60 protein-coding genes and 5 pseudogenes (2 of these 65 only partly in view) are annotated in these 57,671 nt (G+C 35.2%); 50 read left to right on the forward strand and 15 right to left on the reverse strand.

Features of this window, described 5'->3' with window-relative positions; all coding sequences use genetic code 11:
- From AC0OM3_RS05770 to AC0OM3_RS05835, 14 genes and pseudogenes are all read left to right on the forward strand, one after another.
- Positions 1 to 110, forward strand: partial view of a phosphate/phosphite/phosphonate ABC transporter substrate-binding protein gene (locus AC0OM3_RS05770; protein ID WP_098782635.1) — the end only. The gene continues 829 nt to the left of window position 1, outside the view; 110 of the gene's 939 nt are visible here — the last part of the coding sequence; its start codon lies beyond the left edge, outside the window; it ends in the stop codon at positions 108 to 110.
- 83 nt (positions 111 to 193) lie between these two features.
- Positions 194 to 967, forward strand: coding sequence for a phosphonate ABC transporter ATP-binding protein (phnC, locus tag AC0OM3_RS05775; RefSeq protein ID WP_061884494.1), 774 nt, complete (start codon positions 194 to 196; stop codon positions 965 to 967).
- Positions 964 to 1,758, forward strand: coding sequence for a phosphonate ABC transporter, permease protein PhnE (phnE, locus tag AC0OM3_RS05780; protein WP_001000777.1), 795 nt, complete (start codon positions 964 to 966; stop codon positions 1,756 to 1,758). Before phnC ends, phnE (AC0OM3_RS05780) begins: the two co-directional genes overlap by 4 nt.
- Positions 1,758 to 2,561, forward strand: a complete 804-nt coding sequence (gene phnE / locus AC0OM3_RS05785; protein WP_474211175.1) for a phosphonate ABC transporter, permease protein PhnE — start codon at positions 1,758 to 1,760, stop codon at positions 2,559 to 2,561. The genes phnE (AC0OM3_RS05780) and phnE (AC0OM3_RS05785) overlap by 1 nt, the downstream gene beginning before the upstream one ends.
- A gap of 284 nt (positions 2,562 to 2,845) precedes the next feature.
- Positions 2,846 to 4,846, forward strand: a complete 2,001-nt coding sequence (gene tkt / locus AC0OM3_RS05790) for a transketolase (protein WP_000019769.1) — start codon at positions 2,846 to 2,848, stop codon at positions 4,844 to 4,846.
- Between the two features lie 156 nt (positions 4,847 to 5,002).
- On the forward strand, positions 5,003 to 5,443 hold the full coding sequence (gene sirA / locus AC0OM3_RS05795; protein WP_000860645.1) for a sporulation inhibitor of replication protein SirA: 441 nt from the start codon (positions 5,003 to 5,005) through the stop codon (positions 5,441 to 5,443).
- A 78-nt stretch (positions 5,444 to 5,521) separates the two neighbouring features.
- The gene (locus AC0OM3_RS05800; RefSeq protein WP_001123317.1) at positions 5,522 to 5,743 is read left to right on the forward strand and encodes a YneF family protein; all 222 of its coding nucleotides are present in this window, start codon (positions 5,522 to 5,524) and stop codon (positions 5,741 to 5,743) included.
- Positions 5,744 to 5,865: 122 nt separating this feature from the next.
- Entirely contained in the window at positions 5,866 to 7,617 is a 1,752-nt protein-coding gene (locus tag AC0OM3_RS05805; protein WP_000862451.1) for an ABC transporter ATP-binding protein, read from the forward strand.
- The gene (locus AC0OM3_RS05810; RefSeq protein ID WP_000229522.1) at positions 7,617 to 9,380 is read left to right on the forward strand and encodes an ABC transporter ATP-binding protein; all 1,764 of its coding nucleotides are present in this window, start codon (positions 7,617 to 7,619) and stop codon (positions 9,378 to 9,380) included. The genes AC0OM3_RS05805 and AC0OM3_RS05810 overlap by 1 nt, the downstream gene beginning before the upstream one ends.
- Before the next feature lie 170 nt (positions 9,381 to 9,550).
- Positions 9,551 to 10,549: pseudogene (locus AC0OM3_RS05815) on the forward strand (GH25 family lysozyme).
- A gap of 140 nt (positions 10,550 to 10,689) precedes the next feature.
- Positions 10,690 to 11,709 (forward strand): NERD domain-containing protein, encoded by a 1,020-nt coding sequence (locus AC0OM3_RS05820; RefSeq protein ID WP_474211176.1) that lies wholly within the window; start codon positions 10,690 to 10,692, stop codon positions 11,707 to 11,709.
- Between the two features lie 23 nt (positions 11,710 to 11,732).
- Entirely contained in the window at positions 11,733 to 12,281 is a 549-nt protein-coding gene (locus AC0OM3_RS05825; protein WP_089149538.1) for a hypothetical protein, read from the forward strand.
- 239 nt (positions 12,282 to 12,520) lie between these two features.
- A complete protein-coding gene (locus AC0OM3_RS05830) occupies positions 12,521 to 12,667 on the forward strand; it encodes a BC1881 family protein (protein ID WP_000644411.1) in 147 nt (48 codons plus the stop codon).
- A 98-nt stretch (positions 12,668 to 12,765) separates the two neighbouring features.
- Positions 12,766 to 13,521 (forward strand): sulfite exporter TauE/SafE family protein, encoded by a 756-nt coding sequence (locus tag AC0OM3_RS05835; RefSeq protein WP_000974657.1) that lies wholly within the window; start codon positions 12,766 to 12,768, stop codon positions 13,519 to 13,521.
- A 367-nt stretch (positions 13,522 to 13,888) separates the two neighbouring features.
- Here AC0OM3_RS05835 and AC0OM3_RS05840 read toward each other — a convergent pair whose 3' ends face one another.
- Entirely contained in the window at positions 13,889 to 14,089 is a 201-nt protein-coding gene (locus AC0OM3_RS05840; protein WP_000625227.1) for a DUF3903 domain-containing protein, read from the reverse strand.
- A 142-nt stretch (positions 14,090 to 14,231) separates the two neighbouring features.
- On the opposite strand from AC0OM3_RS05840, the gene AC0OM3_RS05845 reads away from it, so the two are divergent.
- Complete coding sequence (locus AC0OM3_RS05845; RefSeq protein ID WP_000442982.1) at positions 14,232 to 14,645, forward strand: NUDIX hydrolase; 414 nt, start codon at positions 14,232 to 14,234, stop codon at positions 14,643 to 14,645.
- Positions 14,646 to 14,657: 12 nt separating this feature from the next.
- Here the strand turns inward: AC0OM3_RS05845 and AC0OM3_RS05850 are convergent, their stop codons facing one another.
- Together AC0OM3_RS05850 and AC0OM3_RS05855 are read right to left on the reverse strand one after the other, a co-directional pair.
- A complete protein-coding gene (locus AC0OM3_RS05850) occupies positions 14,658 to 15,335 on the reverse strand; it encodes an LrgB family protein (RefSeq protein WP_000578962.1) in 678 nt (225 codons plus the stop codon).
- Positions 15,332 to 15,697: a CidA/LrgA family holin-like protein gene (locus tag AC0OM3_RS05855; RefSeq protein ID WP_000872376.1), complete on the reverse strand. Its 366-nt coding sequence runs from the start codon at positions 15,695 to 15,697 to the stop codon at positions 15,332 to 15,334. Before AC0OM3_RS05855 ends, AC0OM3_RS05850 begins: the two co-directional genes overlap by 4 nt.
- Positions 15,698 to 15,850: 153 nt before the next feature.
- On the opposite strand from AC0OM3_RS05855, the gene alsR reads away from it, so the two are divergent.
- The gene (gene alsR, locus AC0OM3_RS05860; RefSeq protein ID WP_000423234.1) at positions 15,851 to 16,750 is read left to right on the forward strand and encodes an acetoin biosynthesis transcriptional regulator AlsR; all 900 of its coding nucleotides are present in this window, start codon (positions 15,851 to 15,853) and stop codon (positions 16,748 to 16,750) included.
- Between the two features lie 93 nt (positions 16,751 to 16,843).
- Here the strand turns inward: alsR and AC0OM3_RS05865 are convergent, their stop codons facing one another.
- Positions 16,844 to 17,443 (reverse strand): hypothetical protein, encoded by a 600-nt coding sequence (locus AC0OM3_RS05865; protein ID WP_001220627.1) that lies wholly within the window; start codon positions 17,441 to 17,443, stop codon positions 16,844 to 16,846.
- Between the two features lie 170 nt (positions 17,444 to 17,613).
- Here AC0OM3_RS05865 and AC0OM3_RS05870 point away from each other — a divergent pair, with 170 nt between their 5' ends.
- The 3 genes from AC0OM3_RS05870 (at position 17,614) to AC0OM3_RS05880 (ending at position 20,128) form a co-directional block, all read left to right on the forward strand.
- Positions 17,614 to 18,189, forward strand: a complete 576-nt coding sequence (locus AC0OM3_RS05870; RefSeq protein WP_000050625.1) for an FtsX-like permease family protein — start codon at positions 17,614 to 17,616, stop codon at positions 18,187 to 18,189.
- Positions 18,190 to 18,279: 90 nt separating this feature from the next.
- A complete protein-coding gene (locus AC0OM3_RS05875; protein ID WP_000180624.1) occupies positions 18,280 to 19,191 on the forward strand; it encodes an ABC transporter ATP-binding protein in 912 nt (303 codons plus the stop codon).
- Positions 19,184 to 20,128, forward strand: a complete 945-nt coding sequence (locus tag AC0OM3_RS05880) for an ABC transporter permease (protein ID WP_000482759.1) — start codon at positions 19,184 to 19,186, stop codon at positions 20,126 to 20,128. Before AC0OM3_RS05875 ends, AC0OM3_RS05880 begins: the two co-directional genes overlap by 8 nt.
- A gap of 47 nt (positions 20,129 to 20,175) precedes the next feature.
- On the opposite strand, the gene AC0OM3_RS05885 is transcribed toward AC0OM3_RS05880, so the two are convergent.
- Both AC0OM3_RS05885 and AC0OM3_RS05890 read right to left on the reverse strand, forming a co-directional pair.
- Positions 20,176 to 21,321: a M20 peptidase aminoacylase family protein gene (locus AC0OM3_RS05885; RefSeq protein WP_000253681.1), complete on the reverse strand. Its 1,146-nt coding sequence runs from the start codon at positions 21,319 to 21,321 to the stop codon at positions 20,176 to 20,178.
- 139 nt (positions 21,322 to 21,460) lie between these two features.
- Positions 21,461 to 22,369 carry an EamA family transporter gene (locus AC0OM3_RS05890; RefSeq protein WP_000947038.1) on the reverse strand — a complete coding sequence of 303 codons (909 nt, stop codon included), beginning with the start codon at positions 22,367 to 22,369 and terminating at the stop codon, positions 21,461 to 21,463.
- Positions 22,370 to 22,712: 343 nt separating this feature from the next.
- Between AC0OM3_RS05890 and AC0OM3_RS05895 the strand changes: the two genes are divergently transcribed.
- From AC0OM3_RS05895 to AC0OM3_RS05905, 3 genes are all read left to right on the forward strand, one after another.
- Positions 22,713 to 22,841 carry a peptidase T gene (locus tag AC0OM3_RS05895; RefSeq protein WP_074593505.1) on the forward strand — a complete coding sequence of 43 codons (129 nt, stop codon included), beginning with the start codon at positions 22,713 to 22,715 and terminating at the stop codon, positions 22,839 to 22,841.
- A 16-nt stretch (positions 22,842 to 22,857) separates the two neighbouring features.
- Positions 22,858 to 23,565, forward strand: a complete 708-nt coding sequence (ccdA, locus tag AC0OM3_RS05900) for a cytochrome c-type biogenesis protein CcdA (RefSeq protein WP_001152676.1) — start codon at positions 22,858 to 22,860, stop codon at positions 23,563 to 23,565.
- 90 nt (positions 23,566 to 23,655) lie between these two features.
- Entirely contained in the window at positions 23,656 to 24,162 is a 507-nt protein-coding gene (locus AC0OM3_RS05905) for a CcdC family protein (protein ID WP_001028440.1), read from the forward strand.
- Positions 24,163 to 24,233: 71 nt separating this feature from the next.
- Here AC0OM3_RS05905 and AC0OM3_RS05910 read toward each other — a convergent pair whose 3' ends face one another.
- Both AC0OM3_RS05910 and AC0OM3_RS05915 read right to left on the reverse strand, forming a co-directional pair.
- A complete protein-coding gene (locus AC0OM3_RS05910; RefSeq protein ID WP_000889393.1) occupies positions 24,234 to 24,665 on the reverse strand; it encodes a DUF2621 domain-containing protein in 432 nt (143 codons plus the stop codon).
- A 103-nt stretch (positions 24,666 to 24,768) separates the two neighbouring features.
- Positions 24,769 to 25,065, reverse strand: coding sequence for a hypothetical protein (locus AC0OM3_RS05915; RefSeq protein ID WP_000262406.1), 297 nt, complete (start codon positions 25,063 to 25,065; stop codon positions 24,769 to 24,771).
- A gap of 245 nt (positions 25,066 to 25,310) precedes the next feature.
- Between AC0OM3_RS05915 and AC0OM3_RS05920 the strand changes: the two genes are divergently transcribed.
- Together AC0OM3_RS05920 and AC0OM3_RS05925 are read left to right on the forward strand one after the other, a co-directional pair.
- Positions 25,311 to 25,898: an AAA family ATPase gene (locus AC0OM3_RS05920; protein WP_003302191.1), complete on the forward strand. Its 588-nt coding sequence runs from the start codon at positions 25,311 to 25,313 to the stop codon at positions 25,896 to 25,898.
- Positions 25,895 to 26,467, forward strand: a complete 573-nt coding sequence (locus tag AC0OM3_RS05925) for a DJ-1/PfpI family protein (RefSeq protein ID WP_000722208.1) — start codon at positions 25,895 to 25,897, stop codon at positions 26,465 to 26,467. Before AC0OM3_RS05920 ends, AC0OM3_RS05925 begins: the two co-directional genes overlap by 4 nt.
- A gap of 13 nt (positions 26,468 to 26,480) precedes the next feature.
- Here the strand turns inward: AC0OM3_RS05925 and AC0OM3_RS05930 are convergent, their stop codons facing one another.
- Positions 26,481 to 27,428 carry a class I SAM-dependent methyltransferase gene (locus AC0OM3_RS05930; RefSeq protein ID WP_131250045.1) on the reverse strand — a complete coding sequence of 316 codons (948 nt, stop codon included), beginning with the start codon at positions 27,426 to 27,428 and terminating at the stop codon, positions 26,481 to 26,483.
- A 194-nt stretch (positions 27,429 to 27,622) separates the two neighbouring features.
- On the opposite strand from AC0OM3_RS05930, the gene hutP reads away from it, so the two are divergent.
- The 12 genes and pseudogenes from hutP (at position 27,623) to AC0OM3_RS05990 (ending at position 41,952) form a co-directional block, all read left to right on the forward strand.
- Positions 27,623 to 28,063 (forward strand): hut operon transcriptional regulator HutP, encoded by a 441-nt coding sequence (gene hutP / locus AC0OM3_RS05935; RefSeq protein ID WP_000926517.1) that lies wholly within the window; start codon positions 27,623 to 27,625, stop codon positions 28,061 to 28,063.
- 104 nt (positions 28,064 to 28,167) lie between these two features.
- Entirely contained in the window at positions 28,168 to 29,685 is a 1,518-nt protein-coding gene (gene hutH, locus AC0OM3_RS05940; protein WP_089148855.1) for a histidine ammonia-lyase, read from the forward strand.
- Between the two features lie 23 nt (positions 29,686 to 29,708).
- Positions 29,709 to 31,367: a urocanate hydratase gene (hutU, locus tag AC0OM3_RS05945; RefSeq protein WP_000416945.1), complete on the forward strand. Its 1,659-nt coding sequence runs from the start codon at positions 29,709 to 29,711 to the stop codon at positions 31,365 to 31,367.
- A gap of 12 nt (positions 31,368 to 31,379) precedes the next feature.
- Complete coding sequence (gene hutI, locus AC0OM3_RS05950; protein WP_000887544.1) at positions 31,380 to 32,651, forward strand: imidazolonepropionase; 1,272 nt, start codon at positions 31,380 to 31,382, stop codon at positions 32,649 to 32,651.
- Positions 32,630 to 33,601, forward strand: coding sequence for a formimidoylglutamase (gene hutG / locus AC0OM3_RS05955; RefSeq protein WP_061884491.1), 972 nt, complete (start codon positions 32,630 to 32,632; stop codon positions 33,599 to 33,601). The genes hutI and hutG overlap by 22 nt, the downstream gene beginning before the upstream one ends.
- 260 nt (positions 33,602 to 33,861) lie before the next feature.
- Positions 33,862 to 34,323 carry a CarD family transcriptional regulator gene (locus AC0OM3_RS05960; protein ID WP_175423368.1) on the forward strand — a complete coding sequence of 154 codons (462 nt, stop codon included), beginning with the start codon at positions 33,862 to 33,864 and terminating at the stop codon, positions 34,321 to 34,323.
- A gap of 561 nt (positions 34,324 to 34,884) precedes the next feature.
- Entirely contained in the window at positions 34,885 to 36,012 is a 1,128-nt protein-coding gene (locus AC0OM3_RS05965; protein WP_000204585.1) for an alkene reductase, read from the forward strand.
- A gap of 67 nt (positions 36,013 to 36,079) precedes the next feature.
- The gene (locus tag AC0OM3_RS05970; protein WP_000005176.1) at positions 36,080 to 37,654 is read left to right on the forward strand and encodes an FMN-binding glutamate synthase family protein; all 1,575 of its coding nucleotides are present in this window, start codon (positions 36,080 to 36,082) and stop codon (positions 37,652 to 37,654) included.
- A gap of 111 nt (positions 37,655 to 37,765) precedes the next feature.
- Positions 37,766 to 38,253 (forward strand): annotated as a pseudogene (locus tag AC0OM3_RS05975) (CcdC protein domain-containing protein).
- A gap of 297 nt (positions 38,254 to 38,550) precedes the next feature.
- Positions 38,551 to 40,029 carry a sodium/proline symporter PutP gene (putP, locus tag AC0OM3_RS05980; RefSeq protein ID WP_474211177.1) on the forward strand — a complete coding sequence of 493 codons (1,479 nt, stop codon included), beginning with the start codon at positions 38,551 to 38,553 and terminating at the stop codon, positions 40,027 to 40,029.
- A gap of 351 nt (positions 40,030 to 40,380) precedes the next feature.
- On the forward strand, positions 40,381 to 41,319 hold the full coding sequence (locus AC0OM3_RS05985) for a ring-cleaving dioxygenase (protein WP_000412750.1): 939 nt from the start codon (positions 40,381 to 40,383) through the stop codon (positions 41,317 to 41,319).
- A 24-nt stretch (positions 41,320 to 41,343) separates the two neighbouring features.
- The gene (locus tag AC0OM3_RS05990) at positions 41,344 to 41,952 is read left to right on the forward strand and encodes an alpha/beta hydrolase (protein ID WP_000975487.1); all 609 of its coding nucleotides are present in this window, start codon (positions 41,344 to 41,346) and stop codon (positions 41,950 to 41,952) included.
- Between the two features lie 43 nt (positions 41,953 to 41,995).
- On the opposite strand, the gene AC0OM3_RS05995 is transcribed toward AC0OM3_RS05990, so the two are convergent.
- Positions 41,996 to 43,528 (reverse strand): BA3702 family sensor histidine kinase, encoded by a 1,533-nt coding sequence (locus AC0OM3_RS05995; RefSeq protein ID WP_474211178.1) that lies wholly within the window; start codon positions 43,526 to 43,528, stop codon positions 41,996 to 41,998.
- A 235-nt stretch (positions 43,529 to 43,763) separates the two neighbouring features.
- Between AC0OM3_RS05995 and AC0OM3_RS06000 the strand changes: the two genes are divergently transcribed.
- Positions 43,764 to 44,135 (forward strand): VOC family protein, encoded by a 372-nt coding sequence (locus AC0OM3_RS06000; protein WP_000800778.1) that lies wholly within the window; start codon positions 43,764 to 43,766, stop codon positions 44,133 to 44,135.
- A 19-nt stretch (positions 44,136 to 44,154) separates the two neighbouring features.
- On the opposite strand, the gene AC0OM3_RS06005 is transcribed toward AC0OM3_RS06000, so the two are convergent.
- Entirely contained in the window at positions 44,155 to 44,964 is an 810-nt protein-coding gene (locus AC0OM3_RS06005) for a YitT family protein (protein ID WP_000251344.1), read from the reverse strand.
- Between the two features lie 144 nt (positions 44,965 to 45,108).
- Between AC0OM3_RS06005 and AC0OM3_RS06010 the strand changes: the two are divergent.
- The 3 genes and pseudogenes from AC0OM3_RS06010 (at position 45,109) to AC0OM3_RS06020 (ending at position 46,649) form a co-directional block, all read left to right on the forward strand.
- Positions 45,109 to 45,913, forward strand: a pseudogene (locus tag AC0OM3_RS06010) (protein phosphatase 2C domain-containing protein).
- Between the two features lie 15 nt (positions 45,914 to 45,928).
- The gene (locus AC0OM3_RS06015) at positions 45,929 to 46,381 is read left to right on the forward strand and encodes a peptidoglycan recognition protein family protein (RefSeq protein WP_000402976.1); all 453 of its coding nucleotides are present in this window, start codon (positions 45,929 to 45,931) and stop codon (positions 46,379 to 46,381) included.
- Between the two features lie 19 nt (positions 46,382 to 46,400).
- Entirely contained in the window at positions 46,401 to 46,649 is a 249-nt protein-coding gene (locus tag AC0OM3_RS06020) for a DUF2164 domain-containing protein (RefSeq protein ID WP_000981064.1), read from the forward strand.
- Positions 46,650 to 46,672: 23 nt separating this feature from the next.
- Here AC0OM3_RS06020 and AC0OM3_RS06025 read toward each other — a convergent pair whose 3' ends face one another.
- A complete protein-coding gene (locus AC0OM3_RS06025; protein WP_000160410.1) occupies positions 46,673 to 46,885 on the reverse strand; it encodes a CsbD family protein in 213 nt (70 codons plus the stop codon).
- A 171-nt stretch (positions 46,886 to 47,056) separates the two neighbouring features.
- Positions 47,057 to 47,863, reverse strand: coding sequence for a GNAT family N-acetyltransferase (locus tag AC0OM3_RS06030; RefSeq protein ID WP_000214350.1), 807 nt, complete (start codon positions 47,861 to 47,863; stop codon positions 47,057 to 47,059).
- A gap of 152 nt (positions 47,864 to 48,015) precedes the next feature.
- Here AC0OM3_RS06030 and AC0OM3_RS06035 point away from each other — a divergent pair, with 152 nt between their 5' ends.
- From AC0OM3_RS06035 to AC0OM3_RS06075, 9 genes are all read left to right on the forward strand, one after another.
- A complete protein-coding gene (locus AC0OM3_RS06035; RefSeq protein WP_000810193.1) occupies positions 48,016 to 48,219 on the forward strand; it encodes a hypothetical protein in 204 nt (67 codons plus the stop codon).
- Positions 48,216 to 48,776, forward strand: coding sequence for a GNAT family N-acetyltransferase (locus AC0OM3_RS06040; RefSeq protein ID WP_000582841.1), 561 nt, complete (start codon positions 48,216 to 48,218; stop codon positions 48,774 to 48,776). Before AC0OM3_RS06035 ends, AC0OM3_RS06040 begins: the two co-directional genes overlap by 4 nt.
- A gap of 228 nt (positions 48,777 to 49,004) precedes the next feature.
- A complete protein-coding gene (locus tag AC0OM3_RS06045; RefSeq protein WP_000505622.1) occupies positions 49,005 to 49,793 on the forward strand; it encodes a helix-turn-helix domain-containing protein in 789 nt (262 codons plus the stop codon).
- Between the two features lie 46 nt (positions 49,794 to 49,839).
- Positions 49,840 to 50,691, forward strand: a complete 852-nt coding sequence (locus AC0OM3_RS06050) for an ABC transporter ATP-binding protein (RefSeq protein WP_474211179.1) — start codon at positions 49,840 to 49,842, stop codon at positions 50,689 to 50,691.
- Positions 50,692 to 51,342, forward strand: coding sequence for an ABC-2 transporter permease (locus AC0OM3_RS06055; RefSeq protein ID WP_474211180.1), 651 nt, complete (start codon positions 50,692 to 50,694; stop codon positions 51,340 to 51,342).
- Between the two features lie 136 nt (positions 51,343 to 51,478).
- Complete coding sequence (locus tag AC0OM3_RS06060) at positions 51,479 to 53,092, forward strand: long-chain fatty acid--CoA ligase (RefSeq protein WP_474211181.1); 1,614 nt, start codon at positions 51,479 to 51,481, stop codon at positions 53,090 to 53,092.
- Between the two features lie 123 nt (positions 53,093 to 53,215).
- Positions 53,216 to 53,791, forward strand: coding sequence for a biotin transporter BioY (locus AC0OM3_RS06065; protein ID WP_001093336.1), 576 nt, complete (start codon positions 53,216 to 53,218; stop codon positions 53,789 to 53,791).
- A gap of 66 nt (positions 53,792 to 53,857) precedes the next feature.
- Positions 53,858 to 55,321, forward strand: coding sequence for an acyl-CoA synthetase (locus AC0OM3_RS06070; protein WP_474211182.1), 1,464 nt, complete (start codon positions 53,858 to 53,860; stop codon positions 55,319 to 55,321).
- Positions 55,314 to 56,405, forward strand: coding sequence for an acetyl-CoA C-acyltransferase (locus tag AC0OM3_RS06075; RefSeq protein ID WP_474211183.1), 1,092 nt, complete (start codon positions 55,314 to 55,316; stop codon positions 56,403 to 56,405). The genes AC0OM3_RS06070 and AC0OM3_RS06075 overlap by 8 nt, the downstream gene beginning before the upstream one ends.
- A gap of 7 nt (positions 56,406 to 56,412) precedes the next feature.
- On the opposite strand, the gene AC0OM3_RS06080 is transcribed toward AC0OM3_RS06075, so the two are convergent.
- Positions 56,413 to 56,994 (reverse strand): DUF6434 domain-containing protein, encoded by a 582-nt coding sequence (locus AC0OM3_RS06080; protein ID WP_001247757.1) that lies wholly within the window; start codon positions 56,992 to 56,994, stop codon positions 56,413 to 56,415.
- A 104-nt stretch (positions 56,995 to 57,098) separates the two neighbouring features.
- Here AC0OM3_RS06080 and AC0OM3_RS06085 point away from each other — a divergent pair.
- Positions 57,099 to 57,544 (forward strand): annotated as a pseudogene (locus AC0OM3_RS06085) (NUDIX hydrolase).
- Between the two features lie 44 nt (positions 57,545 to 57,588).
- Here AC0OM3_RS06085 and AC0OM3_RS06090 read toward each other — a convergent pair.
- Positions 57,589 to 57,671: pseudogene (locus AC0OM3_RS06090) on the reverse strand (alanyl-tRNA editing protein); it runs 1,120 nt beyond the window's last position.

Genomic DNA, 57,671 nt, shown 5'->3' on the forward strand with positions numbered 1-57,671 from the left:
AAGGTCACAAAATCATTAAAGAAGTATATTCACATGAAGGATATGTTAAATCTGATGATAGTAAATTTGATATCGTTCGTGAATATGGGAAGAAAGTAAAAACGCAATAATACATATGGAAATGGCAGCTAGCTGAAAGGGGATGTTTTCAGTTAGTTTGCCGTTTTGAATACATAGAAAGTAGGTAAGATGTGTGATAGAGTTTCGAAATGTTTCCAAAATGTATCCGAATGGCACAAAGGGATTGAATAATATAAATTTAAAGATTCAAAAAGGTGAGTTTATTGTAATGGTCGGATTATCTGGAGCTGGAAAATCTACACTTCTCAGGTCCATAAATCGTCTTCATGAGATTACCGAAGGCGAAATCATGATTGAAGGTGAGTCTATTACTGCTGCAAAAGGAACAGATTTACGACGTATGCGTCGGGATATTGGTATGATCTTTCAAAGTTTTAATCTTGTAAAGCGATCAACAGTATTAAAAAATGTATTAGCTGGTCGTGTTGGATATCATTCCACATTGCGTACAACGTTAGGTTTGTTTCCGAAAGAGGATGTGGAGCTCGCATTTCAAGCGTTAAAAAGAGTGAATATTTTAGAAAAAGCATATGCACGTGCTGATGAATTATCAGGAGGACAACAACAACGTGTATCGATTGCTAGAGCATTGGCGCAAGAAGCGAAAATCATATTGGCAGATGAACCTGTTGCGTCGTTAGATCCACTTACGACAAAGCAAGTATTAGATGACTTAAAGAAAATTAATGAAGATTTTGGAATTACAACAATTGTAAACTTACATTCTATTGATTTAGCTAGGCAATATGCGACGCGTATTATTGGATTACATGCAGGCGAAATTGTTTTTGATGGTTTAGTAGAAGAGGCAACTGATGAAAAGTTTGCTGAAATTTATGGGGACGTAGCTCAGAAAAGCGAATTATTAGAGGTGGCAGTAAAATGAATGACGTGACGATATATTCAAATGAAATACCGAAGCCGCCGAGTAAATTGAAACATATGTTAACGTTTATTTTAGTTATTTTAATGCTGTGGAGTAGTAGTGTACAGGTAGATGCATCATTTTCAAAACTGGTAGATGGTTTTCCAAATATGGTAGATCTATTGAAAGAAATGGTGCCACCTGATTGGAGTTATTTTCAAGTTATTACAACAGTGATGTTAGATACAATACGTATGGCGATTATTGGGACGACTTTAGGGTCGATTTTAGCTATTCCACTGGCACTGTTTGCGGCAAGTAATGTGTTTACTAGTACATTTTTATACAGTCCAGCTCGATTGATTTTAAATTTTATTCGAACGATACCAGATTTATTATTAGCGGCAATTTTCGTAGCTATTTTTGGAATAGGACCACTTCCAGGTATTTTAGCTCTTACTTTTTTCTCAATTGGGCTCGTGGCGAAATTGTTGTATGAGTCAACTGAATCAATTGATCCAGGCCCGTTAGAGGCGATGACAGCAGTAGGAGCAAATAAAGTGCAATGGATTGTTTATGGGGTAATTCCGCAAGTGAAAGCACATTTTGTCTCCTATGTTCTGTATACATTTGAGGTGAACGTACGTGCAGCAGCTGTCTTAGGTTTAGTAGGAGCGGGTGGTATTGGATTATATTATGATCGTACACTTGGATTTTTACAATATCAACAAACTGCATCTATAATTATTTATACCCTTATTGTTGTTTTGTTAATTGACTACATTAGTACATTGTTGCGGGAGAAACTATAATGAATAGAACGACGATGATTGTGCCAAAACCGAAGAAACCGAGTATATATCGCTGGATTATTTTAATAGCACTTACAGTTGTATATGTATGGGCCTTTTCAGGAGTGCCATTAGAGGGGATAAAGGACACAGCAGGTGAAATCACGAAAGCAATTATGACAGGGATATTGAATCCAGACTGGTCGTATGTATCTTTGCCAGATGGTGAAGATTTATTACATGGATTAATTGATACGTTGGCAATTGCGATATTAGGTACATTTATTTCTGCATTTTTATCTGTTCCGTTTGCCTTTTGGGCGGCAACGAATATGAGTAGTGGAAAATTAACTTCAGGATCTGGGAAATTTGTACTTAGTTTTGTTCGTACGTTTCCTGAATTAGTTATGGCTCTTTTATTTATAAAAGCTGTTGGTCCAGGCTCTTTTGCAGGAGTATTGGCCTTAGGATTACATTCTATTGGAATGTTAGGAAAACTATATTCAGAAGGAATTGAAAACATAGATAATGGACCGACGGAAGCGTTACTAGCAACAGGAGCAAACCGTTTTCAAATACTTTGGTATGCAGTATTGCCACAAGTATTACCAGATTTTTTATCGTATACGTTATACAGGTTCGAAATTAATGTACGATCTGCTGCCATTTTAGGTGTTATTGGAGCAGGTGGTATTGGTACGCCTCTAATTTTTGCGCTGAGTTCACGCAATTGGTCTCGTGTTGGGATTATTTTATTAGGTATCATTTTAATGGTAATTATAATTGATTTGATTTCAAGTTCGATTCGGAAAAGGATTGTTTAACTTATTTGAAAAGCATCGAAGTTAGATGCTTTTTTATGTTTTTAAAAACGTAAGTATAGAAGAAATTTGTATAAATATACAGATAATTCCCTTTCTTTTTAAAATAAAAATAATGAAAAAGTATGTCATATTGAATACCCATACATTCCCGGAATCATTGATTTTTTTATAAAAAATCAAAAAAACATCAACATATTTGTCGATACATGTTGTATAATCTTGCGTGGGAAGCTATCATATAAATGTATAAAACGTTTACTAATATAAGCGAAGGGAAGAATAGCATGTCACATTCAATCGAACAACTTTCTATCAACACGATTCGCACATTATCCATCGATGCGATTGAAAAAGCAAACTCTGGTCACCCAGGAATGCCAATGGGTGCAGCACCAATGGCTTATACATTATGGACTCAATTTATGAAACACAATCCAAATAACCCAACGTGGTTTAACCGTGATCGTTTCGTATTATCTGCAGGTCATGGTTCAATGTTATTATACAGCCTACTTCACCTATCTGGTTATGATGTAACAATGGATGACTTAAAGAACTTCCGTCAATGGGGAAGCAAAACTCCAGGACATCCTGAGTATGGTCATACAGCTGGTGTAGATGCAACGACTGGTCCACTTGGACAAGGTATTGCAACTGCTGTAGGTATGGCAATGGCAGAAAGACATTTAGCTGCTAAATATAACCGTGATGCGTATAATGTAGTAGATCATTATACATACGCTATTTGTGGTGATGGAGATTTAATGGAAGGCGTTTCTGCTGAAGCATCTTCATTAGCTGCTCATTTACAATTAGGTCGTCTTGTTGTGCTTTACGATTCAAACGATATTTCATTAGATGGCGATTTAAATCGTTCATTCTCTGAAAGTGTAGAAGATCGTTACAAAGCATACGGATGGCAAGTAATCCGTGTTGAGGATGGAAACGATATTGAAGCAATCGCGAAAGCAATTGAAGAAGCGAAAGCTGACGAAAAACGCCCAACGCTAATTGAAGTAAGAACGACAATTGGTTTCGGTTCTCCAAACAAATCAGGAAAATCAGCTTCACATGGTTCTCCACTTGGTGTAGAAGAAACAAAATTAACGAAAGAAGCATATGCTTGGACTGCTGAGCAAGACTTCCATGTAGCAGAAGAAGTATATGACAACTTCCGTAAAACAGTACAAGATGTTGGTGAAACTGCGCAAGCTGAGTGGAACACGATGCTAGGTGAATATGCGCAAGCATACCCAGAATTAGCAAACGAATTCCAAGCAGCAATGAACGGTCAACTTCCAGAAGGTTGGGAGCAAAACTTACCAACTTATGAATTAGGATCAAAAGCAGCAACTCGTAATTCTTCTGGTGCTGTAATTAATGCAATTGCAGAGTCTGTACCATCATTCTTCGGTGGATCTGCTGACCTTGCTGGTTCTAACAAGACATACATGAATAACGAAAAAGACTTTACAAGAGATGATTACAGCGGTAAAAACATTTGGTACGGTGTACGTGAGTTCGCAATGGGTGCAGCAATGAACGGTATTGCACTACATGGCGGTTTAAAAACTTACGGTGGTACGTTCTTCGTATTCTCTGATTACTTACGCCCAGCAATTCGCCTTGCAGCATTAATGCAATTGCCAGTAACGTATGTATTCACACATGACAGTATCGCTGTTGGTGAAGATGGTCCAACGCATGAACCAATCGAGCAATTAGCAGCGCTTCGTGCAATGCCAAATGTTTCTGTTATCCGTCCTGCTGATGGTAACGAATCTGTTGCAGCTTGGAGACTAGCTTTAGAATCTACAAACAAACCAACTGCTTTAGTATTAACTCGTCAAGACCTTCCAACATTAGAAGGTGCAAAAGAAGATACGTATGAAAAAGTAGCAAAAGGTGCATATGTAGTTTCGGCAAGCAAGAAAGAAACGGCTGATGTAATCTTACTTGCAACTGGATCTGAAGTAAGCCTAGCTGTTGAAGCTCAAAAAGCATTAGCAGTAGACGGCGTTGACGCAGCTGTTGTCAGCATGCCATCTATGGATCGCTTCGAAGCTCAAACTGCAGAGTACAAAGAATCTGTATTACCAAAAGCAGTAACAAAACGTTTCGCAATTGAAATGGGTGCTACATTCGGATGGCACCGTTACGTAGGTCTTGAAGGAGATGTGTTAGGTATCGATACATTCGGTGCTTCTGCTCCTGGTGAGAAGATTATGGAAGAGTATGGATTTACTGTAGAGAACGTTGTTCGTAAAGTAAAAGAAATGCTTTAATGATTTCAGAAAAATCTCTCCGGCATGGAGAGGTTTTTCTATGTAAATGAGTTTTTTCGACAGAAAAAGTTTTTTATCTCTCCGCAGTCAGACAATCATTGCAAACTTTCTTATATATAATGAAGAGAAAAGGTTGTCCAGATTGGGAGTGGAAAAATGAAAACGTATGAATTGTATTTAATTCAAGAGGATATTGCGAAAGCTTATTTTGGTCGTGAATATTTGTTTTTTGATTTATTTGCTCGATTCTCAGAATCTGGGTCCCTTTCGGAGAAAAAAGTGTTATATAAGCAAATGATGTATATAACGATGCCATTGCAAGTAATGAAAATTCATCATAAATTAGAACAAGCTTTGCGCGTTCTTGGTAAATATGATAGAACACATCATACACATACACTTTATACGGGAGCGGAGTACGGCGAAATAATGGTGAAACCGCACTATATTCGTATGAATACCTCTGGAAATGTCTCTATGGAAACGACATTCTTTGAGGTGTTAAGAAAGTGTGAATTAACATTTTTAGCAATGGATTATGAAAATACAAAGTACGGATGGCTGAATCCTCTAAAACAAGTACGAACATATGTGTAAAAAATGTCAAATTGTATCTTGTCTTATTGAAAAGGTTTTAGTACACTGTAAGGTAGACAACATGAAGGAGGAAAATATATGCCAATTTGGTTAGGTATTCTAGTGGGCGTAGTAGCACTAGTAGCAGGCGTGGCGTTAGGATTTTTCATTGCCCGCAAATACATGATGAATTACTTACAAAAAAATCCACCAATTAACGAACAAATGTTAAAAATGATGATGATGCAAATGGGACAAAAACCTTCCCAAAAGAAAATCAATCAAATGATGAGCGCGATGAACAAGCAACAAATGAAATAAGCGCTAAAAGACACTCGCTAAGAGTGTCTTTCTTTTTGTTAGTTATAGTTTTTAAAACTTTTAAAAATTCTGTATTTTTGGTAAACTGAAAACATCGCTCATTTTAAGGGAGGAGGAAAAAAATGAAAGTATTTATGAATTTAGCGTGGTTTTTTAAACAAGAAAAACGAGCGTACATAACTGGAATTATTTTATTGTTTGGCGTTGCACTTCTAGAACTTGTAGCACCAAAAGTAATTGGAATCGTTGTAGATGAAATTAATGATGGAACATTGACGACCGATAAGTTACTAAAATGGGTTGTATTATTAGTAATTGTAGGTATTACGATGTACATATTACGTTACATATGGCGTATTATGATTTTCGGGTCTTCATTAAAATTAGCTCGCCAATTACGAAAAAATTTATATGAACATTTTACAAAGATGAGTCCATCTTTCTATCAGTCAAATCGAACAGGTGATTTAATGGCACATGCGACCAATGATATTCAAGCGATCCAGCAAACTGCTGGAGCGGGTGTTTTGACGCTTGTTGACTCATTAGCTGTCGGAGGATGTGTACTCGTAGCGATGGGTTTTACAATTAGTTGGAAGTTAACATTATTAAGTTTAATTCCAATGCCGATTGTAGCCATTTCGACAAATTATTATGGAACGTTATTACATAAAAGGTTTCATAAAGCACAGCAATCGTTTTCGGAAATCAATGATAAAGTGCAAGAGAGTATGAGTGGGATGAAGGTAATCCGGTCTCTTGGACAAGAGAAAGAAGATTTGCAGGCGTTTCGAAAAAAATCAGAAGATGTTGTACATAAAAATGTGTTAGTTGCACGTATTGATTCGTTATTTGATCCGACAATCTCTCTTATCGTTGGATTTTCTTTTTTAATCGCAGTATGTTATGGATCGGTATTAGTTGTAAGAGGTGAATTAACAGTAGGTGATCTCGTTACATTTACGACATATTTAGGTACCCTCGTTTGGCCAATGTTAGCGTTTGGGTGGTTGTTCAATATTATGGAGCGTGGGCGTGCATCATATGACCGTGTAGAAAAAATTCTTTCACAAAAATCAGATGTAGTAAATAGCGAAAATGCTGTACATACAATAGCGAGCGGTAATGTTTCGTTTGCCGTTGATTCATTTTCGTATAAGAAAAATGAATTGTTACATTTAACCGATATTCACTTTGATTTGAAGAAGGGTGAAACACTAGGAGTTGTAGGACGTACAGGCGCAGGGAAAACGACTTTATTAAAATGTTTAATCCGTGAGTATGATCATTTTAATGGTGAATTAAAAATTGGGAAGCGAGATATTCGAGATATAACACTTCATGGTGTCCGTTCTGCCATTTCATACGTGCCGCAAGATCATTTTTTATTTTCAGCAAGTATTGGTGAGAATATTGCCTTTGGAAAGGCGGATGCTACATATAATGAAATTACCGAAGCTGCAGAGATTGCTTGTATTCATAATGACATCCTCCAATTTTCAGAAGGATATGAAACAGTAGTAGGGGAAAGAGGTGTTTCGTTATCTGGTGGTCAAAAACAGCGAATCTCTATTGCTCGTGCTTTATTAACAAATGCTGAAATTTTAATTTTGGATGATTGTTTATCAGCAGTAGATGCAAAAACAGAAGAGACGATTTTAAGTGCCTTAAAGAGGGAAAGAGCAGGGAAAACGACGATTATTACTGCACACCGATTAAGTGCAATTCAGCATGCCAATCTTATTCTTGTTGTTGATGAAGGTAGAATTGTACAAAGAGGTACACATGAGGAATTAATGAAGGAAAACGGCTGGTATAAGGAAATGTATGAAAGCCAGCAATTAGAAGCTTTAGTCGAGAAAGGAGGCGTATGATGGTAGAGAAGAAGCGAAGTGATTTAAGTAGATTGCTTTCCTATATGAAGCCATATAAAGGGTTGCTATCTTTAGCATTTATCTTTTTAGTTGGTGCGACAGTAACGGAAATGATGGGTCCTTTTTTAATTAAACAATTCCTCGATGAACACCTAGTACCGCGGGATTTTGAACGATCAGCGCTCGTTACTTTATTTGTAATTTACATAGTTGCTCATTTATTAAAAGTATTATTTACGTATTTAAATCTATTGTACTTTCAGAACATTGCTTTTAAGATTGTTCAAGATATGCGAGTTGAAGTATATGAACATGTTCAAAAGCTGTCATTAAGTTTCTTTGATCGTACGCCAATTGGTACGCTCGTATCTCGTATAACGAATGATACGGAAGCGATTAAAGATTTTTATGTCAGTGTATTATCAACATTTGTGAAAAATGTAGTCTTTTTAGTAGGCATTTTAGTAGCGATGTTTTTATTAGATGTAAAATTAGCGCTATTTTCTCTCGTATTAATTCCGATAATGTTTGCGATTATGGTATTATATCGCCGGAAAAGTGCAGCTTTTTATTTAGAAGTACGTAATCAACTAAGCGTGTTAAATGCAAAGTTGAACGAGTCCATACAAGGAATGAATATTGTTCAAGTGTTCAGACAAGAAAAACGTATGAGAAAAGAGTTTGAAGAAGTGAATAATAAACATTATAGTGCAGGGCGACGTACTTTGAAGTTAGACGCATTACTTTTACGACCAGCTACGGATTTAGTGCATATTGTAGCTATTGCGTTAGTACTAGGTTTATTTGGGATTGATGCTTTAAAGAGCCCTGTTGAAGTAGGAGTTTTATATGCTTTTGTTAACTATATACATCGTTTCTTCCAACCTGTAAATGAGATGATGATGAAATTGTCCTTTTTCCAACAGGCACTTGTTTCGTCATCACGTGTATTTCATTTAATGGACGAGAAAGATTTAGCACCGGTTCAAAAAGGCAATGAGAATCCTCAAGTCGTGGATGGAGATATTGAATTTAAAAATGTTACTTTTTCATATGATGGAAAGCGTGACGTTTTAAAAAATGTATCATTTCACGTGAAACAAGGGCAAACGGTTGCTTTTGTTGGGCATACTGGTAGCGGAAAAAGTACGATTATGAATTTGTTAATGCGATTTTATAATATTAAGTCAGGAAATATTGTAATAGACGGTGTAGATTTAGAAAAATTTGAAGAACGAGAAATTAGAAAGAAAATAGGACTCGTATTGCAAGATGCATTTTTATTTGCTGGAAATGTAAAGCAAAATATTCGTATGTATAATGAAGAAATTACGGATGAAGAAGTAAAAGAAGCTGCTCGATTTGTGCAAGCGAATACGTTTATTGAAAAGTTACCAAAACAGTATGAAACAGAAGTAGTAGAAAGAGGTGCAGCATTTTCAAGCGGTCAACGACAATTAATTGCTTTTGCTAGAACGATAGCAACGAATCCGAAAGTATTAGTATTAGATGAAGCAACAGCTAATATCGATACAGAAACAGAAGAGGCTATTCAAACAGCGTTGCAACAAATGCGAAAAGGTAGAACGACGATAGCCATTGCGCATAGGTTATCTACAATTCAAGATGCAGATCAAATTTTTGTGATGCATGATGGGGAGATAGTAGAAAGAGGAACACATCAAGAATTACTAAGTGAGCAAGGTTTGTATTATAATATGTACTTGCTACAAAATAAAGTGAGTTTGCAAAAGGCCTTGTAACACAAGGTCTTTTTTATTTTGTATACAAAATATGTTTACTCTTTGTTTCTATAGCATAAATGTCGTGTCCTCTTATGAAACTTGTACATATTGTATGTATACGAAGTAAAAAAATTGATAGGAGATTTTATATGTAAAACAGATCAAGTTCAAATGTTACGTTTATTGATGTGTCTCATTGGGAAGGGAATATTGATTGGAATGCAGTGAAGGCATCTGGAATTCCAGCAGCGTATGCAAAAGCGACAGAAGGTGTAAACTACATTGATCCTACTTTTACTAAAAATGTACAAGCAGCCCGAAGTGCGAATGTATTAATTGGTGCATACCATTTTGCACGTCCAGAACAAAATGATGCAATTTCAGAGGCGAAATATTTTGTGAGTATATTACAAAGTAACCAGACAGACTTAATGCCAGTTCTGGATTTAGAATCACCAACAGATCCGAGCAACAGTAATTTAACTGGTAACGCTATATCGAATTGGGCAAGAAGCTTCATAAATTATGTGAAACAGGCTACTGGAAAAGATGTAATGTTATATACAGGAGTTTGGTATATTAATGAGTTCAGAATTAGCGGATTAAGTGATATACCGCTTTGGATTGCTAAATACTCGAGTACAACGCCTGCTGATGCTGGTGGATGGACAGCGTGGCAGTACACAGATTCTGGACAAATTTCAGGCGTAGGAAATTGTGATGTATCAGCTGCAGTTTCATTAGAAGCTTTAAAAGGGAATGGAGCAAGTGGTGGAGGTAATGTTTCCCCGCTTAATAATGCAACTCCAGTGTACGGGGTTGCTATAATTAATGGAGATAATGTGAATTTGAGAAGTGGACCATCTTTACAGTCTAGTATAATTCGCCAATTGAATCGTGGCGAAACATATGAAGTTTGGGGAGAACAAGATGGATGGCTTTGTTTAGGGACAAATCAGTGGGTATATAATGATCCGAGTTATATTCAGTATAAACATTATGTGGCGACTATTACTGGTGATAATGTAAATTTGCGTGATGCTCCATCATTAAATGGAAATGTTATAAGATAGTTACATCAGGGTGAATCGTATCGAGTATGGAGTAAGCAAGATGGATGGCTTTGCTTAGGGACAAATCAATGGATATACTACGATTCGAGTTATATTCAGTATGGTGTACAATAGAGTGAAAATAAAAGGTGCCCCGTCAGAGGTGCCTTTTATTAAAAATATACAACTTTTACAAAGTCTATATCGAAACCATAGTATACTATAGTAGAAATATTTATAAAAAATAATCGAAAATGAAATAAAGGAGTAAAAATATGAATTATGTGCTAATAGGTGCGATTTTAATATTATTAGCTGTAGCATTTGTGCTGTTTTATAAAAATAAACAGTTAGAATCAGAGAGTCAGCAAGTAGAATTTGAAAAGAAACAAGCGATTGAAACGTATAAAAATGAAATTGCAGCTACAGTGATAGAGCATAAAGAACAACAAAATAATTTAAAAAATATGGAACAGAAAAAATACAATGATTTACAAGTAAGTGCAAATAGAGAAATTGAAAATATGCGTATGATGAAAAATCAATTAGCTATGCAGCATAGTAAAGAACGTAGTGAAATGCAAAATAAACATAATAACGAAATACATATGTTTCAAAAATTAATTGCAAATTTACGAGCATATACTAAAAACGGTGCTGAAATGAATACGTACGAAACATTACATTATATGAAGCGAGGATTCATAGAGCAAGGTATCATATTAGATACTGAAATTCAAGTCATGCCGAATGTTTTTATTAAAAATAATAGTGAAATAAACGATAATAGAATCCATCATCTCATCTTGTGCAAAACTGGTATTTATCTACTGGAGACGAAAGAATGGAACGAGAAATTAATTCATGGTTTAACGAAAGAAAATGCTGGTATATATTCATTTATGATTGATGAAATGGGTAAGTATCAACAAGAAGTTGATAAAGAAGAGACATTTGAATATATAGTAGGTAAAGATTCGTCAACTATACAAGTGAAAAATGAAGGGAATCCAGTATATAAGGCGAAGAAACTATCTAAAATTTTATACAATTGTTTGAATGAAATGCAGGCTAATAGTATAAAAGAAAAGGTAAAACCAGTTGTATATTTTTATAATAAAAATGGAAAAGCAATAGTAGACCTTTCTAGTGAGGAAACACCTAGATTAAAAGATCGGGAGCAAATTGTAACGTTCTTCAGAAATGAAATCTTAACAGGGACAGTAGTATATACAGAGCAAGAATTAGAACAGATTCGAGAAATGATTAGCTGGATGAACTATATAGTGAGTTAAAAGGGGAGATCTTTCTGAACGATATGCTGCGTAGCATTTTGTATGGCTATTTTTGTTTGTATATAGTAATGTACATTGTATTTATATTCGTCATTGATATGGTCCATATACCCTTAAGTGTAAGGAGCATTTTTGTAGTATTCATACCATTTGTTTTATTAGTCATGATTCAAAGGGTTATTTTATATGTTTCTAAAAATCGTAATGAAGAAAAGAAGCAAATGTTGGGGGTTTTAATAGTAGCACTCATACCATTAATAGTGTGCACTGTACAATTAAGTGTAAATGAATATACATCAAAGTTTAATCAGAATAGATGGTTAAATCATGCAGATAAGCGGGTACATATGGTAGATGATCTATTACAAAAATATAAATTAATAGGGAAATCAAATGAAGAAATTACACAATTGTTAGGAGCCCCAACGGAAACGAGAAGTGGGGAAGAAGGAGTTATCACTTTGTATTATCTTGGGACTGAACGTGGCTTTATTCCAATAGATAGCGAACAGCTTGTTTTACAATTTGATAGAGATGGTAAAGTTATGGAATATACGGTGTATAAAGATTAAAGAAACGTGGAGGGAAGCTATATGTTATAGCTTCTTTTTTATTTTTCAATATGTCACGGAAGGGGGAGAAGGTTTTTGAGTGGAATAAGGAATGAAAGCGGAGGTGATGCATATATATAGATGCATTGGGTGATTATTCGCCCGATTGCTGAGGGTTAATAATCAATAAGTACGGACAAAAAAACCACTGATGAAAGTTTCACTTTATCATATTGTATAAATGAAAAGGAGGTAAGACGGTGAAAGCAATCCCGACTGATGTCCTGAGTAAAGAATTGATGGAAAGAGAAGGAGTTATATCTATTACAGTAAAGGAATTTGAAAAGATAGAAGTAGCTGGAGTAGTAGTCGCTGGTCCAGCGGTTATTTTGATTAATCAAGATTAAGTACATATCATTGAAATAAAAAGCATCCGTTTAGGATGCTTTTTATTTGTATGTAAGGATAAATATGATGGATAATTGTGTTACTGGAGGGAAAGTCTGTGGCAATTATTATAACAATGTTAGTAATGGGTATTTTATTAGGATTTGTTGGAGCTGGAGGAGCTGGGTTTATTATCGCGATACTCACTTTAGTATTCCATATTCCTATTCATGTTGCTCTTGCAACATCTTTAACCGCAATGGCGTTTACGACATTATCAGGTGTTGTCAGTCATTACCGTGAAGGCAATGTAGCACTTATTATAGGCGGGATTGTTGGGGGATTTGGCGCAATTGGCTCTTATATTGGTTCTAAATTTGGTTCACTTATACCAGCTCATCTTCTTCATTGGTTTACAGCTGGGATGTTATTTTTATCGGCAATTTTTATGTTTATTAAATTAATTATGTTCCAAAACAAAGAACAGTCGTCTTTATATAAACATAAAGAGTTTCCCGTTAACTACTTGTTGAAATGTATATGCCTTGGATTAGTTACTGGAATGATGGCTGGTTCATTTGGGATTGGTTCTGCACCGTTTATTCAACTTGGATTAATGGTTCTATTGGGACTAACGATTCAGCAATCTGTAGGGACAACGATGCTTGTTATATTACCGATTGCAATTGGAGGCGGGCTAGGATATAGTTCGGAAGGATATTTAGATTATATATTGTTATTGCAAGTATTAATTGGGACCATGTTAGGGGCATATATTGGCGCGAAGTTTACAAATTATGCACCGCGAATGCTTTTGAGGTTTTCGATGATTATGACACCGGTTTTAGCTGGATGTATGCTATTGATGGAATAAAGTGAAATTATAATAAGCAGGGGGGTACTGCTTACAAATAGCGGGATAAAATTAATATAGCAAACTATTAATATATTTTACGAATGAATTATGTAGGTAATTCATATTTCCCATATAAAAGGATTTGTTTTAATATTATGAGTGTAAAGTTCGAGTATTCGAAGTACTACTTGAATTATATCCCTATCCCTTTTCTAAAAATGCGAACAAGTTTTGCCCTATTCTATTCAATAGTTAATTGCATAGAAATATATTGTTCGATGACCATTATGGAACGTACATAATGGGAAAATCCCGATCCTTAAAGAGGATGCCCCTAATCTTCATGTGAAAATATGATCGGATAAGAAAGCTGACCAATTGATGGTCAGCTTTCTTTTTGTTCAAAAACTATTTCTTCTTTAATTTCTGTTTGTAATAATAAAGCTTTTCCGAAACGACGTTTACATTCTGCACGCACTTTTTCAATGGCTAGTAGCTGAGTAGTGGCGGGAACGGTGACAATAGCTTGGCGAGGCTTTCGATTTTTTTCACAAAAGACACATTCCACAACATAATTAGAAATCATATTTTCATCCTTCCAGTTTTAATTTCTAAAAAGGGATTGTCTATGAAGTTGATGTAATTTTTCGTCATTGTTTTATTATTTTCCTCTTTTTTTCAAGGGGAAAATAATAAAGAGGGCGAATTTTAGTAGGGGAGGGATGTTTATGGAGAGATGGATAGGTAGTGCAGCGGTATGTGTAAATGAAAGAAATGAAGTTTTAATGGTACTGCAGGGAAAAGAGGGAGAAGAAAAAAGGTGGTCTGTCCCAAGTGGAGGACTTGAAAAGGGAGAGACACTAGAAGAATGTTGTATTAGGGAAGTTTGGGAAGAAACAGGTTACAATGTGGAAGTTGTAAATAAAATATATGAAAAAGAGGGTATTACATACGGTGTTCCAGTGTATGTCCATTATTATTTTGTTAAACAAATAGGCGGTAATATGAAAATCCAAGATCCTGATGAGTTAATACATGAAATTGCTTGGAAAGGGATACATGAAGTTGAACAATTGTGTTTAGCTTTTCCAGAGGATTATGAATTGCTGTGCCAATATATAGATAAAGAAGCAAGTATGTAAATACTTGCTTCTTTAATGTATCCAAGACAAGAAAAGCGGAACGATAACTAAACTAGCGCCTGCTGTTAAAAGCATAGATAAACTTGCAATTGTTCCTTCCACAGGACCGATTTCGAATGCTTTTGATGTACCGGTTCCATTTGCGCTTGTTCCTAACATAATACCTTTTGCGATTGCTGTTTTAATACGGCAAATACGTATGAGAGAAGGACCGAGCAATGCTCCTGTTAAGGCAGTTAAAACGACAAATACAGCAGTTAATTGTGACATGCCACCAATCATTTCTGAAATAGCCATTGCGATTGGTGTTGTTACGATATGTGGAGCTAAACTATGTTCTAGTGATGAATCAATTTGAAAATAATTTGCTAGTAGTGCTGAAGTAATGACTGATAAAAACGAACCGACAATGACATTAAGTAAGATAGCCATTCCATGTTTCTTTAATAAATCAAAGTATTTATAGATTGGCCATGCAAAAGCAACTGTTGCGGGTTTTAATAATTCAGTTAACCAGTGACCACCAGATTCATATGTTTCATAAGGTGTATTTAATCCGAGCAATAAAGCAATTAAAATAATGGGACAGACGAGAAGAGGAGAAAGTAGACTCCAATTCCAACGTTGATACATTTTTTTTGATATCCAATATGTGAATAGTGTTAATAGTAAACAAAGAAATCCGATCATTGCGTTGATCCTTTCCGCTTTAGTAGCAATTCTGTTAAAAGTCCTGTAACTAAGGTAACGCAAAGAGTGCTAATCATAATAATTAAAATGAGATCGATTCCATATTGTGTTAGTGTATCTCTGTAACGTATGACAGCGACTGCAGAAGGGATGAAAAATAAAATAAGTTCTTTTAATAAAAAATCTGCTCCGTCCTGTATCCATTCTTTTTTAACTAGGTTAAATTTTAATGAAATTAATAATAAAAAAATACCGATTATACTTCCTGGAACTGGGAGGTGTGCCTGTTTTGCAATCCATTCACCTGTCCAAGCGAAAGAAAATAGTAATAAAATTTGTCCGCTTAACTTCCACCATTTCATACAGTAACCACCTCTTTCTTTTTTTACATAAAAATTGTAAAAAAGAATTAACAATTTCTACTATACGTTCATTCGAAATATTTGTCTAATATATAAATTATATGGTATTAATATATTAGACGTATTAATCGAAAGTGAAAAGGGTGTCCAAAAATGGAATTACGGCATTTGCAATATTTTGTTGTTGTGGCAGAAGAGTTACACTTTGGACGGGCAGCTGCTCGTTTACAAATGACACAACCACCACTTAGTCAACAAATACAGCAATTAGAAAAAGAAATGGGAGTTACATTATTTTCAAGAACGAAAAGAAAGGTTGAACTAACAGAAGCAGGAGAAATGTTTTTAAAAGAAGTAAAAAAAGCGTTTGAACAAATTGAAAAAGCAGTAGAAGTTGCACAAAGTGCACAAAGGGGAGAAGTAGGATCACTTTCAATTGGTTTTGTAGGTGCGGCGATATATGATATTTTACCATCAATTGTTAGGGAATATAGAAAGAAATTTCCGAGAGTGTCTGTTGCATTACATGAATTGTCAACACCAGATCAAGTTCATGCACTTCATGATAACCGTATCGATATTGGCTTTTTACGTCCACCAATTCCAACACAATTATTAGAATTAGAGCCAATTCAAAGGTTATCTTGCACCTTATGTTTACCAAAGGCACATCCACTTGCAGAGAAAGATGAAATACATATAGAAGATTTACGAGATGAGCCGTTTGTATTTATTACGAGACCAGTATGGCCAGCTTTGTATGATACAATTTTATCTCTTTGCAGAGAAGTTGGATTTAGTCCACGCATTGTACAAGAAGCAACAGAGTATCAAACAGTTATGGGGCTTGTAGCAGCAGGGATTGGAATTACAGTAATACCCGTATCGGCAAATAAGTTATATAAAACAGAAGTTGTATATAAAGAGTTATATGATTCTAATTTTGTGGCAGAAATGTCAGTGGCTTACAAAAAAATGAATAGTAATCCAGAGCTGCTAGAGTTTTTAAAAATTGCAAGAGAGAAGAAAAGAATAGAAGTAGAAGATGAATAATAGTAGTAACAGAAAATGGATTTAATTCAAATCCATAAAAGTACACCTTATTAAACAATAAAGCGGAAATGCAACTTAAGTTGCATTTCCGCTTTATTGTTCTTTTTTTAGCTCGATACTAAATAGATAAACGTGTTCATTTTCTTTTAAGAGTAAATCAATACCTGTTTCTTCATCAATGGTAGGAACGCTTACAGTTTCTTTACTGGTTTGAATTACAGCAGCTAAAGTTGTTTTTTGATTGTATTTTAAATTTTTTATAGATTGAATTGTAGTAGTTGCAGAGCTATTTACGCTTCGTGGTTCTTCTTCATGAACAAGCGTTGAACCACCTTCAATATTCATATACCACTGCCTTTTTTCTTGTATATCTTTATCGAATTGGAAATGTGGTGGTAAAAAAGAGAGCTTTACTTTCTTTTTTGAAAAATGTGAGGTAGCTATATTAGCAATTTCTTTTGTTTTTTTACCATTGTTATAATAATCAATTGTAGCATTTATTTCATCTTTATCATTTTTAAGCGTAACGTTATAAAACATGCTATTTCTTTCTTGAAAAGGAGTCATTTGTAAAATAGAAGCTTGCTCTTTTGTTAATTTGTATGGCTCAACAATGGCAATTTCATTGTTTTTTAGTTGGCTACAACTTGTGAGTAATAATAAAGACAAGATTGATAGTAATTTTATACGCATGCAATCTCCTCCTTTTTACAATTATATTCTAAATGTGATTTTTTTATCATTTCGTTTTCTAGGACTAAAGACTTAGAAGAAATTCCGATTGTAGTGCGATGTTTAAAATGTCATATTTTTATACACTAGTAGTATAGAATGTGTATGTAATAAGGTAGGGGAAGAATGTTATGTCTTTATGTCGGTTAGCGAGAAAAAATATTAGAACATTTGCTACCAAAAGGATGAAGCAATTTATGTGGATTGCTATGAGTACTATGATTTTGTTTTTTATGATATCGTTACAATTTAATGAAGGAGCTATTTTGAAAGTAGGGGATGCATTTGTATTTCAAATGTATTTTTACACACTTTTTATTGTATTAATTTTCATATGTATTTTTACTACATATAAAATGATGTACTCTCTTTTGCATGTGAGGAGGGAGGAGTTTACATCTTATGTAGCAGAAAATATGAAAAGAAAAGAGGTACTATGTGTATTATGTCAGGAGCAATTATTCATTTATGGAGCAGCATTTGTTTTCGGATTAATTAATGGGATGCTATTTTTGAAATTATTCACGGTTATCTTTATGAAAATCGCAGGGATACAAGGAATAAATAGTGCGCCAATTACAATATATGCAGTTGTAATTATTAGTATAATTATTATGACTGTCGTTTTAATATCGATGATGCAATGTTATCGATTTGTTCGAAGTTTAAAGGGTGAAAATTCGTTGCGGTTTAAAGAAAGGGCATGAGAAATCATGCTTTTTTCTATTTTACACATAAAAATAATCATGTTACAGTGAAAAGACCTGACAAAGAATGGGAAGGAAAGGTTGTATAGAATGACAAATGAACAATCAATTGTAAAAGTCGATCGGTTAACGAAGCGAATCGGATCAAAGACACTTGTACAAAATATTAGTTTTGAAGTGAAAAAAGGCGAGGTTGTCGGTTTACTCGGACCAAACGGTGCTGGAAAAACGACTTTAATGAGAATGATGGTTGGTATGATCCGTATGACAGAAGGTGAAGTATGGATTGATGGTCAATCTGTGAAACAGCAATTCGAAAAAACCGCTGCGAAAATTGGAGCGGTAATTGAGACACCTGAATTTTATCCTTTTTTGAGTGGCTATGAAAATTTAACATATTTCGGACGAATGAATGGTAATGTGACTGAAGAACGTATCGATGAAGTAGTGAAATTGTTAGGGATGGGACAAGTAATTGATCGCAAAGTAAAAGCGTATTCACTCGGCATGAGACAACGTTTAGGAATCGCTCAGGCGCTTATTCACAATCCAGACGTGTTGATACTAGATGAACCGACAAATGGATTAGACCCTAGTGGAATACATGAAATGAGAATGTACATAAAAAAAATTGCACATGAACAAGGAAAAGCTGTACTTGTATCAAGTCACTTACTTTCAGAAGTTGAATTAATGTGTGACAGAGTTATCATTATTCAGCACGGGGAATATGTGGCTACGCAAAATATTCAGCATAGCCAAAGCGAAGAGATGGAGACGATCCGTATACGTGTAGATGATGCGAATAAAGCAGCGGAAATATTAGGGCATGATGTTTTAGTAAAAGATAATGAATTACTTATTAATGTAAAAGATGAAGAAATCCCAAATGTTATTCGTACATTGCTTGAGAAAAATATTCAAGTGTATCGTGTATATGAAGAAAGAAAAACGTTAGAAGAGCAATTTTTAGAATTAACAGGGGGAAAAGATATTGTTTAATTTAGTATATAATGAACTGTATAAAATATTTAAGCGGAAGCGAACGATTATTCCATTTGCAGTTATTGCAGTATTAATAATCGGATTAGGATGGGTTACGGTAAAGTATTTTGAACCGGAAACAAAAGGATGGAAAGTAGATTATACAGAACGTACTGTAGAAATTGAGAAAAAGCTTGGCATGAAAAAAGAAGCTATTTTAGCAGAAAAATCAGGGGATGAGCTTGTAAAAGAATACCAGCTTAAGATGAAGCATTTAGATACGGATACAGCACCGGCAAGCAGTTCTCCACTTTCTTTCATGAGAGATACAGGTTTTATCGTATTTCCAATTTTGCTCCCATTTATCCTCGTGTATGCAAGTACAATTTTTGCGAATGAATATAGCTGGGGAACATATAAATTTTTAACAATCCGTCCGGCGAGTCGATTTAAAATTTTAACAGCAAAGTTTTTAGCAATCGTTATATTTGCAGCTTTATTGTTTATATTTAATATGATTTTCTCCGCTTTATGTGGACTTGTTATTTATAAATTCCAACAGCCTGCATGGAGTGAGTTTATTTTCCAAGATGGAAATATAATAAAACAAAATATTTTTGTGGAAGCAAGTAAATATTATGTTTTATCATGGTTACCAACGGTTGTGTATGCATCGTTTGCATTTATGATTTCTGTGTTAACGAGATCTAGTGGAGGTGCAATTGGTATTTCACTATTCCTTGCTTTATCAGGCAATATTGCGTTATTAGCAGCCACTAGATATAACTGGGCGAAATATTTATTGCCAGCAAACACAGATTTATATAGTATTTCAAAGAATGGAAGTTTTATTGATGGAGTAACATTCCCGTTTGCATCATGTATGTTACTACTTTATTTGTTCGTATTTTTATGTATTTCATATACTGTGTTTTTAAAACGTGATTTAACTTAATAAGAAAAGCCGTTCAGGGTGCTGAGATGCACTTTGAACGGCTTTTTTTATGAGAATTGTTTAAGTGCTCTTTCGGCTAGTAAAGCAAAGTATTCTGCACTTATAGGCAGTGCCTCTTCATTAATTGTAAAAGCAGGATGATGCCATTCATGTGTACCGCTCGTTCCCATAAAGACGAATGAACCTGGTATTTCCTGTTGGTAAAATGAAAAATCTTCTCCAGCCATTGACGGACTAGGTGAGATGATATTAAGATTCATCTTTGTGGCAACTTGAGTAGATAAGTCTGTAAGAGCTTTATCGTTGTGAACAGCAGGAGGACCTGAAAAAAAACGGAATTCCGTTTTTACACCTAATGCATCAGATACACCTTTAATAATACGCTCCATGAGTGCTGGAATCTTTTCACGTGTTTCAGCTTGGAACGTGCGAATAGTACCTTCTAATGTAGCTTTTTCAGGAATCACGTTCCACGTATTTCCTGCATGAATATTTGTGACACTAACAACCGCATTATGAGATGAACTTATATTTCGGCTTACAATTGTTTGCAGTGCCATCACAATTTGAGAGGATGCGACAATAGGATCTACGCCAGCATCTGGTACAGCCGCGTGTGTACCAACTCCGTGAATTTCAATTTCAAATCGATCAACTCCGGCCATCAGTGGACCATCTTTAATGCCAATAGTACCTACTGGTAAATCAGGTTTATTATGCATGCCGAAAATCGCTTGCACATTACGTAAATGTCCAGCATCAATAACTTTGCAAGCGCCATTACTACTTTCTTCAGCTGGTTGGAATATGAAGCGAACCGTTCCATTTAGGGAAGATTCTCTTTCTTTTAATAAGAAAGCAGTACCTAAAATAGCAGCTGTATGAAAATCGTGTCCACAAGCATGCATTTTCCCTCGTACTTTAGATGCATAGGACAAATGTGTTTCTTCTTGAATAGGAAGAGCATCAATATCAGCACGAACTGCTACAATTGGTCCGTTTTTATTACCAGACACTTCAGCGATAATTCCTGTTTCTAAATTGGAATCAATGATAGTAATATTTTTTTCTTCTAACCAATTTTTTATTGCTTTTGTTGTTTCGAACTCTTCATATGATAGTTCTGGATACTCATGTAAATGTCGACGCATGGAAATAAGTTTTTCTTTTAGTTGATTTGAAATAGATACCATGTAGTATGCCTTCTTTCTTCAGCAAAATATTTATCATAAGTATACAACAATAAAAGAGAGGATTCTCAAATGAAAATCCTCTCTCGTTTATCCCGTATTAATGGGCAGCCCGATTGGTTCAACTAATTAAAGTTTTACTTTATGCTGCGACTTTTTTATGCGTATGATGTTTACGATAACGTCCACGCATTGCGTATGCAATTTGCGGGATTGCAATCCCAATTAATATAAGTGATACACCGAACCATTGTGAAGATAGTACAGCTTCTTTTAAAACGAATACTGACATAATTGTTGTAACTGGTAGTTCCGCTGCACCAAGAATAGTTGCTAAGCCAGAACCGATTTTTGGAATACCGATTGTAAAGGCAATAGATGGAATTACGATACTAAATGTTCCTAATCCTAAACCATATTTCCATAGACCTTGAGAAATGGCACCATTAAAAATAAATGTTGGTGGGAATACAATCATGACTAAAGTTAAAGCACCAGTCATTAAGAGAACACCGCGCGGTAATGAAGGTACTTCAACAGCAACTTTTCCGCTCACGAAAATGTATGTTGCGAATGTAACAGCAGATAATAAACCTAAAATGATCCCAGTCGTATCGAAAGCACCTACTGATTGTTCAAATAAACCACTTGATAAAAATGTCCCTACAAGTAAGAAAATAACAGAAATAACTTTTTCTCTTGAAGGTAATGTTTTTGTTGCGACTGCTTCAATGATAATTCCGACCCAAACGAATTGGAATAAAAGAATAATTGCAATAGAAGCTGGTACAGTTTTTAATGAAGCATAATAAAAAATTCCGGTAAAACTTGCAGATGTTCCTGCAACGAATAAAAGTAATGCTTGCTTTAAAGGAACGCGATGTCTAGAAAATAGAAGTGTAATAGCAAGCAAAATAATCCAACCGAACAAATATTGGCTGCCAATTACCTCTCCAAGTGAAAATCCTTCTGCATATGCAAGCTTAACAAAAATAGCTAAAATTCCATAACTACACGCTCCTAATAAAACTAAAAGAGAATAACGAAGCATGAAAAATTCCTCCCATCTATATGAAGTTGTTCCGTATCGAAAATATATAACTAGAGGGAAGTATACAAAATTAGAAATAAAGGGTCAAATGAAAGAAAAGTATGACATTTTATAGAATAATAATAAAAGTATGATATTTATGCATAATCTTGAAATTATTAATAGTAGAAGTATTATAAAATCAACTTTGTATTGTATAGAGACAGCATTTGAAAAAAATATTTTTTTAAACCAATATGTATATAGACGTACTAGTAACGTGCTAATTATTTGAGAAACTATGTTACCTTTGTTATGGTAATAACAATTAAAGGAGTTGTAAAATCCATTTGAGTTTTTCTATATAATAGAAGGAAATGAAAACGTTTTATTAGAAACTGTGAGGAAGTATGGTTTTTCTTATTACCACGTTGTAAAAGTGATTTCACGAATTGTTCATAGTATTTTTATGTGTTTTTGTTACAATATTTAGGGAGAGGAGTGGAATGATGCAAGATATTAGTATTTTTTTAGCGTTTGGCGCCGGGTTCTTATCATTTATTTCCCCATGTTGCTTACCGCTTTATCCGGCATTTTTATCGTACATAACAGGTATGTCGGTTTCTGAATTGAAAGAAGAAAATGCAATGCTTCGCAAAAGAAGTATGATACATACAGCGTTTTTCTTACTTGGATTTTCAATTATATTTATTGCAATTGGATTTGGTACAAGTTTTATTGGAGGAATCTTTACTGACTATAAAGATTTAATCAGACAGTTAGGTGGTATATTTATCATCGTGTTCGGCTTAATTATTGTCGGGGTGTTTAAGCCGAAATTTTTAATGCAAGACCGTAAATTTACATTTAAAAATCGTCCAAGTGGCTATTTTGGATCAGTACTAATTGGATTAGCTTTTGCAGCAGGGTGGACGCCATGTACCGGACCAATTCTAGTGTCCGTAATTGGATTAGCAGCAACAAATCCAGAATCAGCAATGATATACATGATTGCTTACATACTTGGATTTGCAATCCCGTTTTTCGTATTGTCATTCTTTATTACGAAAATGTCTTGGATTAAAAGAAATAGTATGGCCTTCATGAAAGTCGGAGGATATATTATGATTGTTATGGGTGTCTTCCTATACTTTAACTGGATGACGAAAATTATCGTATATTTCTCAAGTTTATTTGGTGGTTTTACTGGTTTTTAGTATTATTCTGCGAAAATGTTGGAAATACTAACGGAAAAGCATATAATGAAAGTATATTTTGCATATAGCCACAAAAAAGGATGAGAAAATATGAACATAGTTCTTTTATCAAGTATCGTTGCTGTTTGTATGGCTGTCGGTGCGATGTTTATTCGTTTAAAAGCAGCTAAGAAACCTGCAACATTGAAAAAAATTATACTTCCGCCATTTTTTATGAGTACGGGCGCATTGATGTATGTTTTTCCTGAATTTCGATTAACTCCAGCAGAAATGTTAGAAGCAATTGGTGTCGGTTTGATTTTCTCTATTTTTCTTATTAAAACATCTAAATTTGAAATTAGAGGACAAGAGATTTATTTGAAGCGTTCAAAAGCCTTTGTTTTTATATTAATTGGATTACTTGTAGTGCGGATTGTATTTAAAACATACTTAAGTCAATCTCTTGATTTAGGACAACTTAGTGGCATGTTCTTCTTACTTGCGTTTGCGATGATTGTGTCATGGAGAATTGCAATGTATCGTTCCTTTACGAAATTACAGAAGGAAATGGAAAAAGAAGATGGTTTTTATAATGAAAAAGATATGAAGCTAACTTAAAAACTGTATATGTATTAAATAAAAAAGACAGCGTCAAAGGCGCTGTCTTTTTTATCGAAAATAATATGAAGTTACTTTGCAAGTAAAGATTGATAGTTAGAATAATCAATCTTTTTTTCTTGTAGTTTTTTAATTAAAAATTTATGATCACGCTTTGGTGTGGCAATGATGTATCCTTTAATAATTAAGTCTTGTGTAATTTGAGAGGCATTTTCTTGTAATGCAAGTTCTCCAATTTTTCCAGCAATCTTTGATTTTGCAACATCGCGAAATAGTTCTGGAACAGGACTTACAAGCTCTTCTAACAATTGTTTTTGTTCGTCAGTCCATAAATGTCTCGTTTTATTTATGTAGTGTTCTTCCCAATCTAAAATGGACATGCCGTCTTCTTTCGGTAAACGTTTTAAAAATTTTCTGAACATAAAGTATCCACCGATAGACATAAGCCCTAATAAAATAACCGTCCATAATACAATGAACCAACTGAACCATCCCTCGAGCAAGCATATCCCCCCTTAATGATAGCGGTTTTCTTTTATTCATATTATATACAGTGAGATTCATAGAAAGCAAGAACGCTTGGTCATTTTGACCAAGCGTTATAGTTTAAACGAAGTATAGTTGTTCAACACATAAATTATTATTATCGTCTTCAACATACTCAATAATAAGTGTGCCAACTTTACGATCTTTATCTTCAGTTGTGAAAATAGAGTAAGAAGTAAAACGTGTTTTTGATAGGCCGCTTATATGTGTAGGTAAAGAAATGTAGTTGTTATCGCGGAAGAATTCCATCAGTTCAATATCCTCAAATTCTTTTCGGTCAACTTGTTTGTTTGTATAGCGGCGTTGAAGTTGTTTTAAAGATTCATTCCAAGAAATTGCTTTTGTGTCGTATACCATTGTTCTATCTCCTTACTGTATGTAATTATTAAGAACATACGTTCTAATCTAGTATACTCTTTTTATTAGAAAAGGGAAAGCAAAAAATAATGTAAGCTTGGATTTCCAAGCTTACATTATTGATGCGTCCGTCATAATCTCTATTTTTCATTATAAGTTAGATAAGAATAAGAAACAAGATGATATATATAATGTTGAGAGTTTTCAAGGTTCTGTATATTATAGGTGTACTAAAGTGTAAGGGAATGAGAGGCGTGGCATATGTAATTTCACTGCAAGGGCCGATGGCTAGCGGAAAAACAACATTAGCAAAAAGGTTAGAAAAGAGAGGGTTTCGAGTTATATATGAAAATCCATATCCAATTGTAGAGAAGCGAAAAAAATTGAATTTAGATATGAATTCAAAAGTAGGGTTTATTATGAATCAAAAAATGTTTATGGAAGCAAAAATTAAGGAGTTTCAAAATGTGAAAAATTCAGTCGTAATTTTTGATCGCGGACCAGAAGACATTGAGTTTTTTACACTCTTTTATCCAACGATTATAGGAGAAGAGTGGGATATAGAAACTGAATTGAAAGATGAATTATATAAATTAAGAGAATGCCGTTCGGATGCGATTTTTTACTTAGATGTTACGAAAAAGAATGTATATGCTAGAAAAAATAATGATAGAACAAGAAACAGAAGTACGTTTGAGGAGCAATTTAAATTAGTAGAAACTGAAAAAGATTGGTATAAACAATTTCCTGTAACTTATGTGGACACAAATAGATTAACAGTGAACAATTTAGAGGTATATTTTATGGACTGGCTAAAGGAGAGAGGGCTATGAAAAAAATACTTTTATTTGTATACCCAACATTTGCAGAGTTTGAAATAACAGTAGCAACGGCATTGCTGAAAAATAAATATGAAATCATCACAGCGGGCTTAACTAAAGAATTGGTTATAAGTGAAACCGGGTTGCAAGTGCAGCCGCATATAGAAGTAAGTGAAGTACGTGTAGATGAGTATGAGGGGATACTTATTCCAGGTGGAGAAGAAGTACAGTTGAAAGATGCAAAACCTCTTTTTTCAATCATTCGTCAATTTCATGAACAAGAAAAATTAGTGGCGGCAATTTGTGCTGGACCGTATGCGCTAGCAAAAGCAGGCTTATTCAAAGAAATCTCGTATACAGTGACCCTAGATTATCAAAAGCTTGATTGTTTTCCAGTAGAAAATTTTGTGTATAAAGAAGTTGTGCAACACTCAAATATCATTACAGCACAAGGGCATGCATTTGTGCCATTCGGAATAGCGATTGCCTCTTATTTTGGAGTAGCAAACGAACATAATATAAATTTTTACGGTGGTAAAGGGAATGTGATGATGGAAAAGCTTTTGCCTGAGAATGTATAAAAGCTAGCTAATGCTAGCTTTTTTCTTTTTGACATCGATAAATGGCTAACGTTTTCGGATCGCGCCATATACTATTATGAAGTAACAATTCATTTTCTACTTCTTCTTTTAGCCATTCCTTCATTTCGGTGTGAAGAAGTGTGTTATCCGGTATATTTAACGACGGAAACATGCTAGAAATATAGTTTACAATCGGAGTAGCATGATGAAAAACGAGAGCATTATGAATAACTGTTTCTTCAACAGTTGGAAAAACGGATTGTAATATCTCTTTACCGTTTTCTAAACAAAATGGAGTGACTGATGATGTTGTTTTCGGCAAATCAAATGCGTCTAACATGCGGTTACACATTTCAACTATACGAGGTAGTGTAACGCTAGAATTTGTTGTAGCTAAAAGTGAGCCACCAGGACGAATTACTTTATCGAATCCTTGAATTGTTTTTTCGACATCTTTCATGTGATATAGCATATGTCTTGCGACAATCCAGTCGTAGCAATTAGCTTCAAAAGGAAGTTTTCCAGCGTCACCTAGTCTCCATTCAATTAAATTATTCGTTTTAGTGGCTTCAGAAAGCATGGCTTCTGATTGATCAAAACCGGTTAATTGACCTTTATGGCCATTCGCTTGCAAAAGGGAAAGGAATTTTCCGTTAGCGCACCCAACCTCTAATATTCTTTCTCTCCCTTGAAGTTGTAAATGTTCAATAACGATTTCATCTAAATTCACTTGTTTTTCTTCGTAATGTTTATGTGTATCGATACGTGTTTGTAAATTGTTACTAACGCTATATTGCCGTTTTACATCATTCATTTTTTCATATTCCACTTTCATACAAAATTGTTGAATCGCATGTGTTAATACATCGGTTTTCTTTAAACCTTCGTAATGGAGTGCGGATTCAAACCTTTCAAGTAATTTTTCTTCAATTCGAAAATGAATATCTTTTCGCTTTTTCATTGAAATCTCTCCCCTTTGCATCTGTTAGTGAGACTATAGCATGCCTGAAAAATTTGTGTAAATCATTTGTGTACACAAATGGAGGAAATGAAAAAATTGTTTGAATGTGAGTTTAAACTATTGACGATTTAACCGTTTTCATATATTCTTAAATTAAGAAATATTCAAATAATTAAAAGAAATGAGAGAGTCACATGCTTCTTCAAGGAACACATCGAATTGGTCGTATGGCCATGCTGTTGGCACTTGCGGATGAGAATGAAAGCCCTGTATTATCCATTCCGAAAGGTTGGAAATATTGTACGGGGAAAGTGGGTTCGATGAATTCGCAAAAGGTTGTCGCAGCAATGGAAACAGCGGCTAAAAGCAACCAAGTTATTGAAACAGACGTTTACAGAGAAACACATGCACTTTATCATGCAATTATGGAAGCTTTGTACGGAGTGACGAGAGGTCAAATTCAGTTAGCAGACGTTCTTCGTACAGTAGGACTTCGTTTTGCGATTGTGCGCGGTACACCATATGACAGAAAAAAAGAAGGCGAATGGGTTGCTGTTGCATTATATGGAACGATTGGTGCACCTGTAAAAGGATCTGAGCATGAGGCGATTGGTTTAGGAATTAATCACATATGATTTGCCCATAGTCTATTAGTTAGAAGGGGGCCTTACTTTTTTAGGACAGAAGTCTGTCTTAAAAAAGATAAGGTCCCCTTTTGCCTTTTTAAGGAGGAAAAATGATGATTACGTTAACAGGACATACATTGACAGTTGAAGAAATGAAGAGGTTATTACTGGAAGGAGAAGGTGTAACAGCTTGTCCAAATAGTATGCAAAAGGTGGCGGAGTGCCGCGAAGTAGTTGAGAAAATTGTAGAGGACGGAAAAGTCGTTTACGGTATTACAACTGGATTTGGAAAGTTTAGTGATGTGCTTATTCAAAAAGATGATGTAAAGGCACTTCAACATAATTTAATTCAGTCACATGCATGTGGGATAGGTGATCCGTTCCCGGAAGAAGTATCACGCGGTATGTTAATTTTACGAGCGAACACGATGCTTAAAGGGGTATCTGGCGTTAGACCGCTCGTTGTAAATATGCTTCTTGAGTTTGTAAATCGTAAAATTCATCCAGTCGTTCCGCAACAAGGTTCACTTGGTGCAAGTGGAGATTTAGCACCTTTATCTCATCTTGCGCTCGTATTATTAGGCGAAGGTGAAGTGTTCTATAAAGGGAAACGCGTTCATGCAATGGTTGCTCTTACAGAAGAAGGGCTTGAGCCGATTGAACTTGAAGCGAAAGAAGGTCTTGCGTTAATTAATGGTACGCAGGCGATGACAGCACAAGGAGTTCTTTCTTATATAGAAGCAGAAGCAACGGCGTATCAAGCTGAACTAATTGCTTCGATGACAATTGAAGGGTTACAAGGCATTATTGATGCATTTGATGAAAATGTTCATAAAGCACGCGGTTATAAAGAGCAAGTGGAAGTAGCAAGCAGAATTCGTGACATTCTTCATGACAGTAAATTAACAACAAAACAAGGAGAACTACGTGTACAGGATGCATATTCACTTCGCTGTATCCCGCAAGTACACGGTGCTTCTTGGCAAGTTTTAAATTATGTGAAAGAAAAATTAGAAATTGAAATGAATGCCGCAACAGATAATCCGCTTATCTTTGATGGTGGGGAAAAAGTAATTTCGGGCGGGAATTTCCACGGTCAACCGATTGCGTTTGCGATGGACTTCTTAAAAGTAGGAATGGCAGAACTTGCAAATATTTCAGAGCGCCGTATTGAACGTTTAGTGAATCCGCAATTAAATGATTTACCACCATTTTTAAGTCCAGAACCAGGACTTCAGTCTGGTGCGATGATTATGCAATATGCTGCAGCATCACTAGTTTCTGAAAATAAAACGTTAGCACATCCGGCGAGTGTTGATTCAATCCCGTCATCAGCTAACCAAGAAGATCACGTAAGTATGGGAACAATCGCTTCACGCCATGCACATCAAATTATTCAAAACGTAAGACGTGTTCTTTCAATTGAAATGATTTGTGCGATGCAAGCTGCAGAATATCGCGGTATTGAAAACATGAGTACAGTGACGAAGAGCTTCTACCATCAAGGTCGTCAGCAAGTACCTTCTATTACAAATGACCGCATATTCTCAACGGATATTGAAAATATTGCGTATTGGTTAAAAACGAATTATTCGATCAAAGAAAGATTAGATGTAAACGCAGCACTATAAAATGAGAAAAAGGAGAGATTGAAATGGAAAAAGTACAACAAACAATTCGCGCGCCAAGAGGTACTGAGTTACAAACGAAAGGGTGGGTTCAAGAAGCTGCACTTCGTATGTTAATGAACAATTTAGATCCGGAAGTTGCTGAAAAACCAGAAGAATTGGTTGTATATGGCGGAATTGGCCGTGCAGCCCGTAACTGGGAAAGCTATCAGGCGATTGTAGATTCATTAAAAACGTTAGAAAGCGATGAAACGTTACTTGTTCAATCAGGAAAACCAGTTGCAATCTTTAAATCACATGAAGATGCACCGCGCGTTCTGTTAGCGAACTCAAACTTAGTACCAAAATGGGCAAACTGGGATCACTTCCGTGAACTAGAGAAAAAAGGTCTTATGATGTACGGACAAATGACAGCAGGTAGCTGGATTTATATTGGAACACAAGGTATTTTACAAGGAACATATGAAACATTTGGAGAAGCGGCACGTCAACATTTCGATGGTTCATTAAAAGGCACACTAACACTTACTGCTGGTTTAGGTGGTATGGGTGGTGCACAACCTCTTGCTGTAACGATGAATGGCGGTGTTGTTATCGCTATTGATGTTGATAAGCGCAGCATCGATCGCCGTATTGAAAAGAGATACTGTGATATGTATACAGAATCGTTAGAAGAAGCATTAACGGTTGCGAACGAGTATAAAGAGAAGAAAGAACCAATTTCAATTGGATTATTAGGCAATGCGGCAGAAATTTTACCAGAGCTAGTGAAGCGTAATATTACGCCAGATTTAGTTACGGATCAAACATCTGCACATGATCCATTAAACGGTTATATTCCAGTAGGTTACACATTAGAAGAAGCAGCGAAACTTCGTGAAGAAGATCCAGAGCGCTATGTACAATTATCAAAAGAGAGCATGACAAAACATGTGGAAGCAATGCTTGCTATGCAAGCAAAAGGTGCAATTACATTTGATTACGGAAATAACATTCGCCAAGTTGCTTTCGATGAAGGGTTGAAAAATGCATTCGATTTCCCAGGATTCGTTCCAGCATTTATCCGTCCATTATTCTGCGAAGGAAAAGGACCATTCCGCTGGGTAGCACTTTCTGGTGATCCAGAAGATATTTATAAAACAGACGAAGTAATTTTACGTGAGTTCGCTGATAATGAACATTTATGTAACTGGATTCGTATGGCACGTCAACAAGTTGAATTCCAAGGTCTTCCGTCACGTATTTGTTGGCTTGGTTACGGTGAGCGCGCGAAATTTGGTCGTATCATTAATGAAATGGTGGCAAATGGCGAATTATCAGCACCGATCGTTATCGGCCGTGACCATTTAGATTGCGGATCGGTAGCATCTCCAAACCGTGAAACAGAAGCGATGAAAGACGGTAGTGATGCAGTAGCTGACTGGCCAATTTTAAATGCATTAATTAACAGTGTAAACGGTGCAAGTTGGGTATCTGTTCACCACGGTGGCGGCGTTGGTATGGGATATTCACTTCACGCTGGAATGGTTATCGTTGCAGATGGAACAGAAGCAGCAGCAAAACGTATTGAGCGCGTATTAACTTCTGACCCTGGTATGGGTGTTGTTCGTCACGTGGATGCAGGATATGACTTGGCAGTGGAAACTGCGAAAGAAAAAGGCGTTAACATTCCAATGATGAAATAAGGAGGAGAAAACATGCTGGACACTTTACTAATAAATATCGGTCAATTACTAACAATGGATCAAGAAGATGGCTTGTTAAGACGGGAAGCGATGAACACGCTTCCTGTTATCGAAAACGGTGCGGTTGGAATTGAAAATGGTGTAATCACTTTCGTTGGAACAGTGGAAGAAGCGAAAGGACTTCAGGCGAAAGAAGTTATTGATTGCGGTGGGAAAATGGTTTCTCCTGGTCTTGTTGATCCGCATACTCATCTTGTATTTGGTGGATCTCGTGAAAATGAAATCGCACTAAAATTACAAGGAGTTCCGTACTTAGAAATTTTGGAAAAAGGGGGCGGTATTCTTTCAACTGTAAATGCAACGAAACAGGCGTCGAAAGAAGAACTTGTTCAAAAAGCGAAATTCCATTTAGACCGTATGCTATCTTTCGGAGTTACAACTGTAGAAGCGAAGAGTGGTTACGGATTAGATGATGAGACGGAATGGAAACAATTAGAGGCAACAGCACAATTACAAAAAGAGCATCCGATCGATTTAGTTTCAACATTTTTAGGTGCTCATGCAGTTCCGAAAGAGTATAAAGGTAGATCGAAAGAATTTTTACAATGGATGTTAGACCTACTACCAGAAATGAAAGAGAAGCAATTAGCGGAGTTCGTTGATATTTTCTGTGAAACAGGTGTGTTCTCTGTAGAAGAATCAAAAGAATTTTTATTAAAAGCGAAAGAGCTTGGCTTTGACGTGAAAATTCATGCAGATGAAATCGACCCTCTTGGTGGTGCGGAAGCAGCGGCAGAAATCGGTGCAGCATCAGCGGACCATTTAGTTGGAGCTTCTGATAAAGGAATTGAAATGCTTGCAAACTCGAATACAGTAGCAACATTATTACCAGGAACAACTTTCTATTTAAATAAAGAAAGCTTTGCTCGTGGTCGTAAAATGATTGATGAAGGTGTTGCAGTTGCGTTAGCTACAGACTTTAACCCAGGTAGCTGTCCAACTGAAAATATTCAGCTTATTATGAGCATTGCGATGCTAAAACTGAAAATGACACCAGAAGAAGTTTGGAATGCCGTAACGGTTAACTCATCATATGCCATTAACCGTGGTGATGTAGCTGGAAAAATTAGAGTTGGTCGTAAGGCAGATTTAGTTTTATGGGATGCTTACAATTATGCTTACGTACCGTATCATTACGGCGTAAGTCATGTGAATACAGTATGGAAGAATGGTAATATTGCATATACAAGAGGTGAACAATCGTGGAGCACGGCCACTATTTAAAGAAAAATGCAAAGTTTATTGATCGTGAAGTGACAAAATGGAGTGAGATGATTAAAGATTGGGAGGAAGGCGTAGAAATATTCGGTGCTGCCTTAATTGGAGCACCCCTTTCTAAACCATCTATTAGTCATTCAGGAGCAAGTTTTGCTCCAAAGACAATTCGTGCGATGTTAGATGCATATAGCACATATGCAATTACAGAAGAACACGATATGAAAGAAAGTGTCTTATATGATTGCGGCGATATTACGATGCATGTGACGGATATAAAAGAAAGTCATAAACGAATTGCAAAAACAGTTGGTCATGTAACGAAAGTAAATCCGAACATGATACCAATCGTTCTTGGCGGTGACCACTCGATTAGTTTTCCGAGTATAACAGGTTTTGCAAACAGTAAAGGAAAGGTCGGAATTATTCAATTTGATGCTCATCATGATTTACGTAATTTAGATGATGGAGGCCCGTCAAATGGTACACCATTCCGTAGTTTACTAGAAAATGATGTCATTACAGGGAAACAACTTGTTCAAATTGGAATTCGTAATTTTTCTAATGCACGTGCGTACCATGAATATTCAATAGAACATGGCGTGACAGTGTATACAATGAAAGATGTACGAGAGCGAGAAATAAAAGATATTATCACGGAAAGTATTGAAGTATTAAGAAATCAAGGTGTGACTTCTATTTATATTTCTCTTGATATGGATGTGCTAGACCAAGCGTTTGCACCAGGTTGTCCAGCAATTGGGCCTGGTGGAATGGATAGTACGACTTTACTAGATGCGATTGAATTCCTTGGTAAAGAACCGCTCGTTCAAGGGATGGATATAGTAGAGATTGATCCAACTCTTGATTTTAGGGATATGACGAGTAGAGTAGCAGCGCAAGTGATTATGAGTTTTCTTTTAGCGAGGGAAACGGTTAGTAAGCAGGTTAGTATATAGACGGAAAAGTAGATCTTTATTTATGTCTTATCAAAAACACATCACTACTTAAATGTAGTGATGTGTTTTTGTGTTAAAAGAGAATGAATGTGTGTGGAACTGTTAATGGAATTGCGGTTTTTATAGTGTATTGTGTAAATTTAATTTCTTGCTTCTGAAGTGTTGACGTGTAAAATAATTTTGTGATAAAATAAAAATTTTGCTAAAAAACTAAAATTGTGTTAAACTTGAGAAGGTTACCATATATGGAGGTGGATTATTTGTTTCAAATTGGCGATAACATTGTTTATCCAATGCAGGGAGCAGGTATAATTAAAGCCATAGAAGAGAAGGAAATCTCAGGAGAAAAACAACAGTATTATGTTATAAAAATGTCGGCTAGTAATATGGAACTAATGATTCCAGCAGGGAAAATATTGAATTCGAATATACGACCAGTTACGGATATAACCGCATTAGCACACATAATGGATATTTTTCAACATGGGGAATCAGATAGATTACTTACGTGGAAACAAAGGTATAAATTGAACACTGATAAAATAAAGACGGGTAAAATGCAAGAAGGTGCTGAAGTTGTGCGTGATTTAATGCGTATACAGAAAGAAAAAGCACTTAATGCAAGCGAAAAGAAGATGTTAGATAACGCATATGAATTTTTGATTAGTGAACTGGGATTAATTGAAGGTATCACAGAAAATCAGATAAAAAGCTTTTGTTAAGGTTCATTACAAATAATGTATTATATCCCAAAAAAGATCTTGAATTTTTTGGGAACATAATTATAGAAAATTTATCATTTCAAAGACATTCAACTCTTTCAAACCACTTTTAGAGCATTACCTCTATTGTTATTACTACAATCAAATCCATTTTTATTTTTTAATTTCATTTATGAATGTTCGAAGTTTAATTGAATACTTCGATAAAATAGTTACTTGATTTTTGCAATCCTGATTCACACTGGCACGGACGAGGAGCCGTAAGGATGAAAGAGAGGTAGGGCTTTCATTGTTTTAGGTATATAAGTTATTATTTTTAGAAGAATACTGAACCATTTTCACTTCTATTGATAAGGTGTTTTTTATTAAAGAGATAAACGAATTGACAGCCATATATGGTTAACAAAAAAGGTTTCCTCCTAAGGAAACCTTTTTAATATTATTTATAGCATTTTATTTTTGGGATATTCGAATTTTTTATTGTAAAGTCGTAAAAATTGACGTTACTATCTAAAAGTAAGTATGATGCGATTATAGTAAGATTTTTTAGGGGGAAGAAAAATGACAAGTTCAAGTAATAAAGCAGCGAGTATTTATGAAGGAACAAATGTAAATGCTGGGGGATTTTTTGAAAACGTTGAAGAAACAAAGTTGTTTGATCCAATTCAAGTTGGAGCTTGGTCTCTTCGTAATCGTATAGCGATGGCACCGATGACAAGATGCTTTGCAGATAATGAGACTGGAGTAGTTGGTGCTGATGTAGTGGAGTACTACAGAAAACGTGCTGCGGATGGAATTGGACTAATTATTACAGAAGGAATTGTCATTAGTCAGAGAGCAAAAGGAAACCCAGGAGTGCCAGGTATTTATACACAAGAACAAATCGATTCTTGGAAACCTGTTACAGAGGCGGTACATAAAGAAGGCGGGACGATTATTGCTCAAATATGGCATGTTGGGCGTATGAGTCATCATGAAATAATTGGTGGTCAAATGCCACAAGCACCGTCGGCTATCGCTGCAGAGGGAAATGTTCCACGTTTTCGTAAACCATTTGATACGCCAGAAGCAATGACGTTAGAAGAAATACAAGAAGTGATCGGTCAATACGCACAAGCTGGGAAAAATGCGATCGAAGCTGGATTTGATGGAGTAGAAATTCACGGTGCACACGGATATTTAATCGATCAATTTACGTATGAGTTTGCGAATAAGCGAACAGATAAATATGGCGGTAATTTAAAACAAAGGTTAACGTTTATGAAAGAAGTAACGGCGGCTGTAATAGAAGCTGTTGGAGCTAATAAAACACTTCTTCGCTTCTCTGCTTTCAAAGGTGATAATCCTACTTATATGTGGGAAAACCCTGAGTTTGCAATTGAAACGTTCATAAATATATTTAAAGAGGTAGGGTTAACGATGATCCATCCTTCAACGATGAATTATACGCAAGAGATTGCTGACGGAAAGAATTTTCATCAACTAGTAAGAAAATATTGGGATGGTACGATTGTTGGGGTTGGTAATTTGAATCCGAAAGAGGCCGAAGAAGCGTTGGAAGAAGGAACGATTGATGTAGCGGCATTCGGAAGACCGTTAATTGCTAATCCAGACTTTGTTCATCGAATTAAACACGCTGAAAGTTTAGTTGAATATGACGCGAAAGAGCATCTTGCTACGTTAGTATGAATAAAGATAAAAGGAGAGCACATCGAGTGTTCTCCTTTTATTATGGAATTTCATAGGGGGAAGCGGGATGAGTGAAACGCTACTCGTTATTATTAGTATATTACTATTTTTAATGTTGCTTTTAATCGTCTTTTTTATCATTACATTTTTTATAAAAAAACGAACATATCATTCTATTTTAAAATTACATCCGTACTTAGGAAGAATGCGCTACTTACTGGAAAAGATAGGGCCTGAATTTCGACAATATTGGTTTGATCATGATACGGATGGAAAGCCTTTCTCACGTTATGATTTTCAAAGTGTTATGTTTTTAGCGAAATATCGCTCTGAAATACTTGGTTTTGGATCAAAACGAGATTTTGAAGCTTCTGGCTATTATATTGCTAATACATTATTTCCGATATTAACTGAGGAATTAAGTGTGAATCTCACGCAAGAGCGGGAAGGTAAAAAGTACGTGATTCATAAAGAAGGGTTATTTTCAAGAAGAGAAAAATTGACAGCGGATACAACGAATCTTTGGCTGTATGAAGAAGATGATGCAATTATAGTTGGTGAGAACCGTAAATATCCATGGAAGCTACATGGCATGTTTGGTGCATCTGCAACTTCTTACGGTGCGATTGGAGAAAATTATATTTTAGCGAGTGGTTTTGGAGCGAAAATGGCAGGCGGATCGTGGATTAATACGGGTGAAGGCGGCGTTATTCCAGAACATTTACATACAGGAGCAAATATCGTTGCACAAATTGGTCCAGGGTTATTTGGATATCGTGATGAGGACGGTAATTTTTCAATGGAAAAATTCATGGAGAAAGCGAAAGAAAGTAATATTAGAGCATTCGAATTGAAATTTGGGCAAGGTGCTAAAATACGTGGTGGTCATTTAGAGGGGCAAAAAGTAAATGAGAAAATTGCTTTTGTTCGCAACGTCCGAAAGGGAGAGACGATTAATTCACCGAATAGATTTTCATTTTTAAAGAATGCAGCGGATACACTTTGTTTTATTCAACAGTTGCAAGAAAGCGGCGGTAAACCAGTTGGAATGAAAATTGTAATTGGTCAGCAGAAGCCTTTGGAAGATTTAATAAAAACAATGAAAGAACTAAACATTTACCCAGATTTTATTACAATAGACGGTTCAGAAGGTGGGTCAGGGGCAACGTATAAATCGATGGCAGATTGTATGGGACTGCCGCTTATCCCAGCATTACTTACATTTATCGATACAGCAAATCATTATGGTGTCCGTAACAAGTTTAAAGTATTTGCATCGGGTAAATTAATAACACCAGATAAAGTAGCGATTGTTTTAGCGATTGGAGCGGATGCTGTAAGTTCAGCCCGCGGATTTATGATGGCAAGCGGCTGTATTATGGCCCTTCAATGTAATTCTGGCCAATGTCCATCTGGTGTAGCCACGACGAATCCACATTATCAAAAAGCATTAGATCCGTATGAGAAGAAGTGGCGAGTCATGAATTATATTATTAGTATGAGATATAGTTTATTTTCATTAGCGGCAGCGGCGGGAGTGAAGAGCCCGCGCTATTTAACTAGAGAGCATATTGTGTTTAAAGACGAGGTGGGGAGAGTAATTCCTCTTTCGGAGTTGTTTCCTATAGTAAATCAAACCTAAAAGTATATTTGATATGTAAGATTTTTTAGAGGAATACTCATATTTTGGGGAAAATTAGGAGTATAATAGGGAAGTGTTTTTTAAAATGACTATTTTTAGGGAGAGATTCACTTGCAGCAAGGTTCTTACAGTATTACAATTTTTTTACTCGTCATAGGGCTCGTTATATTTAGACGCATGCGGTCTATGAATCGACCAATTAATAATAAAGGAAGACGACTACTATTGCCATTATTTTTCTTATTACCAGGTTTTTCTTTATATGCAGCACCGATACAACTTGCTGATTGGAAAATTGGTATAGCTGCTGGGATCGGATTGTTATTGTCAATTCCACTTATTATTTTAAGTGGGTATGAAGTCAGAGAAGATGGTCAAATTTATGCAAAAAAAGTATCGCTTTTATTGCGACATTTTTAGTTATCGTTCTTTTACGTGCTTATTTTAGAAGACATTTACAAGGGTTAGATCCAAAGTCAATCGGTATTCTTTTCTACACTCTTGCGGTTTGTTATATAGTACCTTGGCGTATTGGATGCTATATGAAATTTCGTAAAGTATATGTAGAGAAAGAGAAAATTGAGACGTCAATAAGCTAAAAGTCATACATTTGTGTGGCTTTTTCTTTTAAAATTTATCGGGTAAACAGATGAAAATAAGGTGTGAAAAAACACTGTTTAATTTTCTGAATATTTTTACTTTAACTTCTTGAAAAATCATTGTAATCCACTGGGATAAAGGCGTTTATAAAGGTTTTCACATGTAATGAAAAGTGCTCGTTCACTTGAAAGAACAAAAAATGTTTGTTAAGGTAGGGAACCATAAGCGAAAACAAGAAAATAGAAAAAGTCATTTTTCGAAATTTTGAATGGCTTATGGACTAAGGGAGAGATTTGGTGAAGATTGAAATTATGGTTTCGCTTGCTATTTATATGGCAGGTATGTTGTATATCGGATATTGGTCTTATAAGAAGACATCCAATTTATCAGATTATATGTTAGGCGGAAGGGGACTCGGTCCAGCAGTTACAGCTTTATCAGCTGGTGCTTCTGACATGAGTGGTTGGATGCTAATGGGATTACCTGGTGCGATGTATGCAACAGGATTATCAATTGTATGGATTGCGATAGGTTTATTAATAGGTGCTTATGCAAACTATTTAATCATTGCCCCGCGTTTACGAACGTATACAGAAGTGGCAAATGATTCAATTACGATTCCAGACTTTTTAGAAAATCGGTTTAAAGATCGTACGAAAATACTTCGTTTTGTCTCCGCTATCGTCATTTTAGTATTTTTCACATTTTATGCGTCGGCTGGTTTAGTTTCAGGTGGACGTTTGTTTGAAAATTCTTTTAACCTTGATTATAAAATTGGTTTATTTGTAACAGTGGGTGTCGTTGTTGCGTATACACTATTTGGTGGTTTTCTAGCTGTAAGTTGGACGGACTTTGTGCAAGGTTGTATTATGTTTATTGCACTTGTACTAGTGCCAATTGTTGCTTTTACGGATGTCGGTGGTGTAACAAAAACATTCAATACGATTAAGCAAGTTGATGCATCACATTTAGATATGTTTAAAGGGACTACAATGCTTGGTATTATTTCATTTTTAGCATGGGGTCTTGGGTATTTTGGTCAACCACATATTATTGTCCGCTTTATGGCAATTACCTCTATTAAAGATTTAAAAACTTCTCGTAGAATTGGTATCGGTTGGATGACGATTTCAATTATAGGTGCAATGCTTACTGGTCTAATTGGTATCGCTTATTATGCTAAAAATAATGCGACATTACAAGACCCAGAAATGGTCTTTGTAACATTCTCAAATATTTTATTCCATCCGTACATTACAGGATTTTTATTATCAGCTATTTTGGCTTCGATTATGAGTAGTATTTCCTCACAATTACTTGTTATTTCAAGTGCCGTAACGGAAGATTTCTATAAAACATTTTTCCGTCGTAATGCAAGTGATAAAGAACTTGTATTTATCGGTAGGCTGTCAGTATTAGTTGTAGCGATGATTGCAGTTGTTTTAGCGTATCATCCGAGTGATACAATTTTAACGCTTGTTGGATATGCTTGGGCAGGATTTGGATCAGCATTTGGACCAGCAATTTTATTAAGTTTATATTGGAAGAGAACGAACAAATGGGGCGTTCTTGCTGGGATGATTGTCGGGGCATTAGTTGTTATTACTTGGGTACAAATTCCAAGTTTAAAAGCGACTATGTATGAAATGGTACCTGGATTCTTCTGTAGCTTATTAGCTGTTATTATTGTAAGTTTATTAACGAAAGAACCAGTTAAAGCGATACATCGTGAATTTAATGAGATGGAAGCAGTATTGGAAGAAGAAAAGAAATGATTTGCAAAAAGAGTAAACGGTGAATAGCGTTTACTCTTTTTACATGTAAAATGAAAGTAAGGACTTATTGACAATAAAAAATAAGTAACTTATAATAAATCTTGAGTTCGAGATAATAAATGTTCATAATGAAAATTTATTATGGTTATAAATCGAACAAATATTTTTTGTGAATTATCTTGAATTCGAGATAATTCAATAGGTTAGACACCGATACGTAATCTTGTAATTAATATCTCGAATTCGAGATAAAATTATAATGACGGATTTTACTTTGTAGCATGGACAAAATGAATAATGAATTTAAATGTAAAAGAATTTTTATAATGAAATAAAAAAGGGGTGGAAGAAATGGAAAAGAAAACAATGGGAATCCATCATATTACAGCGATTGTAGGGCATCCACAAGAAAATGTAGACTTTTATGCTGGTGTATTGGGGTTACGTTTAGTGAAACAAACAGTGAATTTTGATGATCCAGGTACGTACCATCTTTATTTTGGAAATGAAGGAGGAAAGCCTGGAACAATTATTACGTTTTTCCCATGGACAGGTGCTCGTCAAGGTATTATTGGAGATGGTCAAGTAGGAATTACGTCTTACGTTGTACCAAAAGGTGCAATGGAGTTTTGGGAAAATAGATTAGAAAAATTCGATGTTTCGTATACAAAAATGAATCGTTTTGGAGAGCGGTATTTAGAATTCGATGATCCGCATGGTTTGCATATAGAATTAGTTGAAAGAGAAGAAGGCGAATTAAATAATTGGAGTTTTGGAGAAGTTACACCAGAAGTAGCAATTAAAGGGTTTGGAGGTGCTGTTCTTTTATCTACACAGCCTCAAAAAACAGCTGAATTATTAGAACATATTATGGGTCTTGAGAAAATTGGAGAAGAGGGTGAATTTGTTCGATTCCGTTCTTCTGCTGACATTGGAAATATTATTGATTTGAAATTATCAACAATCGGTCGTGGCCAAATGGGCGTTGGCACAGTTCATCATATTGCCTGGAGAGCGAGTGACGATGCTGATCAGCTAGACTGGAAAGAGCATGTGTCGCGTTTTGGATATCACGTAACTCCTGTACAAGATCGAAATTATTTTAACGCGATTTATTTTAGAGAACATGGTGAAATCTTATTTGAAATTGCAACAGATCCTCCTGGTTTCGCTCATGATGAATCGTTAGAGACGATGGGTGAGGAATTAAAGTTACCGGAACAATATGAACAACATAGAAAACAGATTGAACAAACGCTTTTACCATTTGAAGTGAGAAATTTAGATTAAAGTGATTGAAGGGGGAAAAGGATTATGATGAAACATGTTTTTCAAAAAGGAAAAGATACGTCAAAACCAGTGTTGTTATTACTTCATGGCACAGGTGGTAATGAATTAGATTTACTACCACTTGCAGAAATAGTTGATCCGGAAGCGTCGGTATTAAGCGTTAGGGGAAATGTGTTAGAGAATGGGATGCCGCGTTTCTTCCGCCGATTAGCAGAAGGCATTTTTGATGAAGAGGATTTAATTTTCCGTACGAAGGAATTAAATGAATTTTTAGATGAAGCGGCTAAAGAATATAAATTCGATAGAAATAACATTGTAGCTATCGGTTATTCGAATGGGGCAAATATCGCAGCAAGCTTATTATTCCATTACGAAAATGCATTGAAAGGTGCTGTGCTTCATCACCCAATGGTACCAAGAAGAGGAATGCAATTAGCAAATTTAGCAGGGAAATCTGTATTTATTGCTGCTGGGACAAATGACCCAATTTGCTCATCAGCAGAGTCAGAGGAATTGAAGGTACTATTAGAAAATGCAAACGCGAATGTAACAATACATTGGGAAAATCGAGGGCATCAATTAACGATGGGTGAAGTAGAAAAAGCAAAAGAGTGGTATGACAAAGCATTTTAAAAAAGAAGCATCTGCTAATGATTAGCAGATGCTTCTTTTTTATTTAAGACTGGATTGCAAGATGAGATGAAGAAAGTGGTAGCTTAATATCAACAATTGTACCTTTATTTAATTCGCTTGAAATGTGTAATTTACCATGATGTTCTTCAATTATTTTGTAACACATCATTAATCCTAGTCCTGTGCCTTTTTCTTTTAAACTATAAAAAGGTTCGCCTAGACGGGAGATACGATCTTCTGGAATGCCACAACCTTCATCGATAATTCGTATTAAGATGAAATTATCCTCTAATGGTTTTGTTTGGATGAAAATATTTCCGCCATTGGGCATCGCTTCTATCGCATTTTTTAATATGTTTATAAAAACTTGTTTTAATTGGTTACCGTCACATTGAATATCATATACGTAATCAAAATGATCCATGATGATATGAACGCTATGCATAATTGCAGTCGGTAAAATAAATGTAACTACCTCTTCAATTAAAGTTTGTATGTTACAAGTTTGGATAGATAATACTTGTGGCTTAGACATCGCCATAAATTGACTCGTGATGGATTCCATTTGTGAAATCTCACTTAACATAACATCGATATACCATTTTTGCTCCTCATTTATTTCAGGGAGGAGCAACGTTAGAAAACCTTTTAGAGAGGTAAGTGGATTTCGAATTTCATGGGCAATTCCAGCTGTCAGTTGTCCGACTACTGCGAGCTTCTCAGATTTTCGTAATAACTTTTCAGTTTCTTTTAGCTCAGTAACATCTCTCCCCATCACGATAAGACCTTTGCGAGAACCGTCAGGATGATAAAGCGGGACTTTTGATATACTTAAGATTAGATCGAAATCATCTCTATGTATAATAAATTCCTCGCCATGAAGAATTTGTCTTTGTTGCCATGCTAGTTCATCAATTTCTTCACAATGTAAAAAAGCTTCTCGGTATGCTTCATTATATTGAATGAGTTCGCTATCTTTTTTCCCATGGTAAGGTACATGATGGAAATTGAAGCAAGAAAGTGCGTAGTCATTTGCCTCAAGCCAGCGCCCTTCATGATCTTTAAATATAACAAAGGCAGGCATGGAGTTTACTAATGTACGTAATCTCTTCTCACTTTCTTTTAGCATATTCTCAATTCTTTCTGATTTTTCAAGCGGCTTCATAATAGCATATACGCCAGTAAGATGATTTTGAACAAAAATAGGAACTAGTTTTGTCACAACATCTAATAAGAATCCATTTTTATGATAAATAGATAAGATATACTCTTGTTGATTATCCGCTTCAGTATTCTTTATATTTTGTAATACTTGCTCAGAAATATGGGCTTCTAAAATAGAGGTAATATTTTTCTGTTCTAATTCTAAAGAAGTGTAACCTAATATTCTTTCGGCAGAAGGATTTATATGTAGAATAACTCCTTCTAAATTTAATGAAATAATACTATCAGGATTGTGTTCGAACAGAGATGCGTACATTTCTGTTAATGAACGATCTTGTATATGGTTTCGCAAACGTCTAGAAATGTTCGGATGACGTTTTTTTTGAGTTGGTGAATATTTTTTACGACTCATAATAGTTCCTCCGTACAAATAGCATCTAAAAAGATTTGTCTATTCATAACTATAATATAGATGTAATGTGTATTTCTATAAAAAATGGAAGTTATAGAATAAATTTTGTTTTTTTTATTTTTTGTAAGGTGAATGCAGGGTGGTAATAAGGGGAGCTTATATTGTTTTATAAACCTTTTGTAAGTTACAGACGGCTGTTTTCCATATAACATTAGGGTAGAGGAGGGGAGAGGAAATGAAAAATTATATTCAAGGGATTAATCACGTGCAAGTAGCTGCACCTGTAGGGTGTGAAGAAGAGGCGCGTGATTTTTATGGGAATATGATTGGTATGGAAGAAATTCCAAAGCCAGAAGAGTTGAAAAAACGAGGCGGATGTTGGTTTAAATGCGGAAATCAAGAAATTCATATTGGTGTCGAGCGGAACTTTACACCAGCTAAAAAGGCTCATCCAGCTTTTTATGTGAATGAAATTAATGAATTTAAGCAAACACTTATAGAGCAAGGTGTTAAAGTGATTGATGATTATGCACGGCCAGATGTAATTCGATTTTACGTGTCAGATCCATTTGGAAACCGAATTGAATTTATGCAAAATAAAGACTAGGTGGATTCCCACCTAGTCTTTAACTTCTTCTGAAAAGTCCTAACACTTCTACAGTTTCTGTAATATTAACGAATGCATTCGGGTCGATTTCAGAAATTGTTAGTTTCATACTTGCTAATTCTTCACGAGAAACGACGGTCATAAGTACACGCTTTTTCTCGCTTGAATAAGCACCTTCGCCATCAAGTAACGTTATTCCACGTACAACAGTTGAAAGAAGTTGTTTTTTCATTTTTTCTGCTTCATTTGTTACAATCATAAGTGTAACTTTACGATGTTTTGTATGAACAGCATCAATTACTTTACCGGTTACATAAATTGAAAGTAAGCTTGTAAGTGCAACATCCCAGGTGAAGAAGAATCCTGCGATTATTACAACGACTGCATTTAAAATAATAAGGAATCCGCCAAGTTTAATGTCTCGCTTGCGGGATAAAAGCATACCGATAATATCAAATCCACCAGTGGATCCATTACAGTTAAAAACAAGACCAATACCAGCTCCGGCGATGACACCTCCGAAGATAGAAGATAACAATGGATCTGTTGCTACGACTTTTACTGGAACGTAGTATAATGCAACAGATAATACAACTACAGAGACAACTGTGTTAAAAATTACTTTTTTTCCAAGACCTATGTACCCTAAAATAAGGATAGGTAAGTTTAATACAAAGTTAATAATGCCTGTGTTTACAGGGGTTACAATCCCTAAAATAATAGCAATTCCGCCAATTCCACTACTTAAAATTTTGTGGGGGATAAGGAAAAGATTAAAGGCAACCGCAATAATAATAGAACCGATAATAACACCAAGGAATCTGACCATTTCTTTCCCGTCCTTCACTGAAAAATTCATATTATTTCAAGATTATATATGATATTGAAAGTTTTGGGTAAAAACAGTTTATTTCGGTAAATTAGATTAATCAAAAGAATTTGAGTATTTTATTATTTGAAAGGGGATACAGTTGTGAAGATAAAAACATATCAACAGAAAAGCCCGTTGAAGCAAGAATGTGAGGATTCTTATTTTTGTAATAAAGAAAAAAAGATTTATGGTGTATGTGACGGTGCAACACCACTTGTCCCGTTTCGTGATGAAAAGGGACATAATGGAGCATACATCGCTTCGCATTTATTTGCAAGTTATTTTACTGCATTACGAGAGAATCATAGTTTACAATTTGCAGTTGCCAAAGCAAATGAAGCATTGCAAAGCAAAATGTTAGAATATGAAGTAGACATGGGAAAAAAAAGAGCATTTGTGGTGCACATGTATCGCGGCAGTTCAAATAGTTGGTGAGAAAATTGAATATGCGCAGCTTGGGGACTGTATGATTGTCGCAACTTTTCAAAATGGAACGATGCAAGTATTAACGAAAGACACAGTTGAAGGAATTAGTAAACGAGCAAAAAAGAAGAGGGAAGAAGATCGTAAAAAAGGGTTATCTGTACCAGAAGAACATGTTTTTCAAGATGTGCGACAACAGTTAAAATACAATCGTTATCTTGCAAATATGCCAAATGGTTATTCAGTTGCAAATGGAATGAAAGAAGCGATACATTATTTACAACATGGTGAATTACATATAGATGAAGTGAGTGGAATTTTTATTTGTTCAGACGGGTTATTCCACCCAGATTGGTCATTAGAACAAACTGTTGCATATATAAGAAAGAATAGTATAAACGAATATGTAGCAATCATTGAAGAGCTAGAAGCGGAAAAGAGAATAAGGCCAGATGATAAAACGATTATTATGATTGATTTTTAAGAGGAGGCAGTTCAAATGGAAATTAAATGTGTCAATCTAACATTTCAAGATGAATTAGTTCCTTTAGAAAAAGTAAATCAACTGATTATTCACCATACAGCTGAAGATGGATGGGACGTGTATAAAACGCATGAATTTCATCAAAAAGTACGGGGGTGGAGCGGGATTGGTTACAATTATTTTATTGAAGAAGATGGAACTGTAGTGGAAGGACGAGGTTTACATATTGGAGCGCATGCGAAAGACCATAACCGTTATACAATTGGAATATGTATGACGGGAAATTTCGATAAATACGATCCAACTCCTGCACAAGTGAATGCATTATATTCTTTATGCAAAATGTTTATGAAGCAATTTGCTATAAAGGAAAAAAATATACTAGGTCATAGGGAGTTAGAAGGAGTTACAAAAAGCTGTCCTGGTAATCGTTTTTCTATGGTAGAGTTAAGGAAGATATTATCTTAAATATAGAGGAGTAACAACGATGATGAATATAAAAATACCAAATGATAAAAAAGAAGAGCTTGTAGCGCAAATTCAGCAATTTTTCATGGAAGAAGATCTAGATGAAATTGGACGTTTCCAAGCAGAGCGTTTAATAGAAGAAATGATTAAATTAGTTGGACCATTTGCATACAATCAAGCAATTGGAGATGCAAGAAAGCTTGTAAGTGAGAAATTAACGAATATCGAAGAAGATTTATACGTGTTAGAGAAGAATGAAGGAAAATAAAAAAAGAGCCGATGGGCTCTTTTTTATTTTTCTTTCTTATGTTCCTTATATTCATGTACTTTTTCTTTCACATTACCAACTGTATCTTTAGCAGTGCCTTTCACCTTATCCCATTTTCCTTCAGCTTGTAATTTCTTATTGTCAGTTACTTTCCCGACAACTTCTTTTACTTCACCTTTTACCTTATCAATGGCACCTTCTACTTTTTCTTTTAAACCATGATCATGTTTAGTCATACATTTCTCCTCCTTGTAGTTTGATTAGAATGCTCTTTTCATATTGCAAGTTGAATGATGTATCTAGTAATAGCGTATCAAATCTAGTTCGAATATTCAAATGATTAATAGGATAGAAAAGGAATTGTCATGAAATGTATAAAATTGTAATGAGAAGAGAAAGAGTGTTAATTATATTTCTTTTGCAGTCCATATAGATTTCGTATAAGCAATTTTCATATGGGCACGTTCCATATTATTTTGACTGCCGCTACCGAACCTTGCTTGTCCAACTATTAACTTACAATTGGCTTCAATAGCTATTTCAATTCGTTTTTGAATTAATGCGGTATGACAGCCTTTACGTTGAAATTCTGGCAAAGTAGCAGAAGAAGCTAATGAAGCAACACCGTTATTTATATAGAGAACTCCTATACTCGCAGGAGTGTTTTGAACTTCGGCTATGAAAAAATACCAGCCAGGTTTATTGTAGAGAATTTCGTTATTTTGGCGGACGCCATCTTTTGTAAAGGATGGCATATTAAATCCACGTACATAAATGTCTGCAAAAATATCAAACTCATTTTCTTTTAGTTTTCGTATTGTAATATTAGAAGGAAGAAGTGATGAACCCTCTCTCGGTATACTATACAAAGCAGTATGGAAGCTAGATTGATAAAATCCTTTTTGAGATAAGTATTGAAATAATTCAGTTGTACCTTGTGCTGGGGTAATTTCAAAACGACAAGGGATTTGTAGTGATTCATAATAAGAAATGATTGCATCAATCGCATCTGCATTTGTAATACCTTTTACCGTATTAAAAGCAGGACCAGCAATTATTTTTGATGAAAAGGCAGTGGCACTACCGAATTTTTTCATTTGCACTTGCATTGGGTTTCCGCTCATTGTTTGTAGTCTCTCTAATTTAGAAGAGAGCATATCAATTTCTGCATTTTCAATTTCTGTTGCCATATCGAGTGTCATAACAGTAGTCATAAAATTCCTCCGTTAATAAATATATTTCATAGTACATATACGATTTTTGTTTTGAGATTCCTGTTGAAATGTGAGAGAATAAGAGGTTTTTTGGAAGGGAAATGGAAGTGAACTGTCGAAGGGAGTAGAAACAGATTAAAGGTGGTGCTCTCATGAAACAAAAAGCCGTGCAGACATGCTCTAATTGTGGTTCTCAAAATATAGGAGAAGGTGAGTTTGTCGGATATGCACAAATACGGAAAAAGGAAACGATGTTCACATCTTCGCCGGTGGATGCTTATATTTGTACAGATTGTGGGAATATCCTTTTATTAAAGGTAAGGAATTATGAAAGGTTTAAACAGAAACCGTTATGATTATTGAGAAGTGGTCATATCCAACTTTGTATACGAAACGACTTATGTTAAGGAAAATGAATATGAGTGATAGTTTACATATATATGAGTATGCTACAGATAAAGAGATGACAACTTTTACTGTATGGGATGCTCATCGATCGTTATGTGACACATATAACTATATAGAAGAAATTGTGGGTCAGTACAATGGAGGGCAAGTAGCACCTCTTGGAATTGTATTAAAAGAGGAAAAAAAACTTATAGGCACGTGTGGATTTATAAAATATGATTTGGTCACACATACAGCAGAAATTGCATACGCCTTATCTCGAAAATATTGGGGAAGAGGATTAGCTACGGAGGCTGTGTTAGCTTTTTTCTACTATGGTTTTCATGAATTGCATCTTAATAGCATTGAAGCGGGATGTGATTCAGAAAATGAAGCATCTGAAAAATTAATGAAACGTTTGAATATGGAGTACAAATATACAATTCAGAAGGATATGTTTATTAAAGGTAAGAATCGTGATACAAAAAGGTATTTTATATCTAGAGAAAGATATATGAATCAATGAAATATCTTACATTGAAAACTCCTTTAAATGAATTAAGGAGTTTTTTTATTTTGATAACAACAAATGGACTATTAGGAAGCGCTATTTTTATTAACGTTCTAAGTATAGAAAAAAAACGCTATATAACACAATCGCAACCGCAAGTTGACAAAGTGCAACCGCAGGAAGATAGAGATAAGGGCTATGTTTACATACAATTTAGTTAAGAAAACAAAGGGGGACACACATATGGGATTTGGTGAGAAGCTTTTTAAATTAAGAAAAGAAAAGGGGCTTTCTCAAGAAGCATTAGCTGAGAAATTAAACACAACAAGGCAAGCGGTTAGTAAATGGGAAAACGGTCAAGGTTTTCCTGAAACTGAAAAGTTAATAATGATTGGAAATGTATTTGAAGTATCACTCGATTATTTATTAAAAGAAACTGCTGAGCAAAGTAATGAAAATGTAGATGGATATTACGTAAGTCAGGAAATGGCAGAAGGGTATGTAGTGTATGGACAAAAAATTTCTAAATATATAGCGCTAGGATTTAGTTTACTCATTTTATCTACAATACCGTATTTATTATTTAAAGAAAATGCAACAATGTCGACATTCCTTGTCATTATTGTTGCTGTCCTTGGAATTGGAGCGATGATGGTACCTGTAACGATAGAAGAGAGTCGATACAATGTATTGAAAAAGGAAGAACTACTATTTGATCAAAACTTTCTAAAAGAATTGACAAAGAGATATGCGACTATTAAGAAGAGGTATGCAGCAGTGATGATCGTTGGATTTTGTTTTATAGCCGCAGGCGCAATACCGTTTTTGTTTGAGAAAAAACATATCACTTCAGGAGAATTAGTGCAGTATTACCCTTACTGTGTTGTACTTATTGCTATTGGAGTTTATCTTTTTGTTCGTGTGTTAGGAGTATTAGAGGTGTATCGAATTTTAGTAGAAAATAAAGAATATAGTAATCGTTTTATTTTTAAACTGAAAAAGAAAGTGAGAGAAAAAGTAGATAATTTTTAATAGGAGAAAAAATATTTTTATGAAAAGTTAAGATAGGGGTGTAATGATGTCAAATCTTCTAGAAATTGAAAATTTAAGCAAATCATTTGGAAACAAAGTTGTTTTAAGAGATGTTTCCTTCAATGTGCCGTCTGGATCAATTGTTGGATTCATTGGTGACAATGGAGCAGGGAAATCAACAACCTTTAAAACGGTACTAGAACTAATTTCTAAAGATAGTGGTACAGTAAAAATATTTGGTAAAGAAAATATAAATAAAGATGCCAAGCTTAAGGAAAAGATAGGAGTCGTATTTGATGCTATGAATCTACCGGCTCATCTTACAATAAAGCAACTAAACAAAGTTTTTGAAAAGATGTTTGAATCTTGGGGTCAAGATAATTTTTATCGATTAGTTAATACTTTTTCTTTACCTACTAATGAGAAAGTAGGTAAATTCTCGCGTGGAATGTCAATGAAACTAACTATAGCTGTTGCGTTGTCACATAATGTAAAATTATTAATCCTAGATGAAGCGACGGGAGGTCTGGATCCTTCATCTAGGGAGGAGGTGTTAGAGGAATTAAAAAGTTTTGTAGGTAAAAGTAATGGTGGTATATTACTTTCTTCTCATATTATGAGTGATGTAGAAAAAATAGCTAGCCATCTTGTCATTATAAAAGATGGAGAAATTTTATTGAACGAAGAAAAAGATAAGGTTTTAGACAGTTACGCCATTGTAGATGTTGATGAGGAACAACTAACTTTAATTAACAAAGATATAGTTGTGGCTAGAAGGGGACATGGTTCATATTTCAATGTACTCGTATCAGATGTACATAAATTACCAAGTGGTATTGCTCATAGAACCATCTCGATAGAAGAAATGAGTATCTTATTAACAAGGAGTGAAAAATAAATGAAAGGTTTATTATTGACAAACTATTATCTAGTGTATCGAACTTTCTTTCTGTTCATGGGAATAGCGATATTAGGATCGGGATTTGTTTTTTATTTTGGTAATGCTTCAATGTACCGTTTAATTGCTACATTCACTATCTTATTTGCTGCGATTCCTGCACTTGAAGTTATTAAGTATGAGAGTAAGTCGGGTTATGAAAAATATGTACTTACTTTACCGGTTACTAGAAATAACATTGTACAAAGTCATTACTTTTTCTATTTTTTAGTTGTAATTATTGGTACTTTATTATCGTGTGGCATATTTTATGTACGTAGTTTCGTTTCAGATACACCAATTGATAATGATATATTTAAGAGTGTTTCTTTAGGAACGTTCATCATTCTTAATGCTGGAGCGATAGCCTATCCACTCCTCTATGTTTTGGGAGCAGAAAAATCTGATGCTATTACAATTGGGGGCGCATGTGGGGGACTTGTTACTTATTTTGGATTACAAAGTGTAATTGGCTATCTAATAGAACAATTTCCAATATCAAATTTAAATTTATCTGTATACGTTTCAATTCTATATACAATATTTGGCGTTATCATATATATCTTTTCTTTTGTTATTTCGGTATTTATATATCGTAAGAAGGAATTTTAGTATATTTCTTCTTAGTATATTCTGAATTATTTCCAAAGAAATAATTCAGAATATACAGAAAAAAATTCGTAATCATTTGTAGATGTCTGTTATAATGAATAAAAATGAAAACGCTTTAAAGGGGGATATAACCAATATGATGATGAATGTACCGCTAACAATTAGTTCTATGATGGAAAGAGCAGAGAAACTATTTTCGAAGAAAGAAATTGTTTCACGGACACATGATACAGTTACAACGTTAACGTATAAGCAGTTAGGGGAAAGGACGAGAAGACTTTCCAGTGCGTTGAAAAAGCTTGGAATTAAAGAAGGTGAACGTGTAGGAACATTAGCGTGGAACCATCATCGACATGTGGAAGCGTATTTTGCTATTCCAGGTATTGCTTCTGTTTTGCACACAATTAATATTCGTTTATCTCCTCAACATATTTCATACATTATTCAGCACGCAGAAGACCGAGTTCTACTTATAGATGAAGATCTCGTACCATTCGTTGAAAATATTCAATCACAATTATCAACTGTACAAGCTTACATTATTATGACTGATAAAGATGAACTCCCAAATACTACGCTGGAACCTGTATATCATTATGAAAAGCTATTAGAAGAAGGCGATCCAAATTTCCAATTTGTAAAAGATATTGATGAAAATACACCTGCTGGTATGTGTTATACGTCAGCGACTACAGGAAATCCAAAAGGTGTTGTATATACGCATCGTAGTACTGTTTTGCATTGTATGGCACTCGGTTTAGCGGATACAGCTGCTTTATCGGAAAGTGATGCTGCAATGGCGATTGTACCGATGTTCCATGTGAACGCTTGGGGACTTCCTTTCGCTGCTACTTGGTTTGGTTCAAAACAAGTTCTTCCAGGACCGATGTTTACGCCAAAAATTTTATTAGAAATGATCCAATCTGAAAAAGTGACGTTAGCTGCTGGTGTGCCGACAATTTGGCTCGGCGTATTACAAGAGTTAGAAAATAATAGTTACGATTTATCTAGTATGACGAGAATACTATGCGGAGGTGCAGCGGCGCCGAAAAGTGTTATTAAAGCATTTGAACAGAAACATAATGTTCCGTTCATACATGCATATGGTATGACTGAAACGAGTCCACTCGTAACACTTGCACGTTTGAAAAGTTATGAAACGGAATTATCGTATGAAGAGCAACTAGAAATTCGCTCTAAACAAGGATATCTTGTACCTGGTGTCGAGATGAAAGTAGTCGGGACAAATGGTGAAGTGAAGTGGGATGGTACTGAGATGGGAGAATTATGTTTACGAGCACCGTGGATCGCTGAAAGCTATTATAACGATGATCGTACTGTCGAAGGGTTTCGCGATGGATGGTTATATACTGGTGATGTTGTCACAGTGGATGAGGAAGGTTGCGTGAAAATTGTTGACCGTACGAAGGATGTTATTAAAAGCGGGGGAGAATGGATTTCTTCTGTCGATCTTGAAAATGCTTTAATGGCACATGATGCTATATTTGAAGCGGCTGTCGTTGCAATTCCTCACCCTCAGTGGCAAGAGCGACCTGTTGCCTGCGTTGTTCAAAAGAAAAATAGTACAGTAACGAAAGAAGAGATATATGAGTTTTTAAAACCACAGTTTGCGAAGTGGTGGTTACCAGACGATATTGTATTTATGGAAGAAATACCGAAAACATCTGTTGGGAAGTTTTTAAAGCAGGCGCTTCGGAAAGAACTTGAGCATTTGCATAAAGAAAAATAATTAAATTTATATTTGTAAACCTATAAAGAAAATAAGTTGACAAAAACTAAATGGAAAGATAATATAACTTCTATAATATGTTACCTAAAAAACATTTTAAGTTTACAAATAGGAGAAGCAAATATGAATACAAAAAACTTAGTTTTCGTCGCTTTATTTAGTTCTATTATGGGAGTGTTAGGGTTAATACCTCCGATTGCTCTTTCTATTACACCAGTTCCGATTACATTGCAATCACTCGGTGTTATGCTTGCGGGTGGGTTGTTAGGATCACGTCTAGGTGCGTTAAGTCAGCTTATTTTCTTACTTATTGTAGGAGTTGGAGCACCATTACTTGCTGGTGGACGTGGTGGCCTTGGTGTATTTGTTGGGCCAAGTGCAGGATATTTACTTGGTTACATCATTGGAGCGTTTGTTATTGGTTATTTAATTGAGCGTTTACGTGAAGTTTCTATTATAAAAGTATTATGTATTAATATAATTGGTGGTATTTTCGTAGTTTATGTATTTGGTATTACTGTACAAGCGTTTTTAATGAATGTTTCTGTATGGGAGACAATGAAAGTGAGTGCTGTGTTTTTACCAGGGGATTGTATAAAAGCAATTATTGCGGCAGTTCTCGTAACAAAATTACATCGTTCATTGAAACATATTATTACACCCGCTTTAAAGAATGGAAAATATACAAATGCGGGATGATAAAGGGAAGAAACACGTTTATTGCGTGTTTCTTTTTATTATTTTTGTAAAGAAAGGACGTCTCATATGGGGATTACAAAAGAATATAAAAAGCATGCCTCTTTACAACCAAATAAAATAGCGATAAAGGAAAATGATAGAGTTTTAACATATAAAGAGTGGTTTGAATCAGTTTGTAAAGTAGCAAGTTGGTTAAATGAAAAAAAATTGAAGAATAAAACGATAGCAATCCTATTAGAAAATCGTATAGAGTTTTTACAACTATTTTCTGGTGCCGCTATGGCCGGGTGGGTTTGTGTTCCGTTAGATATAAAGTGGAAACAAGATGAGCTCAGAGAAAGAATTGAAATTAGTAATCCGGATATGATTGTGACAGAACGATATAAGGTGAATGATCTATTGGATGAAGAAGGAAGAGTAATTGAAATTGATGAGTGGAAAAGAATGATAGAGAAATATCTTCCTACATATTCCACTGTAGAAAGTGTACAACATGCTCCTTTTTATATGGGATTTACATCAGGATCAACAGGAACAGCAAAAGCATTTTTACGTGCACAACAATCGTGGGTTCATAGTTTTGATTGTAATGTACATGACTTTTATATGAAAAGGGAGGATTCGATTTTAATAGCTGGGACGCTCGTTCATTCTCTTTTCTTATACGGGGCAATAAGCGCATTATATGTAGGACAAACAGTTCACATTATGAGAAAGTTCATTCCAAATCAAGTATTAGATCAGTTAGAAACTGAAAATATATCAGTTATGTATACAGTTCCGACAATGCTTGAATCTTTATATAAAGAAAATAGAGTAATAGAAAATAAAATGAAAATTATTTCGTCAGGAGCGAAATGGGAAACTGAAGCGAAAGAAAAAATAAAGAATATATTTCCTTATGCGAAAAGATATGAATTTTATGGTGCATCAGAGTTAAGTTTTGTAACAGCACTAGTCGATGCAGAAAGCGAAAGAAGACCAAATTCAGTAGGAAAACCTTGTCATAATGTGCAAGTTCGAATATGTAATGAAGCAGGCGAAGAAGTACAAAAAGGTGAAATAGGAACTGTTTATGTGAAAAGTGATCAGTTTTTTATGGGATACATAATAGATGGGGTTTTAACACGGGAGTTGAATGCAGAAGGCTGGATGACAGTGCGAGATGTAGGCTATGAAGATGAAGAAGGCTTTATATATATTGTTGGTAGAGAGAAGAATATGATTTTATTTGGAGGAATCAATATTTATCCAGAAGAAATAGAAAGTGTATTACATGAACACCCAGCTGTCGATGAAATAGTTGTAATTGGTGTGAAAGATAGTTACTGGGGTGAAAAGCCCGTCGCGATCGTAAAAGGAAGTGCTACGAAACAACAATTAAAGAGTTTTTGCTTACAGAGATTATCCTCTTTTAAAATACCGAAAGAATGGCATTTTGTAGATGGAATACCTTATACAAATAGTGGGAAAATCGCTCGTATGGAAGCAAAAAGTATGATTGAAAACCGGGAGAAAATATATGAATAGAGCAGTTATTGTAGAGGCGAAAAGAACACCTATTGGTAAGAAGAATGGGATGTTAAAAGAGTATGAAGTTCAGCAATTAGCAACGCCGCTTCTTACGTTTTTAAGTAAAGGGATTGAGAGGGAAATAGATGATGTCATATTAGGTAATGTTGTTGGGCCAGGAGGGAATATTGCGAGACTATGTGCTTTAGAGGCGGGACTTGGCTATCATATTCCTGGTGTAACGATTGATCGGCAATGTGGTGCTGGTTTAGAAGCAATTCGAACTGCGTGTCATTTCATTCAAGGCGGAGCAGGTAATTGCTATATTGCAGGAGGAGTAGAGAGTACAAGTACGTCACCTTTTCAAAAAAGAGCAAGATTTTCACCTGAAACAATTGGTGATCCTAATATGGGAGTAGCGGCTGAATATGTTGCAAATCGTTATAACATAACGAAAGAAATGCAAGACGAGTACGCTTGTCTTAGTTATAAGCGGACATTGCAAGCATTAGAAAAAGGCTATATACATGATGAAATATTTTCTTTTAATGGATTATTAGATGAATCTATAAAGCCAGAAATGAATTATGAACGAATCATTAAAAGAACAAAGCCCGCATTTTTACAAAATGGAACAGTGACGGCAGGTAATTCATGTGGTGTAAATGATGGGGCATGTGCTGTTCTTGTAATGGAAGAGGGACAAGCCTTAAAGTTAGGTTATAAACCTGTACTTCGTTTCGTTCGTAGTGCTGTAGTTGGAGTAGATCCCAATCTTCCAGGAACTGGTCCAATATTTGCGGTGAACAAATTATTAAACGAAATGAATATGAAAGTAGAGGACATCGATTATTTTGAAATAAATGAAGCATTCGCCTCAAAAGTTGTAGCTTGTGCAAAGGAGTTACAAATTCCGTATGAAAAATTAAATGTAAATGGTGGGGCAATTGCGCTCGGTCATCCGTACGGTGCATCTGGGGCTATGCTTGTAACACGTTTATTTTATCAGGCGCAAAGAGAGTGTATGAAATATGGAATTGCTACATTAGGAATTGGAGGCGGGATAGGGGTTGCGCTATTATTTGAGAAAGTAGAAGACTAGAAAGGAGCTAGTTTTCTACTTTTTGAGGAACATAAGCATTGCTACCAGGTTTTGCTTTTATTTCATTCCAAGCAGCAATCGCATCAGCTTTTGCTTTCCCTTTATTATTTGGATCTTCGAAAAAGTCACGAGTAAAGCGATTGTATTCAAACTGCGCACTAATAGTTGTTTTGTATGTAGGGTCTTTTTTTCGTTCGTTTTCTTCATGCCAAAAAGCTACCGCGTCTTCATATGTTTTTCCAACATTCTCTTTAAAAAGTTTTTGAAGAGCTACTGTAAAGCGGAAGTTTGTTCCGATTTTTTCTTTGAAAAAAGCACGAACATCTTCGCTACAGCGGTGATTTTTAGTAATAATCGTTTGAAGGGAAAGGTCTTTATAAGAGAGGGGAGCTTTGCTCACTTTTTGCACAGAGCTGTTTTTTAAGACTTTCCCCGTAGTTAAATAATGTGAGATACGCTCGGTTATTTCGGTCTTAGAGCCACTAGCTGGCAAACCATGCTCGCGACAAAATGTTTGCAGTTCTGCTTTTAACCAATAATAGTTTTGAAAATCTTTAAGTGATATAGATTTTGTTAAAGGTGGACGCATGAATATAACAACTTCTTTCTTCCATAATTTTCTTTAATTATAAAACGTATGTTCTTTTTGTGGAAGGATTAATTTGTAAATATAACAGGAAGAGGAGATTACATATGGAAAATGTAATGCAAGTTCGTATTACGGGAATTTTAATTGAAGATGAAAAAAAGTATTGCTAGTAAAGCAAAAAGTGGCTAATCGCGATTGGTCTTTACCTGGAGGAAGGGTAGAGAATGGTGAAACGTTAGAAGAAGCGATGATTCGAGAAATGAGAGAAGAAACGGGATTAGAAGTTAAAATTAAGAAGCTACTCTATGTTTGTGATAAACCAGATGCTAGTCCATCTTTGTTACATATTACGTTTCTGCTTGAAAGGATTGAAGGTGAAATTACACTACCTTCTAACGAGTTCGATCATAATCCGATTCATGATGTGCAAATGGTACCGATTAACGAATTAAGTTATTATGGTTTTTCGGAAACTTTTATCAATCTTATAAGTGGCGGTTTTGCAAATGCAGGAAGTTATCAAGGGTTAAAACGAAATATAGGCCTGTAAATATAGTTGAAGGATAGCCGTTAGCTATCCTTCATAAACATGTTTTACACTGCTGACTGTAAAGAAGAAACAAGCTGATTTAAAAACTCGTCCCCGTTCATCACCGCTTTTCCGCCGCCGCGTGCAC

Source organism: Bacillus sp. FAU20, from assembly GCF_056033865.1.

Bases quoted from the DNA above. Each gene is read 5' to 3' on its own strand.
- phnE (WP_001000777.1), top strand. From the start codon at position 964: ATGAATGACGTGACGATATATTCAAATGAAATACCGAAGCCGCCGAGT.
- phnE (WP_474211175.1), top strand. From the start codon at position 1,758: ATGAATAGAACGACGATGATTGTGCCAAAACCGAAGAAACCGAGTATA.
- tkt (WP_000019769.1), top strand. From the start codon at position 2,846: ATGTCACATTCAATCGAACAACTTTCTATCAACACGATTCGCACATTA.
- sirA (WP_000860645.1), top strand. From the start codon at position 5,003: ATGAAAACGTATGAATTGTATTTAATTCAAGAGGATATTGCGAAAGCT.
- AC0OM3_RS05800 (WP_001123317.1), top strand. From the start codon at position 5,522: ATGCCAATTTGGTTAGGTATTCTAGTGGGCGTAGTAGCACTAGTAGCA.
- AC0OM3_RS05805 (WP_000862451.1), top strand. From the start codon at position 5,866: ATGAAAGTATTTATGAATTTAGCGTGGTTTTTTAAACAAGAAAAACGA.
- AC0OM3_RS05810 (WP_000229522.1), top strand. From the start codon at position 7,617: ATGGTAGAGAAGAAGCGAAGTGATTTAAGTAGATTGCTTTCCTATATG.
- AC0OM3_RS05820 (WP_474211176.1), top strand. From the start codon at position 10,690: ATGAATTATGTGCTAATAGGTGCGATTTTAATATTATTAGCTGTAGCA.
- AC0OM3_RS05825 (WP_089149538.1), top strand. From the start codon at position 11,733: ATGCTGCGTAGCATTTTGTATGGCTATTTTTGTTTGTATATAGTAATG.
- AC0OM3_RS05840 (WP_000625227.1), bottom strand. From the start codon at position 14,089: ATGATTTCTAATTATGTTGTGGAATGTGTCTTTTGTGAAAAAAATCGA.
- AC0OM3_RS05845 (WP_000442982.1), top strand. From the start codon at position 14,232: ATGGAGAGATGGATAGGTAGTGCAGCGGTATGTGTAAATGAAAGAAAT.
- AC0OM3_RS05850 (WP_000578962.1), bottom strand. From the start codon at position 15,335: ATGATCGGATTTCTTTGTTTACTATTAACACTATTCACATATTGGATA.
- AC0OM3_RS05855 (WP_000872376.1), bottom strand. From the start codon at position 15,697: ATGAAATGGTGGAAGTTAAGCGGACAAATTTTATTACTATTTTCTTTC.
- alsR (WP_000423234.1), top strand. From the start codon at position 15,851: ATGGAATTACGGCATTTGCAATATTTTGTTGTTGTGGCAGAAGAGTTA.
- AC0OM3_RS05865 (WP_001220627.1), bottom strand. From the start codon at position 17,443: ATGCGTATAAAATTACTATCAATCTTGTCTTTATTATTACTCACAAGT.
- AC0OM3_RS05870 (WP_000050625.1), top strand. From the start codon at position 17,614: ATGTCTTTATGTCGGTTAGCGAGAAAAAATATTAGAACATTTGCTACC.
- AC0OM3_RS05875 (WP_000180624.1), top strand. From the start codon at position 18,280: ATGACAAATGAACAATCAATTGTAAAAGTCGATCGGTTAACGAAGCGA.
- AC0OM3_RS05885 (WP_000253681.1), bottom strand. From the start codon at position 21,321: ATGGTATCTATTTCAAATCAACTAAAAGAAAAACTTATTTCCATGCGT.
- AC0OM3_RS05890 (WP_000947038.1), bottom strand. From the start codon at position 22,369: ATGCTTCGTTATTCTCTTTTAGTTTTATTAGGAGCGTGTAGTTATGGA.
- ccdA (WP_001152676.1), top strand. From the start codon at position 22,858: ATGCAAGATATTAGTATTTTTTTAGCGTTTGGCGCCGGGTTCTTATCA.
- AC0OM3_RS05905 (WP_001028440.1), top strand. From the start codon at position 23,656: ATGAACATAGTTCTTTTATCAAGTATCGTTGCTGTTTGTATGGCTGTC.
- AC0OM3_RS05915 (WP_000262406.1), bottom strand. From the start codon at position 25,065: ATGGTATACGACACAAAAGCAATTTCTTGGAATGAATCTTTAAAACAA.
- AC0OM3_RS05920 (WP_003302191.1), top strand. From the start codon at position 25,311: ATGAGAGGCGTGGCATATGTAATTTCACTGCAAGGGCCGATGGCTAGC.
- AC0OM3_RS05925 (WP_000722208.1), top strand. From the start codon at position 25,895: ATGAAAAAAATACTTTTATTTGTATACCCAACATTTGCAGAGTTTGAA.
- AC0OM3_RS05930 (WP_131250045.1), bottom strand. From the start codon at position 27,428: ATGAAAAAGCGAAAAGATATTCATTTTCGAATTGAAGAAAAATTACTT.
- hutP (WP_000926517.1), top strand. From the start codon at position 27,623: ATGCTTCTTCAAGGAACACATCGAATTGGTCGTATGGCCATGCTGTTG.
- hutH (WP_089148855.1), top strand. From the start codon at position 28,168: ATGATTACGTTAACAGGACATACATTGACAGTTGAAGAAATGAAGAGG.
- hutU (WP_000416945.1), top strand. From the start codon at position 29,709: ATGGAAAAAGTACAACAAACAATTCGCGCGCCAAGAGGTACTGAGTTA.
- hutI (WP_000887544.1), top strand. From the start codon at position 31,380: ATGCTGGACACTTTACTAATAAATATCGGTCAATTACTAACAATGGAT.
- AC0OM3_RS05965 (WP_000204585.1), top strand. From the start codon at position 34,885: ATGACAAGTTCAAGTAATAAAGCAGCGAGTATTTATGAAGGAACAAAT.
- AC0OM3_RS05970 (WP_000005176.1), top strand. From the start codon at position 36,080: ATGAGTGAAACGCTACTCGTTATTATTAGTATATTACTATTTTTAATG.
- AC0OM3_RS05985 (WP_000412750.1), top strand. From the start codon at position 40,381: ATGGAAAAGAAAACAATGGGAATCCATCATATTACAGCGATTGTAGGG.
- AC0OM3_RS05990 (WP_000975487.1), top strand. From the start codon at position 41,344: ATGATGAAACATGTTTTTCAAAAAGGAAAAGATACGTCAAAACCAGTG.
- AC0OM3_RS05995 (WP_474211178.1), bottom strand. From the start codon at position 43,528: ATGAGTCGTAAAAAATATTCACCAACTCAAAAAAAACGTCATCCGAAC.
- AC0OM3_RS06000 (WP_000800778.1), top strand. From the start codon at position 43,764: ATGAAAAATTATATTCAAGGGATTAATCACGTGCAAGTAGCTGCACCT.
- AC0OM3_RS06005 (WP_000251344.1), bottom strand. From the start codon at position 44,964: ATGGTCAGATTCCTTGGTGTTATTATCGGTTCTATTATTATTGCGGTT.
- AC0OM3_RS06015 (WP_000402976.1), top strand. From the start codon at position 45,929: ATGGAAATTAAATGTGTCAATCTAACATTTCAAGATGAATTAGTTCCT.
- AC0OM3_RS06020 (WP_000981064.1), top strand. From the start codon at position 46,401: ATGATGAATATAAAAATACCAAATGATAAAAAAGAAGAGCTTGTAGCG.
- AC0OM3_RS06025 (WP_000160410.1), bottom strand. From the start codon at position 46,885: ATGACTAAACATGATCATGGTTTAAAAGAAAAAGTAGAAGGTGCCATT.
- AC0OM3_RS06030 (WP_000214350.1), bottom strand. From the start codon at position 47,863: ATGACTACTGTTATGACACTCGATATGGCAACAGAAATTGAAAATGCA.
- AC0OM3_RS06035 (WP_000810193.1), top strand. From the start codon at position 48,016: ATGAAACAAAAAGCCGTGCAGACATGCTCTAATTGTGGTTCTCAAAAT.
- AC0OM3_RS06040 (WP_000582841.1), top strand. From the start codon at position 48,216: ATGATTATTGAGAAGTGGTCATATCCAACTTTGTATACGAAACGACTT.
- AC0OM3_RS06045 (WP_000505622.1), top strand. From the start codon at position 49,005: ATGGGATTTGGTGAGAAGCTTTTTAAATTAAGAAAAGAAAAGGGGCTT.
- AC0OM3_RS06050 (WP_474211179.1), top strand. From the start codon at position 49,840: ATGTCAAATCTTCTAGAAATTGAAAATTTAAGCAAATCATTTGGAAAC.
- AC0OM3_RS06055 (WP_474211180.1), top strand. From the start codon at position 50,692: ATGAAAGGTTTATTATTGACAAACTATTATCTAGTGTATCGAACTTTC.
- AC0OM3_RS06060 (WP_474211181.1), top strand. From the start codon at position 51,479: ATGATGATGAATGTACCGCTAACAATTAGTTCTATGATGGAAAGAGCA.
- AC0OM3_RS06065 (WP_001093336.1), top strand. From the start codon at position 53,216: ATGAATACAAAAAACTTAGTTTTCGTCGCTTTATTTAGTTCTATTATG.
- AC0OM3_RS06070 (WP_474211182.1), top strand. From the start codon at position 53,858: ATGGGGATTACAAAAGAATATAAAAAGCATGCCTCTTTACAACCAAAT.
- AC0OM3_RS06075 (WP_474211183.1), top strand. From the start codon at position 55,314: ATGAATAGAGCAGTTATTGTAGAGGCGAAAAGAACACCTATTGGTAAG.
- AC0OM3_RS06080 (WP_001247757.1), bottom strand. From the start codon at position 56,994: ATGCGTCCACCTTTAACAAAATCTATATCACTTAAAGATTTTCAAAAC.